General features: G+C 34.9%; 60 protein-coding genes, 1 other RNA gene, 1 riboswitch and 1 other annotated feature (2 of these 63 only partly in view). Of the genes, 18 read left to right on the forward strand and 43 right to left on the reverse strand.

Going from position 1 to position 57,671, the window contains the following annotated elements; translation table 11 throughout:
- The 3 genes in view from KTJ72_RS00830 to KTJ72_RS00840 are tightly spaced (at most 18 nt apart) and all read left to right on the forward strand, a layout consistent with a single transcriptional unit that may run on beyond the window.
- A protein-coding gene (locus KTJ72_RS00830) for an exonuclease domain-containing protein (RefSeq protein ID WP_346726675.1) crosses the window boundary here: on the forward strand, positions 1 to 2,033 show its 3' portion. Its footprint begins 688 nt before the window's first position; 2,033 of the gene's 2,721 nt are visible here — the last part of the coding sequence; its start codon lies beyond the left edge, outside the window; it ends in the stop codon at positions 2,031 to 2,033.
- 12 nt (positions 2,034 to 2,045) lie between these two features.
- Positions 2,046 to 2,549, forward strand: coding sequence for a cell wall elongation regulator TseB-like domain-containing protein (locus KTJ72_RS00835; protein ID WP_041152265.1), 504 nt, complete (start codon positions 2,046 to 2,048; stop codon positions 2,547 to 2,549).
- 18 nt (positions 2,550 to 2,567) lie between these two features.
- On the forward strand, positions 2,568 to 3,302 hold the full coding sequence (locus KTJ72_RS00840) for a DnaD domain-containing protein (RefSeq protein ID WP_041152264.1): 735 nt from the start codon (positions 2,568 to 2,570) through the stop codon (positions 3,300 to 3,302).
- 58 nt (positions 3,303 to 3,360) lie between these two features.
- Here KTJ72_RS00840 and KTJ72_RS00845 read toward each other — a convergent pair whose 3' ends face one another.
- On the reverse strand, positions 3,361 to 5,679 hold the full coding sequence (locus tag KTJ72_RS00845) for a PBP1A family penicillin-binding protein (protein ID WP_041152263.1): 2,319 nt from the start codon (positions 5,677 to 5,679) through the stop codon (positions 3,361 to 3,363).
- A 19-nt stretch (positions 5,680 to 5,698) separates the two neighbouring features.
- Positions 5,699 to 6,310 carry a Holliday junction resolvase RecU gene (gene recU, locus KTJ72_RS00850; RefSeq protein WP_217303905.1) on the reverse strand — a complete coding sequence of 204 codons (612 nt, stop codon included), beginning with the start codon at positions 6,308 to 6,310 and terminating at the stop codon, positions 5,699 to 5,701.
- A gap of 101 nt (positions 6,311 to 6,411) precedes the next feature.
- Between recU and KTJ72_RS00855 the strand changes: the two genes are divergently transcribed.
- The 5 genes from KTJ72_RS00855 (at position 6,412) to KTJ72_RS00875 (ending at position 10,184) form a co-directional block, all read left to right on the forward strand.
- Positions 6,412 to 6,978, forward strand: coding sequence for an SLOG family protein (locus KTJ72_RS00855; protein WP_041152261.1), 567 nt, complete (start codon positions 6,412 to 6,414; stop codon positions 6,976 to 6,978).
- Between the two features lie 69 nt (positions 6,979 to 7,047).
- Positions 7,048 to 7,434, forward strand: coding sequence for a cell division regulator GpsB (gene gpsB / locus KTJ72_RS00860; RefSeq protein ID WP_034531132.1), 387 nt, complete (start codon positions 7,048 to 7,050; stop codon positions 7,432 to 7,434).
- Between the two features lie 18 nt (positions 7,435 to 7,452).
- Positions 7,453 to 7,828: RNase P RNA component class B (gene rnpB, locus KTJ72_RS00865), an RNA gene on the forward strand.
- Between the two features lie 85 nt (positions 7,829 to 7,913).
- On the forward strand, positions 7,914 to 9,047 hold the full coding sequence (locus KTJ72_RS00870) for a THUMP domain-containing class I SAM-dependent RNA methyltransferase (RefSeq protein WP_217303906.1): 1,134 nt from the start codon (positions 7,914 to 7,916) through the stop codon (positions 9,045 to 9,047).
- A 12-nt stretch (positions 9,048 to 9,059) separates the two neighbouring features.
- On the forward strand, positions 9,060 to 10,184 hold the full coding sequence (locus KTJ72_RS00875; RefSeq protein WP_217303907.1) for an NAD(P)/FAD-dependent oxidoreductase: 1,125 nt from the start codon (positions 9,060 to 9,062) through the stop codon (positions 10,182 to 10,184).
- Here the strand turns inward: KTJ72_RS00875 and KTJ72_RS00880 are convergent.
- Complete coding sequence (locus KTJ72_RS00880; protein WP_217303908.1) at positions 10,173 to 10,562, reverse strand: ribonuclease HI family protein; 390 nt, start codon at positions 10,560 to 10,562, stop codon at positions 10,173 to 10,175. The genes KTJ72_RS00875 and KTJ72_RS00880 overlap by 12 nt on opposite strands.
- Positions 10,563 to 10,593: 31 nt before the next feature.
- Between KTJ72_RS00880 and KTJ72_RS00885 the strand changes: the two genes are divergently transcribed.
- Genes KTJ72_RS00885 through KTJ72_RS00915 form a run of 7 tightly spaced genes read left to right on the forward strand, consistent with a single transcriptional unit; the run spans position 10,594 to position 18,190 of the window.
- On the forward strand, positions 10,594 to 10,977 hold the full coding sequence (locus tag KTJ72_RS00885; protein WP_041152257.1) for an EbsA family protein: 384 nt from the start codon (positions 10,594 to 10,596) through the stop codon (positions 10,975 to 10,977).
- A gap of 28 nt (positions 10,978 to 11,005) precedes the next feature.
- A complete protein-coding gene (locus KTJ72_RS00890) occupies positions 11,006 to 12,661 on the forward strand; it encodes a formate--tetrahydrofolate ligase (RefSeq protein ID WP_217303909.1) in 1,656 nt (551 codons plus the stop codon).
- 12 nt (positions 12,662 to 12,673) lie between these two features.
- Positions 12,674 to 13,126 carry a signal peptidase II gene (lspA, locus tag KTJ72_RS00895; RefSeq protein WP_034533602.1) on the forward strand — a complete coding sequence of 151 codons (453 nt, stop codon included), beginning with the start codon at positions 12,674 to 12,676 and terminating at the stop codon, positions 13,124 to 13,126.
- The gene (locus tag KTJ72_RS00900) at positions 13,122 to 14,039 is read left to right on the forward strand and encodes an RluA family pseudouridine synthase (protein ID WP_041152255.1); all 918 of its coding nucleotides are present in this window, start codon (positions 13,122 to 13,124) and stop codon (positions 14,037 to 14,039) included. The genes lspA and KTJ72_RS00900 overlap by 5 nt, the downstream gene beginning before the upstream one ends.
- Positions 14,040 to 14,050: 11 nt before the next feature.
- The gene (gene pyrR / locus KTJ72_RS00905) at positions 14,051 to 14,578 is read left to right on the forward strand and encodes a bifunctional pyr operon transcriptional regulator/uracil phosphoribosyltransferase PyrR (RefSeq protein WP_034531143.1); all 528 of its coding nucleotides are present in this window, start codon (positions 14,051 to 14,053) and stop codon (positions 14,576 to 14,578) included.
- Between the two features lie 33 nt (positions 14,579 to 14,611).
- Positions 14,612 to 15,685 (forward strand): carbamoyl phosphate synthase small subunit, encoded by a 1,074-nt coding sequence (locus tag KTJ72_RS00910; protein WP_217303910.1) that lies wholly within the window; start codon positions 14,612 to 14,614, stop codon positions 15,683 to 15,685.
- A 3-nt stretch (positions 15,686 to 15,688) separates the two neighbouring features.
- On the forward strand, positions 15,689 to 18,190 hold the full coding sequence (locus KTJ72_RS00915; protein WP_249419523.1) for a carbamoyl phosphate synthase preATP-grasp domain-containing protein: 2,502 nt from the start codon (positions 15,689 to 15,691) through the stop codon (positions 18,188 to 18,190).
- Positions 18,191 to 18,240: 50 nt separating this feature from the next.
- Here KTJ72_RS00915 and KTJ72_RS00920 read toward each other — a convergent pair whose 3' ends face one another.
- The 8 genes from KTJ72_RS00920 to KTJ72_RS00955 form a co-directional block, all read right to left on the reverse strand.
- Positions 18,241 to 18,726 (reverse strand): hypothetical protein, encoded by a 486-nt coding sequence (locus KTJ72_RS00920; RefSeq protein ID WP_041152252.1) that lies wholly within the window; start codon positions 18,724 to 18,726, stop codon positions 18,241 to 18,243.
- Positions 18,727 to 18,901: 175 nt separating this feature from the next.
- Complete coding sequence (locus KTJ72_RS00925; RefSeq protein ID WP_217303911.1) at positions 18,902 to 19,432, reverse strand: GNAT family N-acetyltransferase; 531 nt, start codon at positions 19,430 to 19,432, stop codon at positions 18,902 to 18,904.
- 249 nt (positions 19,433 to 19,681) lie between these two features.
- The gene (locus KTJ72_RS00930; RefSeq protein WP_155368122.1) at positions 19,682 to 19,840 is read right to left on the reverse strand and encodes a hypothetical protein; all 159 of its coding nucleotides are present in this window, start codon (positions 19,838 to 19,840) and stop codon (positions 19,682 to 19,684) included.
- 2 nt (positions 19,841 to 19,842) lie between these two features.
- Positions 19,843 to 20,298, reverse strand: a complete 456-nt coding sequence (locus KTJ72_RS00935; protein WP_217303912.1) for a hypothetical protein — start codon at positions 20,296 to 20,298, stop codon at positions 19,843 to 19,845.
- A gap of 51 nt (positions 20,299 to 20,349) precedes the next feature.
- The gene (locus tag KTJ72_RS00940) at positions 20,350 to 20,820 is read right to left on the reverse strand and encodes a glutathione peroxidase (protein WP_041152249.1); all 471 of its coding nucleotides are present in this window, start codon (positions 20,818 to 20,820) and stop codon (positions 20,350 to 20,352) included.
- 20 nt (positions 20,821 to 20,840) lie between these two features.
- Complete coding sequence (locus KTJ72_RS00945; protein ID WP_041152248.1) at positions 20,841 to 21,386, reverse strand: folate family ECF transporter S component; 546 nt, start codon at positions 21,384 to 21,386, stop codon at positions 20,841 to 20,843.
- A 64-nt stretch (positions 21,387 to 21,450) separates the two neighbouring features.
- Positions 21,451 to 21,545, reverse strand: a riboswitch (THF riboswitch).
- A gap of 64 nt (positions 21,546 to 21,609) precedes the next feature.
- Complete coding sequence (locus KTJ72_RS00950) at positions 21,610 to 22,566, reverse strand: ketopantoate reductase family protein (RefSeq protein ID WP_041152247.1); 957 nt, start codon at positions 22,564 to 22,566, stop codon at positions 21,610 to 21,612.
- 107 nt (positions 22,567 to 22,673) lie between these two features.
- Entirely contained in the window at positions 22,674 to 23,543 is an 870-nt protein-coding gene (locus KTJ72_RS00955; protein ID WP_217303913.1) for a DegV family protein, read from the reverse strand.
- A gap of 157 nt (positions 23,544 to 23,700) precedes the next feature.
- On the opposite strand from KTJ72_RS00955, the gene KTJ72_RS00960 reads away from it, so the two are divergent.
- Entirely contained in the window at positions 23,701 to 25,413 is a 1,713-nt protein-coding gene (locus tag KTJ72_RS00960; RefSeq protein ID WP_217303914.1) for an NFACT RNA binding domain-containing protein, read from the forward strand.
- A 27-nt stretch (positions 25,414 to 25,440) separates the two neighbouring features.
- Here KTJ72_RS00960 and KTJ72_RS00965 read toward each other — a convergent pair whose 3' ends face one another.
- Positions 25,441 to 25,986 (reverse strand): metal-dependent hydrolase, encoded by a 546-nt coding sequence (locus tag KTJ72_RS00965; RefSeq protein WP_217303915.1) that lies wholly within the window; start codon positions 25,984 to 25,986, stop codon positions 25,441 to 25,443.
- 73 nt (positions 25,987 to 26,059) lie between these two features.
- Between KTJ72_RS00965 and KTJ72_RS00970 the strand changes: the two genes are divergently transcribed.
- Positions 26,060 to 27,034 carry a DNA/RNA non-specific endonuclease gene (locus KTJ72_RS00970; RefSeq protein ID WP_430385408.1) on the forward strand — a complete coding sequence of 325 codons (975 nt, stop codon included), beginning with the start codon at positions 26,060 to 26,062 and terminating at the stop codon, positions 27,032 to 27,034.
- Positions 27,035 to 27,079: 45 nt separating this feature from the next.
- Here KTJ72_RS00970 and msrA read toward each other — a convergent pair whose 3' ends face one another.
- The 7 genes from msrA to parE form a co-directional block, all read right to left on the reverse strand.
- Positions 27,080 to 27,601, reverse strand: coding sequence for a peptide-methionine (S)-S-oxide reductase MsrA (gene msrA, locus KTJ72_RS00975; protein WP_034531164.1), 522 nt, complete (start codon positions 27,599 to 27,601; stop codon positions 27,080 to 27,082).
- Positions 27,602 to 27,618: 17 nt separating this feature from the next.
- On the reverse strand, positions 27,619 to 28,056 hold the full coding sequence (gene msrB, locus KTJ72_RS00980; RefSeq protein ID WP_041152243.1) for a peptide-methionine (R)-S-oxide reductase MsrB: 438 nt from the start codon (positions 28,054 to 28,056) through the stop codon (positions 27,619 to 27,621).
- 125 nt (positions 28,057 to 28,181) lie between these two features.
- The gene (locus KTJ72_RS00985) at positions 28,182 to 28,889 is read right to left on the reverse strand and encodes a nicotinamide mononucleotide transporter (protein WP_041152242.1); all 708 of its coding nucleotides are present in this window, start codon (positions 28,887 to 28,889) and stop codon (positions 28,182 to 28,184) included.
- A gap of 123 nt (positions 28,890 to 29,012) precedes the next feature.
- Positions 29,013 to 29,939, reverse strand: coding sequence for a manganese-dependent inorganic pyrophosphatase (locus KTJ72_RS00990; protein WP_094751157.1), 927 nt, complete (start codon positions 29,937 to 29,939; stop codon positions 29,013 to 29,015).
- Between the two features lie 21 nt (positions 29,940 to 29,960).
- On the reverse strand, positions 29,961 to 30,929 hold the full coding sequence (locus KTJ72_RS00995; RefSeq protein WP_041152240.1) for a LysR family transcriptional regulator: 969 nt from the start codon (positions 30,927 to 30,929) through the stop codon (positions 29,961 to 29,963).
- 128 nt (positions 30,930 to 31,057) lie between these two features.
- On the reverse strand, positions 31,058 to 33,526 hold the full coding sequence (gene parC, locus KTJ72_RS01000) for a DNA topoisomerase IV subunit A (protein ID WP_430385411.1): 2,469 nt from the start codon (positions 33,524 to 33,526) through the stop codon (positions 31,058 to 31,060).
- Between the two features lie 12 nt (positions 33,527 to 33,538).
- The gene (gene parE / locus KTJ72_RS01005) at positions 33,539 to 35,509 is read right to left on the reverse strand and encodes a DNA topoisomerase IV subunit B (RefSeq protein ID WP_034531173.1); all 1,971 of its coding nucleotides are present in this window, start codon (positions 35,507 to 35,509) and stop codon (positions 33,539 to 33,541) included.
- Positions 35,510 to 35,661: 152 nt separating this feature from the next.
- Between parE and plsY the strand changes: the two genes are divergently transcribed.
- Entirely contained in the window at positions 35,662 to 36,273 is a 612-nt protein-coding gene (gene plsY / locus KTJ72_RS01010) for a glycerol-3-phosphate 1-O-acyltransferase PlsY (protein ID WP_217303917.1), read from the forward strand.
- A 43-nt stretch (positions 36,274 to 36,316) separates the two neighbouring features.
- Here plsY and KTJ72_RS01015 read toward each other — a convergent pair whose 3' ends face one another.
- From KTJ72_RS01015 to murC, 24 genes are all read right to left on the reverse strand, one after another.
- Positions 36,317 to 37,873 (reverse strand): HAMP domain-containing sensor histidine kinase, encoded by a 1,557-nt coding sequence (locus KTJ72_RS01015; protein ID WP_051592164.1) that lies wholly within the window; start codon positions 37,871 to 37,873, stop codon positions 36,317 to 36,319.
- A complete protein-coding gene (locus tag KTJ72_RS01020) occupies positions 37,870 to 38,556 on the reverse strand; it encodes a response regulator transcription factor (RefSeq protein ID WP_053791716.1) in 687 nt (228 codons plus the stop codon). The genes KTJ72_RS01015 and KTJ72_RS01020 overlap by 4 nt, the downstream gene beginning before the upstream one ends.
- Before the next feature lie 263 nt (positions 38,557 to 38,819).
- Entirely contained in the window at positions 38,820 to 38,999 is a 180-nt protein-coding gene (rpmF, locus tag KTJ72_RS01025; protein ID WP_041152237.1) for a 50S ribosomal protein L32, read from the reverse strand.
- Positions 39,000 to 39,055: 56 nt separating this feature from the next.
- Positions 39,056 to 39,610, reverse strand: a complete 555-nt coding sequence (locus tag KTJ72_RS01030) for a DUF177 domain-containing protein (protein ID WP_094751154.1) — start codon at positions 39,608 to 39,610, stop codon at positions 39,056 to 39,058.
- Positions 39,611 to 39,697: 87 nt separating this feature from the next.
- Positions 39,698 to 40,885 (reverse strand): nucleotidyltransferase, encoded by a 1,188-nt coding sequence (locus KTJ72_RS01035; RefSeq protein ID WP_217303918.1) that lies wholly within the window; start codon positions 40,883 to 40,885, stop codon positions 39,698 to 39,700.
- Complete coding sequence (locus tag KTJ72_RS01040; protein WP_217303919.1) at positions 40,824 to 41,558, reverse strand: class I SAM-dependent DNA methyltransferase; 735 nt, start codon at positions 41,556 to 41,558, stop codon at positions 40,824 to 40,826. The genes KTJ72_RS01035 and KTJ72_RS01040 overlap by 62 nt, the downstream gene beginning before the upstream one ends.
- A 4-nt stretch (positions 41,559 to 41,562) precedes the next feature.
- Positions 41,563 to 41,919, reverse strand: a complete 357-nt coding sequence (gene rsfS, locus KTJ72_RS01045; RefSeq protein WP_034531185.1) for a ribosome silencing factor — start codon at positions 41,917 to 41,919, stop codon at positions 41,563 to 41,565.
- Positions 41,920 to 41,933: 14 nt separating this feature from the next.
- The gene (gene yqeK, locus KTJ72_RS01050; RefSeq protein ID WP_217303920.1) at positions 41,934 to 42,545 is read right to left on the reverse strand and encodes a bis(5'-nucleosyl)-tetraphosphatase (symmetrical) YqeK; all 612 of its coding nucleotides are present in this window, start codon (positions 42,543 to 42,545) and stop codon (positions 41,934 to 41,936) included.
- Positions 42,538 to 43,155: a nicotinate-nucleotide adenylyltransferase gene (locus KTJ72_RS01055; RefSeq protein WP_217303921.1), complete on the reverse strand. Its 618-nt coding sequence runs from the start codon at positions 43,153 to 43,155 to the stop codon at positions 42,538 to 42,540. The genes yqeK and KTJ72_RS01055 overlap by 8 nt, the downstream gene beginning before the upstream one ends.
- A 14-nt stretch (positions 43,156 to 43,169) precedes the next feature.
- Complete coding sequence (gene yhbY / locus KTJ72_RS01060) at positions 43,170 to 43,481, reverse strand: ribosome assembly RNA-binding protein YhbY (RefSeq protein ID WP_034533636.1); 312 nt, start codon at positions 43,479 to 43,481, stop codon at positions 43,170 to 43,172.
- A gap of 16 nt (positions 43,482 to 43,497) precedes the next feature.
- Positions 43,498 to 44,631, reverse strand: a complete 1,134-nt coding sequence (gene yqeH / locus KTJ72_RS01065; RefSeq protein ID WP_217303922.1) for a ribosome biogenesis GTPase YqeH — start codon at positions 44,629 to 44,631, stop codon at positions 43,498 to 43,500.
- Positions 44,618 to 45,154 carry a YqeG family HAD IIIA-type phosphatase gene (locus KTJ72_RS01070; RefSeq protein ID WP_217303923.1) on the reverse strand — a complete coding sequence of 179 codons (537 nt, stop codon included), beginning with the start codon at positions 45,152 to 45,154 and terminating at the stop codon, positions 44,618 to 44,620. Before KTJ72_RS01070 ends, yqeH begins: the two co-directional genes overlap by 14 nt.
- 111 nt (positions 45,155 to 45,265) lie before the next feature.
- Positions 45,266 to 45,622, reverse strand: a complete 357-nt coding sequence (rplT, locus tag KTJ72_RS01075) for a 50S ribosomal protein L20 (protein ID WP_034531196.1) — start codon at positions 45,620 to 45,622, stop codon at positions 45,266 to 45,268.
- Between the two features lie 41 nt (positions 45,623 to 45,663).
- Complete coding sequence (rpmI, locus tag KTJ72_RS01080; protein ID WP_034531197.1) at positions 45,664 to 45,852, reverse strand: 50S ribosomal protein L35; 189 nt, start codon at positions 45,850 to 45,852, stop codon at positions 45,664 to 45,666.
- Positions 45,853 to 45,899: 47 nt separating this feature from the next.
- Positions 45,900 to 46,409: a translation initiation factor IF-3 gene (gene infC / locus KTJ72_RS01085; protein ID WP_034533640.1), complete on the reverse strand. Its 510-nt coding sequence runs from the start codon at positions 46,407 to 46,409 to the stop codon at positions 45,900 to 45,902.
- A gap of 35 nt (positions 46,410 to 46,444) precedes the next feature.
- Positions 46,445 to 46,584 (reverse strand) — a sequence feature (ribosomal protein L20 leader region).
- 44 nt (positions 46,585 to 46,628) lie between these two features.
- Complete coding sequence (thrS, locus tag KTJ72_RS01090) at positions 46,629 to 48,572, reverse strand: threonine--tRNA ligase (protein WP_034533642.1); 1,944 nt, start codon at positions 48,570 to 48,572, stop codon at positions 46,629 to 46,631.
- 322 nt (positions 48,573 to 48,894) lie between these two features.
- Positions 48,895 to 49,827 (reverse strand): primosomal protein DnaI, encoded by a 933-nt coding sequence (gene dnaI, locus KTJ72_RS01095; protein WP_054608113.1) that lies wholly within the window; start codon positions 49,825 to 49,827, stop codon positions 48,895 to 48,897.
- On the reverse strand, positions 49,824 to 51,209 hold the full coding sequence (locus tag KTJ72_RS01100) for a replication initiation and membrane attachment family protein (protein ID WP_217303924.1): 1,386 nt from the start codon (positions 51,207 to 51,209) through the stop codon (positions 49,824 to 49,826). Before KTJ72_RS01100 ends, dnaI begins: the two co-directional genes overlap by 4 nt.
- A 12-nt stretch (positions 51,210 to 51,221) precedes the next feature.
- On the reverse strand, positions 51,222 to 51,692 hold the full coding sequence (gene nrdR / locus KTJ72_RS01105; RefSeq protein ID WP_034531205.1) for a transcriptional regulator NrdR: 471 nt from the start codon (positions 51,690 to 51,692) through the stop codon (positions 51,222 to 51,224).
- A gap of 14 nt (positions 51,693 to 51,706) precedes the next feature.
- On the reverse strand, positions 51,707 to 52,291 hold the full coding sequence (coaE, locus tag KTJ72_RS01110; RefSeq protein WP_094751145.1) for a dephospho-CoA kinase: 585 nt from the start codon (positions 52,289 to 52,291) through the stop codon (positions 51,707 to 51,709).
- 1 nt (position 52,292) lies between these two features.
- Positions 52,293 to 53,126 (reverse strand): bifunctional DNA-formamidopyrimidine glycosylase/DNA-(apurinic or apyrimidinic site) lyase, encoded by an 834-nt coding sequence (mutM, locus tag KTJ72_RS01115; protein WP_057197753.1) that lies wholly within the window; start codon positions 53,124 to 53,126, stop codon positions 52,293 to 52,295.
- 20 nt (positions 53,127 to 53,146) lie between these two features.
- Positions 53,147 to 55,795 (reverse strand): DNA polymerase I, encoded by a 2,649-nt coding sequence (polA, locus tag KTJ72_RS01120; protein WP_217303925.1) that lies wholly within the window; start codon positions 55,793 to 55,795, stop codon positions 53,147 to 53,149.
- A 107-nt stretch (positions 55,796 to 55,902) separates the two neighbouring features.
- Positions 55,903 to 56,598 carry a Bax inhibitor-1/YccA family protein gene (locus KTJ72_RS01125; RefSeq protein WP_178391614.1) on the reverse strand — a complete coding sequence of 232 codons (696 nt, stop codon included), beginning with the start codon at positions 56,596 to 56,598 and terminating at the stop codon, positions 55,903 to 55,905.
- A 71-nt stretch (positions 56,599 to 56,669) separates the two neighbouring features.
- Positions 56,670 to 57,671 carry the 3' portion of a UDP-N-acetylmuramate--L-alanine ligase gene (gene murC / locus KTJ72_RS01130; RefSeq protein ID WP_034531212.1) on the reverse strand. The gene runs 330 nt beyond the window's last position, so the window shows 1,002 of its 1,332 coding nt (coding positions 331-1,332); its start codon lies off the right edge, out of view; it ends in the stop codon at positions 56,670 to 56,672.

Here is a 57,671-nt window from a genome sequence, read left to right on the forward strand (position 1 = left end):
ATACTGATAGTGACTTTGTTGAAATGAAGTACCCCAATAATAAACGTAAGAAGTCAAAGATGTTTAAGGGAGTTACTCAGTTTAATAATACTGAAAATAAACTGATGAATTCAATTTATGGTAATTATCATTCAGCATCAGACAGCAATAATTTATTGATTGAGGAAAATAGGGAGTTTAACTATGATTTTAGTTATTTATTCCCACTTAGTTATTTACTTAAGAAGAATCAAAAAATTGTTATCGCTGGCGATGAAGATTTTAACTCTGAATCAGCATTGGTCAACCAAGTGAAGAATATCAATAAAATCACTTCTGACCGTCTTAGATGTTTAATTGTTCGACCAGTAACTGATTATATCGATTTGGATAAGTTTTCAGATAGTCTAAACGTCGTTAGTAACTCTAAGAATACTGAGTTTCTAAAGTGTAAGATTTTGGTCTGGTTAACATTCACAAAAACCGGTGATATTAACGAATTAAAACTGGATAAGGATAATAACCAAAACTACTTCTTAAACGTCGTTAGTGATGAACAAAATAGAGGATACTACATTAAGAAGTTAGCTCATGATTACCAAAGCGCTAACGTTATCTTGGTATCTCATGACTATTTATTACAAAATGTCCAAAAGTTACATCAAAACGACCCATACTTAGTGATTAAAGATTCTAGGAGGCTAAGTGATAATGCACTTGATAACTACCGAATCCAATTCAAGCTAAGTGAAAACAAGATAATTTGTAATCATATTACTAACTTGATGTATCAAACTCATAACAGAAACGTGTTTGATATCTTTACTAATGCTAAAAAGTTAGCTGGCATGGCTAAGAAGATTGAAAACCTATTAGCTAAGAACACTGATCAGTTCGAAATAATTAAGGATGACTTCCTTAATGCTTTTTATTCCAAGAGCAAGCTTAATAGAACTGTTGATGGATACATTGTTAAACCAGATGTTGATAGATTTAAGACATTTGTCTTGAACAAGAAATCATTATTTAACTCAATCTCTAGAAACCAACAAACCATTTTGGACATTGTTGATGACATGAAGAGATCAATTAATCATTTTAATGGTCACGACAAAGCCATCTTATATGCGTTCTTCGATAAGTTAGAAGAATATTGTTCATTTATCGAGAATAACTTAGTCCGTTTGTTTAAACTAAACAAATTAGATAAACAACTAGTATTCGCTTTTAACGTTAATGAAGATAAGGATGTTGAAAATGGATTATTGTATGGTGGATTAGTCAGAAATGAAAACATTTTGCCAAATGAACTATACCAATACTTTAAGGGGATTATTTTCTTAGATAGTGCCATCTATTCGTCAAAACGTTCTCAATACTTCTACGACAAATTGGAATTAAAACGTCAAAATACACGAATGATTAAGTTCGAAGATGAAAATGATTTAAACGGACAGGTTAATTTGATCCTGGATGAAGCCTTACAAATCCCGATGCCACTTGAAAAAGTGATGAAGTATAATAAGGGCAATTCATTTATTCTTACACGTTCAAAACAACGAGTAAAAGAAATTGCTAAGTCCTTGTATGAATCTGACGTAAACGAACACAACGTAATTTTAAGTCAGGATTTCAGCGGAAACGATGATAAGATTGTTAAGAAGATTATTGTTGATTCACAGAACATAATTGTTGGAAATAATAATTTGTTAAAATCATTACGCAACAAGAATAAACCAATCAATACACTAATCATTGATTCAATGGCTATCGATTCTTTTGATGATATCTACTTACAAGCTCAATATGATTTAATTAACAGTGAGCATGGTAATCCAAATGACGGATTGTCCATCCCTTTAAGCATCCTAAATATTAAAGATGCGATTAAAGATGTGATAGAATTATCTGGTTCAAAGGGATTAATTTATCTGAGGGATAAAGAGGTCATCGAGGGGCCATATGGTAGTAACCTAATTGACTTAATTCCAAGTCATATCAAGCCACAGTTACTTGATAAAAGAAAGATTATCGAAAAACTAAAAAAGGTGTAAGGGAGTCAGAAGATGAATGTTTCATTTTTAAAGAAGATTAACTATTTCAGAATCTTTAAATGGCTAATCGGAATCATTATCGTTTTAATTTTAATAATCATGGGTCTGTTCCTATGGGCTAGACAACCACTTTCATCTGCTAAGCACCAAGCTACTACATTGGCAGAAAAGAAAGTGGGTATTAAATCAGTTGATCATTTCTACATGTCTGATTTAAATAGAACTTATTACACTATTGAAGGTCCTAATAAAGACAACCAAAAACAATACGTAATAATTGAAAAGAAGACAGGTAGCATTAACGTTGTCAACGTTAAAGACGGAATTTCAGCAAATGAAGCTAAAAGTGTTGCTAACCAAAAGCAAAGAATTGCGAAGTTGATTAGTGTTGCTCCAACAATCTTTAACGAAAAACCTGCCTGGGCAGTCAGTTACTTTAATTCTAAAAATGAATTAAACTATGCTGTCATTGACTTCAAGTCAGGTAAAGTACTTAGATTTATTGCTAACGTATAGATAAAGGGGTATGTTTTAATGGATAAATTTGCAAAGACGATACTTCAATCAGGTCAAACTACCATTTCTAATTATCTATTAAAGAATTATCCTAAATTAGGAATGACTAGTGACCAACTGGTGATTTATCTTCAAATTAAAAGAAATATCGATATAGGTAATTATTTCCCTGATATCAACGAAATCACAAACGCAACTGGTTTTTCAAATGCAAAGGCTTACCAAGTTTTGCATGAACTGGTAGAGAAAAAACTAATGAGAATTAAGACGCTATCAAATGCAAAGGGACAAGCCTTTGATGTATATGATTTCTCTTTAATGTACGAAAAATTATCAGAATTAAATCAAGAAACTTCAGAAGATGAAAACACAAATGAAGTTTCTGAAGGCAACATGGCTTCCAATGAGATTACAGAATCTGATCGTAAAAAGGTATTTAATTCCATCGAATCAGAATTTGGTCGACCATTATCACCAATCGAAATTGAAACAATCAATCAATGGATTAATGATGATGAATACGATCCACAAATGATTAAGTTGGCACTTAGAGAATCTGTTTTAAATCAAGTATACAGTTTGAAATATATGGATAGAATTTTAGTCAACTGGGAAAAAGCCAATATCAAGACGCCAGCTGATGTTGAACGTAATCGTCGCAACCATGAACAAAAGTTTAACAAGAGCGCTAAATTTAGCGATAAGGGAACACAAAATAAACCAGATATTCCTTTATTTAAAATTGATAAATAAGAATGCAAATAAAAAAAGCACCTAGAATTTTTCTAGGTGCTTTTTTCGTAGCTATAAATTAATGGTTGTTGTTATTGCCATTGTTGTTATTTTGTTGATTATTGTTATTGGCATTATTTGTGTTGTTACCATTATTGTTGTTCTGGTTTTGGTTATTTTGTTGATTTTTGTTTGACTCATTATTGTTGTTACCGTTTGAACCAGAACTCTTCTTAGCTTCGTTTTTATCTTTTTGGGAATCCTTGTCGTCATCATCATCTGATGATTTGTTTGACTTAGTATCCTTGGTTTGTTTCTTTGTACTATCTAGTACTGATGAAAGCGATCCACCAGCATAACCGGTTGTCTTATCACCTTGAATAGATGAGTAACCGTCTTTGTAGTACTCAGTTTGCCCACCAGACTTAACAGCAGTTACATTGCTTGGTTTTACCCAATCGCTATTAGTTTGGTTTTGAGAAATGTATTGCATTTCGTACTTGTAAATTCTTTGAGCGATATCAGTTTGAGCGGCCGTTAGATAATTACCCGTTTGATAAGGGTGATCATATCCGGTCCAAACAGATAGGGCGTAGTTTTGAGTGTAACCAGTGAACCATGAATCCATTGCTGCATATGCAGGTAGGTAACCGTTGTAAGTGTTGTCAGGGTATTGAGTAGTACCGGTCTTACCAGCTTGGTATAAACCAGGAATGTAAGCGGCAGTACCAGAACCATTTGATTGGTTCATAACACCCTTTAGCATTGATGTCATCATGAATGCAGTAGCAGGACTCATTACTTGAGAACCTTCAGAACTGAAGTCATGTGATTCATTATCAGGAGTAACAACCTTACTAATTAAGTATGGTTTGTGATATACACCATTGTTAGCGAATGCTGAGTATGCGGCAGCTTCTTGTTCAGTTGAGATGTATAAACCAATACCATTTTGTAATGATAGTGGATCACTGAATGACATACCTAATGAACTTAAGAAGTCAGTTGCCTTACTTACACCAACATTTTCAAGAGTTCTGATGGCCGGAATATTTCTAGATTCAACCAATGCCTTGTGCATTGAAATTGTACCTTCATATCTACCATCAAAATCTTTTAGAGTTGTGCTTGTTCCAGCATAAGTGTAAGGAGTATCGTGAACTAATTGATAAGTAGGGTAGTTTAGATATTCAATTGCTGGACCGTAATCCATTAATGGCTTGGCAGTAGAACCACTTGATCTATCAGTTTGTACGGCTCTATTTAAACCTAATTGAATATCAGTTTTTCTATTTCCAATCATAGCGTTAACAGCACCAGTCTTTGGATTTACTAATGTTGCACCAACTTGCATGGTGTTGTTAGGGAATCCAACGGATGCATCGTTGTTAGCTAAATCATAAAGTTTCTTTTGAGCAGATAAATCTAAGTTAGTGTAAACCTTTAGACCAGATTGAGTGTTGTAACCCTTGGCTTTAAGTTCTTGAATAACTTGTTTTAGATATGAATCAATGTATTTTTCTTTAACAGATTCGAATGAACTGCTCTTAGGATTCTTAACCAAACCAGACTTGATACTTGTCTTTTTAGCATCTGCTGCTTGCTTTTGGGTAATAGCACCATATGATGCCATTGCGTTCAATACTTCGTTTCTTCTTTCCTTTGCATATTGAGGATATACATAAGGATTGTAGTAACTTGGTGATTGAGGCATACCAGCTAATAAAGCAGTTTGTGCTATAGATAGTTTGCTTAATGATTTACCGAAGTAGTATTCAGAAGCAGTTTCCATACCGTATACATTGTTACCCATGTATACTTTATTAATGTAGAATTCTAGAATTTGTTGCTTTGAATATGTGCGTTCGATCTTAAGTGCTAACCATGCTTCTTGAGCCTTTCTCTTGAAAGTTCTATCAGAAGCAGCAGTAGAGAACACAGACAACTTAACTAATTGTTGAGTTAGTGTAGAACCACCTTGAAGATTTAAAGAACCAGAAGTTATGTTTGATAATGAAGCTCCCATAATTCTGATTGGGTCAACACCATGATGCTTGTAGAAACGACGATCTTCGATTGAGACAATCGCATTCTTTAGTTGGCTAGGAATCTTGTCGGACTTGATATAGTCCCGATCTTGAACCCCTAATCGTGAAATAACATGGCCAGAATTGTCATAAATCTTGGTTGAGTTATCACTTGATAGTGATTGATAACTAATTTCAGGTGCGCTAGAAGCATAAATCATGAAGACGATACTTCCTAGTACGATTAGCAATGAAATAAAGCCTAATCCACCTACAATGACCTTTTTAATCCATGTAGCGTGTTTAGACGATTTATGTTGCTTTTGGTTTCTTTGGACACGGCTGCCCAAGTTAGGATTGTTTTGAGACATTACTATTCTCCTTTACGGTCTATATTAATTCATCCACGGCATCCAAATAAGGTATCGTGGGATTTAATGAATAATTAATTTTATAACCAAGTTCCTCAATTATATCCTTTTTTATGGATTTTTTTCCACCATTATTTTGTTTATCCCAGAAATAAAAGAGGTCGGAAGCCTTGAATAAATAAACTTCATCTAACACTACAAATTTGATAATTGCGAAACAAATTCCGCCATTATCAACGCATTTTCTCATATGTTCTACCTGATGTTCATGGAAGTTAGATAGTGGAAACGATGTTTTATTTTTGGTTTCCTTGGCATCGAAGTCTATGTATCTTCCTTTATATACACCATTATAATCGGTGGTAGATGCTTTACGAAAATATGCTTCCTTAATCGTAGCAGCGCTTCTTTTAGGATAATCAACTTTAACGATTTGAATAGGGGTTGGTTTTTTGTGTATTACGGCAATATCTTTACTTAAATAATACTCATTGCTTCGATTCAATTCTTCTTCAAGAGTCATTCCACGACCGCCATATAATGTTGGTTTTACGTATCTACTCTTGGGTGATGAATTCTTTTTATCCAAGCCGGTATTATAAGCCTTACCATTTGGATAACGGATAGCCATGTGTACCACCTTTCAAAAAATAATAAATTATTACTGTAAGTTTATTAATGATATTATACCATTAGTATTGAAAAGTTAATAATAAGGTAGGGGGTGTTACTATCTCAAGACTTTGGGTAACCGGATATCGAAGTTATGAACTAGGCGTGTTTAGTGATAAGGATCCAAAAGAACTAGTTATCAAAAATGTAATCGAAAATAATTTAAAACAGTCAATTGAAGATGGGGTCGATTGGATAATAACCGGTGGTCAAATGGGTGTCGAACAATGGACAGTTGAAGTAGCAGATCTGTTAAAAGAGGAATATCCAGATGAATTTCAAATTTCTATGATGCTACCATTCAAGGAGTTTGGTAACCAATGGAACGAACAAAATCAAATGAAATTATCACAAAGTATTAATAAAGTAGACTTCTCTGCTAGTGTTTCTAATGATCCATATAAATCACCAATGCAGTTAAGAGCATATCAGGATTTTATGCTCAACCACACGGATAGAGCGCTACTAATCTATGATGTTGACAATCCTGGCAAAACACAATATGATTATGAGCAGATTAAAAGATTTTCAGAAATACATGACTATGATTATCATTTAATTGATTTTGACGAACTACAAGAAGCCGCGAATGAGTACCAAAATAATTTAAATAATTTTGAGGAATAAATTGAAAATGTTTAAATTTCTGGTACAATAATACTTGTTCGTGATTATTTATGATATGAGGTGTGAATAATGAACAATATACAATTTACCCCTAAGGACATCTTAGAAAAAACATTTTCTCAAAAGATGAGAGGGTACGATCCAAATGAAGTAGACACTTTCTTGGACGGTATTATCAAGGACTACCAAGCATTCGATAACCGAATCAATAGTCTAGAAAACGAAAACAATCAACTAAGAATGGAAGTACAAAGATTAAAGCAATCTGCTGGTACTGTTACACCAGAACCAAGCGTTTCTCCATCTGGTTATTTCAATGATTCAAATTCAGCACCATCAAATCATGATACTTTAGGTAGAACACGTATTGAAAATGAACTTTTAAAACGTGTATCTAACCTAGAACAACGTGTATTTGGTTCTACTGAAGGACCAAGTAGCATCGACAGATATTAATCGTTAATAACTGGTGTATGTTCTGAGTAATCGCGGTCAACTTATGTTGGCTGAGGAAAGTCCACTCTCGCACAAGCTGCGATGCTTGTAGTGTTCGTGCTCGGTGAAAAAATAAGCCGGGGGACTACAATTTGTAGTAATGGCGAAGAAACGAGCTAAGGTTTTGCTATGCTTTAGTACTTCTGAAAGTGCCACAGTGACGATACAGGATTGGAAACGATACTGGTGGAACGCGGTAAACCCCGCGAGCGGGAAACCCAAACTTTGGTAGGGGAGCTTCACACACGGAAATTGAACCAAGTGTGGGGGAGAAATTTATTTCTCAGATAGATGATTACTACTTTATATTTAAAGGCCTGACTTAAATATAAAGCACAAAACATGGCTTACAGGAATGTACACCATTCAGGAAAAGGGTGGAAGTTTTCTTCCTCCCTTTTTTTATTGAAAATAAATAATTCATAAAAAGGATGAATTAAATGAAAACTTTTAAATTAATGGCCACTTGTGCCGCCGGAATTGAAGCTTTAGTTGGTAGAGAACTTCGTGATTTAGGTTATGAAGTTCAAGTCGAAAACGGAAGAGTTAGATTTGAAGGAACAATTGAAGATATTATCAATACCAATCTTTGGTTAAGAACCGCCGATCGTGTTGAAATTATTGTTGGTGAATTTGAAGCCAAGACTTTTGAAGATTTATTCCAAAACGTTAAAGCACTTCCATGGGACGAATTGTTACCAATGGATGCTCAATTTCCAATGAATGGACGTTCACACAACTCTGCATTACACAGTGTTCCAGACGTTCAAGCAATCGCTAAAAAGGCGGTAGTAAATAAGTTAAATGAAACATATCATCGTCGTACAAGACTTCCAGAAACCGGTCAACTTTACAAGCTTGAAACTAGAATTAATAAAGACCATGTAATGGTTACCCTAGATACAACTGGTGAAAGTTTATTCAAACGTGGTTACCGTGTTGCCAAAGGTCCTGCTCCTATCAAGGAAAATATGGCTGCAGCATTAATCATGTTAACTAGTTGGTACCCAGATATGCCTTTCTTAGATCCAATGTGTGGTTCTGGAACTATTCCAATTGAAGCAGCAATGATTGCAAGAAACATTGCACCTGGTTTTAACCGTGAATTCTCATGTGAAAAATGGGATTGGATAGATGAAGACGTCGTTGAAGATGTTCGAAACAAAGCTGATGAAAAAGCTGACTACGACAAAGAACTTGATATCATGGCATCTGATGTAGATGGAAATATGATTGATATTGCCAAAGTAAATGCTCAAGAAGTTGGATTACTTCACGATATTCAATTTAAGCAATTGTCTGTTCTTGACTTCAAGACTGACAAGATTAATGGTGTGGTTGTTTCAAACCCACCATATGGTGAACGTTTAAGTGATAAACAAGAAGTTCGTAAGCTATACAAGGGCTTAGGACGCGTATTTAAACCAATGACTAGTTGGTCTAAGTACTTCCTTACATCAGATTTGGAATTTGATAAGTTCTACGGACAAGCTCCAACTAAAACTCGTAAACTATACAACGGTTACTTAAGAACCGATTATTTCCAATTCTGGGGTAAAAAGATTAGAAAATAAAGGGTGTATATATTGACCAAGAAAATAGCGATTATTGGTGGCGGAATTGTCGGATCAACGGCAGCTTATTTCTTAAGCCAACTAGATTCTGGTAATGATTTTGAAGTAACCATGTTTGATGATGGTAACGGTCAAGCCACAAAGGCAGCTGCAGGTATCATCTCACCATGGTTATCAAAGAGAAGAAATAACAAATGGTATAACCTAGCCCGTGACGGGGCAACATTGTTAAGACAAATATCTAAGCAATCCAAAATGCCTGAAAGCATTTATGACCAATGCGGTACCATCATTACGCGTGAAGATTCTGAAAAGCTAAAAGAACTTTATCAATTAGCTGAAGAACGTCGTGATGAGACTGATACAATTGGTGAAATTAAGGAATTAACTGCAGATGAGGTAATGAGATTTGTTCCGATTATCGATAATTCATATCCTGGTGTATTCGTTTCAGGTGGTGCTAGATTGAATGGTGATAAATACGCCAGTCATTTGACTAAGATTGCTAAGAAAAAGAATTTAACAATAATTAAGCAAGCTGTATCAATTAATGAAGATGGTAATGTTAAATTAGATGGACAAGTCCTAGAATTCGATAATATCATCTTAGCAACTGGTGCTTGGACAAAGGATATTTTAAAAGAACTTCCTTTAGATGTTGATGTTAGACCACAAAAGGGACAATTAATTGAATTATCTACCACTCAAATTTTTGGTGCTAAAGTTGATATGCCAGTTGTAATGCCTGAAGGGGAATCAGATTTCATCCCATTAGGTAATGGACGTTTAATTGTGGGAGCTAGTCATGAAAATGATAAGGGGTTCGATTTATCTGCCGATGCGGATATTATTGATGAACTATTAAATAGTGCTCATAGTATATCTAATCAAATTAATGCCGAAAACTTAATTAGAGTAAAGATTGGTACCAGAGCATATACCTCAGATTTCGCGCCATTCTTTGGATGCATCCCTGGATATGAAAAAATCCTAGTCGGCAGTGGACTAGGATCATCTGGTTTAACAACTGGACCTTTAGTGGGTAAGATTTTAGCAGAAATGATTGCTGATAAAGTGGATTACGATATCGATGAATATCGCAAACCAATTGAAAATTATATTAAATTAGTAAAATAAGTGAAGGGCCTGTGTCGCAAGATTATGGGCACCTTCATTTTTTGTATCTGGAATCCAATTATTGATTACCATGCTGTACTTAGCTTGTTCTTCTAAGATTTGATTAACATATTCTTGATAGTGTTTAGCATATTGCTTTTCTAAACTTTCATGAACAATTTTACTGTCAGTATAATAAACAATAATCGAGTCCTTATTAGTTAATGGTGAAATCGCCTTAAAGCCAAGTAGACAGGCTTCAAACTCTGCTTCATGATTATCTTTTGAAGTTAATTTAAGTTTTTCTTGGTATTGTTCACTATCATGAACAATTAAAATTCCACAAGAACTGTTCCCAGAATTGTTCATTGTGGCCGCATCAGTGTATAATTTAAACATAATCTAATTCTCCAAAGGAAGGTTTTACTTAATGATAACCCAAAAACGAACATTTTTATACCAGCCAGAACCTTTGTATACAGTAATTACCTGGGCTTGGACATTTGCTCTTCTATTTATTGGAATTATTTTTTGGCTTGAAGTAACAGTGATTCAATGGATTACAATTTTTTTCTTTTTAGTATTCTTCTTATTTGCGATTTTTCAAATTATTTTTAGAAGAATTACCATTGAAGATGATAAAATAACAGTAAGTAAGCTAATGAATCCAAAATGGTTGGAAGCAAATATTAGCGATATTGATGACGTTAGATTCACTAAGCATACCGCAGACATTGAAGTTAATAAAAAGCACTACAGATTGTTATTGCCTGTCAATTCAATAATTGAGCTAAGCAACTTACTTAAAAAATAATTACATAATTCTAGGAGATGTTCTTACCATGAAAACAGATATTGAAATTTCACAATCAGCTGAGTTAAAAAACATTAGCGAAATTGCATCAAGTTTAAATATAAGTGACGATCAAATGGATCCTTATGGTAAATATAAATCGAAAATCAACTTACCATTTGCCGGTTCAAAAAACGGCAAACTGATTTTAGTAACATCAATTAATCCAACCGCTGCTGGTGAAGGTAAAACCACTTTGACCATCGGTTTAGGTGACGCATTCCACAGAATTAATAAGTCTGTAGCAATTGCACTAAGAGAACCCTCACTTGGACCTGTTATGGGAATTAAGGGTGGTGCTACTGGTGGTGGATATGCTCAAGTAGCTCCAATGGAAGATATTAACCTATTCTTTACAGGTGATTTTCCTGCTATTGCCGAAGCACATGACACATTATCAGCATTAATTGATAATCACATTCATCATGGTAACAAGCTAAACATTGATCCTAGAACAATTACTTGGAAGAGAGTCGTTGACATTAACGACCGAGAATTAAGAAACGTAATCGTTGGATTGGGTGGACGCACATCTGGTGTCCCTCGTGAAGACGGCTTTGACATTACTGTCGCAAGTGAAATCATGGCAGTTCTATGTTTAAGTGAAGATTTAGACGACTTAAAAGAAAAATTAGGTAAAATCCTAATTGGATACAACTACGACAGACAACCAGTTACTGTTAGTGATTTGGGTGTTACTGGTGCATTGGCACTACTATTAAAAGATGCAATCAAACCGAACTTAGTTCAAACACTAGAACATACTCCAGCATTTATTCATGGTGGACCTTTTGCTAATATTGCTCACGGATGTAACAGTATTTTAGCTACTAAAGCAGCCATTCAACATGCTGATTACGCAATTACTGAAGCTGGTTTCGGTGCTGATTTAGGTGGAGAAAAGTTCCTAGACATTACATCTGAAAAGTTAGGCAAACGTCCAGACGCAATTGTTATCGTTGCAACTGTTAGAGCGTTAAAACTAAATGGTGGTGTTAACAAGAACGACCTAGATCAAGAAAACGTAGATGCATTGCTAAAGGGTGCTAAGAACTTAGGTAGACACATTGCTAACATGAAGCAATACAACAAACCAGTCGTAGTAGCTGTAAATGAATTTACTAGCGATACTGAAAAAGAAATTAATGCACTAAACGATTACATCAAAGAACAAGGTGTAAAACCATTCAACACAACTGTATGGGAAAACGGTGGTGCAGGTGCTATTGAATTAGCTGAAGAATTAGTTGATGTATGTGACAACAATCAAGAATTCAAACCTCTATACAACAACGATGATGACTTCATGGACAAGTTAAACGCCATCGTTACTAAAATTTATGGTGGAAATGGTGTTGTTTTAAGTAATAAAGCTAAGACACAACTAAAGAAACTAGTTAAAAATGGTTGGGATAAATTACCAATCTGTGTAGCTAAGACTCAATACTCATTCACTGATAATGCTAAAGAGTTAGGAGCACCAGTTGACTTCTCAATTAATGTTTCTGACATTCAACCTAAACTAGGTGCCGGTTTCATCGTTGTATTAACCGGTAAGATTCTAACAATGCCTGGTTTACCATCACATCCTGCCGCATTAGACATGGATATTGATAATGATGGTAAGATTACCGGACTATTCTAAAGGAGTTTTTCAATGCCAATTGTATATATTTTAATTAGCCTATGTGCTCTTGTTGGAATTGATCAAGCAATTAAAATTTGGATTTCTGCAAATATTTCAGAAACATCCAGTACAACAATCATCCCTGGTGTATTATCAATTACCAATCTGCATAATAGCGGTGCTGCTTGGAGTATCTTGGAAGGTCAACAATGGTTATTTTCCATTATTACCTTAGTAGCAGTCGTAGCGATTGTTTATTTTATGATAAAATTAAAGGGTAGAAAGCTTTATTTAACAAGTACAACAATTTTATTAGCTGGAATTTTAGGTAACTTCATTAACCGTTTCTTACAAGGATATGTAGTTGATATGTTCCAAGTTGATTTTATTAATTTCCCAGTGTTTAACTTTGCAGATATCTGCATTACATTCGGAATTATCTTGTTATTTTTTGCAATTTTAAGAGATGGTGATTTAGATTAAAGATACAGTAACTTATACAGTCACAAAGGGGAGTGTTCGACTAGATAAATCATTAACTGATAACGTTGATGATTTAAGTCGTTCAAGAGCCAAGAGTTTGATTGAAGACGGATTAGTCTTGGTAGATGGACAAAAGAAAAAGGCAAAATACGATGTTAAAGACGGTGAAGTAATTCAGGTAACCATTCCTGAACCAGAAACAATGAACGTGGAACCTGAAAACATCGACATTGATATTGTATATGAGGATGACGATGTAATTGTCGTTAACAAGCCGCAAGGAATGGTTGTTCATCCTTCTCCAGGGCATCCTGATCATACATTAGTGAATGCATTGCTTTATCATTCACCACTTTCAACAATTAATGGAACCTACAGACCAGGAATCGTTCACAGAATTGATAAAGATACATCTGGTCTATTAATGGTTGCTAAGAACAATTATGCTCATGAATCTTTATCCAAACAATTAAAGGATAAATCAAACATTCGTGAGTATATTGCGTTAGTACATGGAAATATCAAAGAAAATAGCGGTGTAATTAACGCCCCAATTGGTAGATCTAAAAAAGACCGTAAAAAACAGGCAATCGTGGATGATGGAAAGAATGCCGTTACTCATTTTAAGGTTCTAGAACGCTTTGGTGGAGAATACACACTTGTTTCATGTGTTTTAGAAACAGGTCGTACTCATCAAATTAGAGTTCATATGAAGTATATTGGGCATCCACTTGCTGGAGATCCATTATATGGACCAAAGAATACCTTAAAGGGTAATGGACAATTCTTACATGCTAAGAAATTAGGATTCGTTCATCCAAAAACAAATGAACAAATGATTTTTGAAACACCATTGCCAGAAATTTTCGAACAAACAATTACTAAATTAAGAAATAAGTACAATCAAAAATAGGAGGATTTGTAATGAGTAAAGTCGTTGTTGATAAAATGGCCATGCAAAGAGCGTTAACTCGTATTACTTACGAAATTATCGAAAAAAATAAAGGGGTAAACAACCTAGTATTAGTTGGTATTAAGACTCGTGGTATTTACCTTGCAAAACGCATTGCTAACCGTTTACAAAAACTTGAAAACAAAGAAGTTCCTGTAGTTGGAATCGACGTTACAAAGTATCGCGATGATATTCAACACACTGACAACGAACCAGCAGTTCTTTCTGATGAAGCTGTATCATTAAAGGACAAAAACATTATTTTAGTTGATGATGTTTTATTTACTGGTAGAACTATTAACGCTGCTTTATCAGCAATTGCTGAATTAGGTCGTCCAAAGAACATCAGATTAGCTGTATTAGTTGATCGTGGACACCGTGAATTACCAATTAGAGCTGACTTTGTTGGTAAGAATATTCCAACTTCAAAACAAGAAATCATCAATGTTCAAGTTGATGAAATCGATGATCAAGATTCTGTTGAAATTGATGAAAAGTAACTCTTAAATAAAATATTTAAGGAGATTGTTGTTATGACCACTAGATATTTAATATTAGAAGATGGAACTTCATATAAAGGTAAGGCCTTCGGAGCTGAAGCAACCACAACTGGAGAAATTATTGTAAATTCTAATATGTTAGGCTATCAAGAAGTTATAACAAATCAAATTTACCATAATCAAATCATTGTGTTTACACAGCCATCTATTGGTAATACTGGAATTAATCACAAGAGCTTTGAAGCGATTGTAACTAATTCTAAAGGAGTAGTTGTCAAGGAATACTCCAATATTTCTACCAATAGATTAGGAAACTTAAACTTAGATTTATTTTTAAAGCAACATAACATTCCTGGTATTGCGGGAATTGATACTAGAGAATTAACACGTCGCTTAAATCGAAAACAAACAATGAAGGCAAGTATCGTTGATATGGATGATGAACATGCTTTTGATCAACTTCATGCAACGGTGCTTACTAACCAACAAGTAAATCAAGTATCTACCAAAGCGCCATTTCCAAATACTGGTGATGGATACAATATTGTATTGATTGATTTCGGTCTTAAATACGGTATTTTACGTAAGCTTGCTGACCTTGATTGCAACGTTATTGTGATGCCATTTGAAACATATAGTCAGGAAATCTTTGATTTAGACCCTGATGGTGTTGTTTTATCAACCGGACCGGGTTCGCCAAGAGATTTACCAGATTCTGTCTTACAGATGATTAGGGAAGTTCAAAAAGAAATCCCAATGTTTGCGATGGGACTAGGTCATGAATTGTTTGCATTAGCTAATGATGCTAATGTTTACAAATTAGACGGTGAACATCATGGTAGTAATCATCCAATTAGACAAGTTATTACCAATCAAATCATCTATGCATCACAAAGCGAAGGATACGCTGTTGACCCTAAATCAATCATCCATGATCAGTTATTGATTACATATGTTGATTTAGTTAATGGAACTGTCCAAGGTATCAGACATCGTGATTATCCTGCTTTTTCTGTTCAATTCTCACCAGATGGTGGACCTGGTCCACAAGATAGTGCAGACTTGTTCGAAGAATTTCTAGAAAACGTTAGCTCACAAAGGAGATAACTAATGATAGATAATAAAATCAAGAAGGTATTAATTTTAGGTGGCGGACCTTCTAAAATTGGTAGTGAAACTGAGCTTGATGCTGCTGCATTTCAAATGATGACAGCCTTAAAGAAAAACGGCGTTCAAGTCCTAGTGATTGATAATAATCCTTTTTCACTTACACTTTCAGAAGTTCAACCGGCTAATGTATTTATAAAAGAAATTAATTTAAAAAATGTTCTTGATGTAATTAAGAAGGAATCTCCTGATGCAATTATTCCAATCGCAGGGGGATTAAGAGCAATTCATGTTACGCAGGAACTATTAAACCAAGGAATTCTAAGCGATTTAGGAGTCCGTGTTTTAGGAATCTCTAAAGAGTCTTTAAAGGTTATTAATAATCCAGATAAGATGAAGATTGCTATTAATAGTATTGATGAACCAGCAGTACCTTCTAAAATCGTTAGAAGTGATTCTGAAGCATTTGAAGTCGTTCGAGAAATTGGGTTCCCAGTTAACATCAAAAAAGTTAATCATAAGGAAAGTACTGAAAGAATCATCTGTAATAACGCAGAAGAACTTTCTGACATGCTAGAAGAAGAATTTGAAGACGACAGCGTATGTATCATTGAAAAGAGCATCGTTGGTTACAAACAAATCGAAACTGTTGCGGTTAGAGATCAAACCAACACCAAGATTCTAATTAGTGGTTTGGAAAACATCGACGCTGTTGGTGTCCATTCTGGTGATTCAATCGTAATTTCTCCAGTTCAAACACTTGGCGATATTGAGTACCAAAGCCTAAGAACTGCAACATTTAAGATGATGGACTTATTGAACATCGTTGGTTTATGCCATATTCAATTTGCACTAGATCCTAATGACGGTAGCAATTACTACATCACAAAGATTAATCCGATGATTAATAGTAGTTCAGCACTAGCTGCTCGATCAACAGGTTATCCATTGGTTTACGTATGTACAAATCTTTTACTAGGCAATTCATTGCCAGAAATTCAATTGCATGCTAATTATCACCGTTTGACACCAATCATGGAACCTACATTAGACCACGTAGTAATTAAGATGCCAGTCTGGCCATTTGATAATGTTCCAGAAGCTAATCAACATCTAAATACTACTATGAAGTCTGTTGGTTCAACCATTGGGGTAGGTAGAACAGTTGAAGAAGCAATGTTAAAAGCCTTGCGTAGTTCTCAGTTCTCACCTCGTGATGTTCTACCAAGCATGTACGAAATCAGTAGTGATGAATTAATCAGTCAATTGATTCACCCTAAGTCAGATCGTTTATTAGTGCTAATTGAAGCACTAAGACGTGGTTACCAAGTGGATGAATTAGAGGAATTAACCAAGATTAACCAATTCTATTTCTACAAACTAAAAGAATTATTGGATGTAGAAGAACTAATCATTAAGGAACCTATGAAACTAAGCACCATTGAAGTTGCTCATGATCATGGTTTTGGTGATGGTATGATGGCTGAAACATGGCATCAACCAATTGAAAAAGTGAGAGAACTATACCATGCTGCTGGTGAATACCCAACATATAAGGCAATTGAACCTTCAGCTGGTGAATTTGATCAAAACATTCGTTCTTTCTACAGTAGTTATGAAATTGAAAACGAATCTAGTCAAGAATCAGAAAAGACAGCTTTAGTAATTGGTCGTGGTGGTAACAAGCTGGGACCTAATACAGCAGCCGATTACTACACAGCTGAAATGCTAATCCAACTACACAGAATTGGTTACAAGACAATCGTGATGAATAACAATCCAAATGCCTTATCATTAAGTCCGCAAATTAGTGATAAGCAATACATTGAACCAATCCAATTAGGTGCAATTCTAAATATTATTGAACTTGAAAAACCGGTTAGAGTATTCATTCCTGGAAACAGACATTTCCTACTAAAACAATTGAAGAAATACACTGATTTAAATGTTCAAGTATTGCCACCTGATCAAGAAACAGGAGTTGTTTTACCTAAGGATGTTACCTATGCATTAAACTTCTTTGTGACTCAAGATGAAAGTTACTTTATCTCAACAGAAAAGCTAATTAGTAATAATAAGAGTGACTTAGATTACGTAACTGCATACGAGACGCCATATGTCTTAGATAATGAAGCATTACAAAGAGATATTGAAGAATCTAAATCACATATTCAAAGTTCCAATTGGATTGGATTAGTTCAAATCTTGTTTAATCAAAACAAGAAGGGCGAATCAGAGTATGTTGGTATTAGACCACTACGTTTAACTGAGACAATATTCTTAAGCAGAGCAACTGGAATTAATTGGGTTAGGGCACTTGTTCGTTTCTACACCAAGAGATTGGATATTAACGAATTAATGAAGAATATGCCTGATATGTCTAACAGAGTTACTCATATGCAAGCAACCTTCCCATTCAAACAATTAAACGTCAAAGTTGATCATGCTAATAGTTCCCAAGAAGTAGGGGCTAAAATCAAATTTAGATTAGTCGATGATAAATAAAAAGCATTCCATTTTGGAATGCTTTTTTTAATAGACGTAGATGCCCTTTTTTACTTAATAAATCCGTCTTTTGTAATTGTGATGTTCTTCTTAAATGAAGTACTGCCAGAGTCGGTTTCACTAATACCAACAAATTTGTTATCGTTAACCTTTTTTAAATTGTAAAGTTTGATGTTAACTTGTTCTTCGTCATACTTGATGTTGAAAGTAATTTCGCCACCGTTATTTTTAAAAGTTCCGATATCATCACTGTAATTGTTTGGATTCTTATAGATTCCATTTAGATCAGATTTATCTTCAGCAATTAATACTTGGTTATTCTTGTTGAAATATAAATATGTAACATCCGAGTCTTGGTTTACCATTTTCCAAATAACTTTTTTGTTTTCATCAGCTTTTACAAGCAATCCAGCGTTGTTGTTTGTAAATTGATAGAACTTTCCATTATCAATGGTGTTTCTGATTCCTAGAGCAACCAATATAATTATTATCCCAATAATTAAATATGTAGATTTTTTTAACTTTAAAACATTCATTTTGCTTCTCCTTAAAATTTAAGTATGAATGCATTTTATCATATGAAACTTAAAAACCAACGTTATTAGTCTTATCAAAATTATCTTATGTATTTAGGGCGTCTCACACTGCACGCAAATGTATAACTATACATATAAACATTTTAACGTGCAGCAGAGAGCGTCCTATTTTTTGCTATTTATTGTATTTAATTACATCTACATCTAAACCAAGGATTTGGTTAGCTTTCTTGTATAAATCAACACCAGCATCCTTATTTGAAGTAAGTAGGTGGAATTCATCATCAGAATCCTTGCTAGCTAAATCCGTATCAATCATACCGTTATTGGTATAGAAACGGTATCTAGCATTTCGCTGTTTAGGATTATCAGAATCGACTAAAACAGACTCAGATTCAAGGATAAATCCATCCTTAAACCTTGATTTCAAGGCGTTTATGGTAGATTTTCCTAAACCGTTACCACGCATATTAGTATCAATAGCAAGATATAATATGAATGCTTGATCGTCAAAATCAACAAGATAAATAATGCCGACATTTTTAGCATTTAACTGAATTAACAGCATTTGAACGGAGTCATTAAAATTAGCAATATTAGTTAAATCATTGAAATCAATTCGTTGATTAGTTGGAAACGAATCTGAATAAAGATCTAACCAATAACTTGAATCATTATTATCAGAGAGATTGCTAAAGGTAATCATATATAAATAAAACCTCCAAAGAATTTATACAAATCATATCATAAACATATTACGGGAATATATAAATCAAATTAAGTTATAAATAAATGTAAAATTGAAAATCATTGCTACTTCTTCTTTTTAAGTCTACTTCGCATAATATATATTATGTAAAGTAGATAATTTTAGATAAATTGAGAAGTGTTCTCTGTATTCCCCATCAATAATTGTATTAAAAAAAAGCATCCGTATTGGATGCTCATATTATATTTAATATTCTCCTTTTAATACACGCCAGTAGTTTCTGACAAATAACATTGCTATAACTATAATTAATACCACAGCTGTTGTTATAAACCATAAATATATTGCTTTAGCAATTAATGCAATTAAACCTTGTATTACATAGCTAGCTCCATAATCGATCATAATTATTTTCCTCCTTTATGGTTTTGATACATACGTTCTGGATGATAATAATTGATACCTTTATCATGGTTCATGTAAACATTGGTAAGTGTTTGTGCCATCACTAAACCACCCATAACAATAATAATGATTGACCAACCCATACGACTGATCACAGATGCATGCTTACGTTGTAACCACATTAATATAATAAATAATACTATCGCACTGATTATTATTAAAACCCCATATTTGAACGTGTTTGATAAATCATTATGATAGATTTCCTCAAAATGTTTAGGCGTCATACTTGGTAAAAAGAAATATGCACGTTCCAATGAGTTTTGAAATGTTTCTAGTGCAACACCAATCAATGCTACTAACCATGCTATTGCAGATGAAACCAACAAACCATATAAATCTTTTAATGATTCAATTGTTCTTAATCGTGTCTCTTTTAGTACTTCCTGATTAAACATTGCTAAAATCTCCCTTTATACAACAAAAGCACCCGAAACGGATGCTTTTAGTTATTGATCTAGTTCATTGATAATATCTTGTTCAATTTTACGTGGATTCTTTAATGGTGAGTAACGTTTTACAAATTCACCATTTTTATTAATCAAGAATTTGGTGTAATTAAATTTAATACGACCCTTACCAGATGCTGACTTCAAGTATGTAAATAATGGTAGTTCATCTTTGCCATTTACCTTTGCTTGTTTAGCCATTGGGAATGTAACCCCATAATGTAATTGACAGTATTCGCTGGTCTTTTCATCACTATTTAATTCCATGTGGAATTGATTTGATGGTACACCGACTAAGACAAGTCCTTGATCCTTGTACTTATCATATAAGTATTGTAAATCCTTTAATTGTCCAGCAAGACCACACTTGCTAGCTGTATTAACTATTAAGATAACCTTACCCTTTAAATCACCGAAATTGATGGATTGACCATTCATTTCAGTTAACTGGTAATCATAGATTGTACTCATAATTACACTCCAAATCTAAATTATTTCCAACGAGATTTTATCAACTTTTGCATAATTGGATTACCTAGCACAACTACTAGTAGCACCATTTGAATTGGTGTTGTAATAAGTTGTTTGATCAATCTAGTCATTAAGAATACCCTGAAACTGTATCCAGCTGTCAATGTTGACATTGATAACCATAGAGTATTCAAGAAAGTATTTACTAATAATGTAATGACCAATTGAGCCAAAATAGCTTTCCATGGACTGAACTTTTCATTTTTGTATAAGAATAAACCAAAAATGAAAGCTGATAGAACGGCTGATACTGTAAATCCAGGCAAATACATTTGACCGCTTAGGATCGTAACGAATACGTCATATACCCCACCTACGATTCCTGCTACGATTGGTCCGTACATTGAAGCCAATACAGCAGTAGCTAAAAACGAGAAAGTAAATACAATGATTGGTGTATGTATACCGACTCTTCCTAAAACATAAGTCATTGCCATTAAAATAGCAATTGTAGCGGCGTCCCTTACGTTAATACGCGGAACCCTGAATAAAGTTGAAACATTCATCAAAAGACATCTCCTAGTGGAGCTGCCACTCATATAATTATAAAAGTTGATATTATAAAAAAGTTGTGGCGAATGCGGTAGTTACATCGCAACCTAAGTTTTCGTCAGGCGTTCACATTCCGTTCCGCCTGCACTTTACGCATAACTACCTACTCCCAAATTTTTTGTTACAACTCAATATTATCATGTTTATAACTACAAAACAATTACATTCATCGTTCAATTATTTGAATTGTCTCATTTGTTCAACTAGATGAACTTGGTTTACAACAAACTCATGTGTACGGCAAACGTAGTCATTTTCCCTACCTAACTTAGCGATGTAACCATTAATGTAATCAACTTCTGTTTCCCTACCTTTTGAGAAGTCTTGATACATTGAAGGATAATGATATTTTAGAGTATGACTGGTATCAATAACGGATTGAACCTGTTCATCTCTTGTTTCATCCATATAAATCCCCGCTCTTTCACACGCATCAAATGACTCATTAAATAGTTGTCTTGCCATTTCTGGTGCTTTTGGATATTGAATGAACTGTCCCATTTGGACTTCAAACATTGTACAAAGAGTGTTAACAACAGCGTTAAACACAACTTTAGTCATACACATGTTAATCCAGTTATTGGCCATGATTGGGCCTAATTTCGCTTCTTTCAAGTCATCGTATAAGTTCTTAACAGTTGCATCCGGTTTTTTATCATTATATGGAGCTAAGTGCATTGCTTCTCCATTTACAGGTCCCATGAAATCAACATCTCCAGGTCCATTTAAAACAGTCGCAATCATCGCGGTACCACAAACGATTTTATCTTTATCAAAATATTTTTCGATTTTATCAAAATGCCCCATTCCATTCATCGCAGAAAAAGCATATTGATCATCATGAAAGATTCCAGCAGCACTATCTCTCCTAAGTTCTTCTTCCAGTTGCATTTGTTTTTTAAAAATAATCCAAACATCAGGATGACCCTTATAATCTTCTGGATAATAGATATTAATCGGCACCAGATGTTTATTTTCGTGGTCACGTGAAACGTAAACACCACCTTGTTCCTTTACCTTTTCAATATTAGGTTCCCATGTTTCGATGAAATCTACTTCCACGCCGGCATTCTCTTGCAATAAAACACCATACCTGTATCCCATTGCTCCTGCTCCAATAATTCCGTATTTCATAAACAACACCTCATATCTTTATAAGTTGTTATGAGTATAGAACTAATTATTAGAAAAAGCAACGTATTTTCTAATTGTTTTTTAATAATAAAAAGAACTAGTCAACACTAGTCCTTTTTGTCAGTATCTATCATCCAAGCTAAAGCAAGTGATTTGTTACCTAAATGGGTACCAATAACAGGTCCAAAGTAACTTTCTTCAATGCTCATCTCTGGATATAACTGTTGAATATTTTCTTTCCATTCATGTCCAGCTTCTGGATCATTACCATTAATCACGATTGCTTTTAATGGATAATCAACCTTAGAAGCAGCTTCTTTGAAGATTTCTTCAGTACGTTTAAGTGCCTTCTTACGAGATCTTACTTTTTCAAATGCCACAATTTCATTACTCTTCTTATCGAAAGTTAGTAATGGCTTAATCTTAAGTATGCTTCCTAGAAATGCTGAAGCATTTGATAATCTTCCACCTCTTACAAGGTTTTGTAGGTCATCAACAACGAATACTTCATCAATTGTGTCTCTAACGTGATCTAAATGTTCAATGATTTCATCTACGCTAGCCCCCGATTGTACTTTCTTTGCAGCTTCCATTGCCAAGTTACCCATTAGTTTTACTGTAATCTTTGAGTTATAAGGAATTACCTTAATGTTTTCAATGGTTGGTGCAAGCGCTGACAATGAATTGTAAAAACCAGAAATGGTACTTGCTAAATGAATACTGATTACAGTGTCGTAACCTTCATCTGCCAATGAATCATACAAGTTAATCAACTCACCCATTGGTGGTTGTGATGTACTCGGAAATGATTGCGAGTTTTTTAGTTTTTCATAGAATTCATCCGTTGAAATGTTGCTGCCTTCTTCATAGCTTTTACCATCAATCATTACAGGCATATGAACAATATGAATTCCATATTTTTCTTGTTCTTCTTTTGATAAATAAGAAGTACTATCTGTTACGATTGCAATTTTCATTATCTTTCATCCTTTTTCATAATACATACGATTATTTATAAGTAAAATTATAACATTAAAACATATTTATATCATGAGAACTCTGTTATTTTTGCTAATTTGCTTGCATATCAGTTATACTAGAATGTAATACTTTGTACGAAAGAGAGATGAGATAATGTCATTTGATGGATCATTTACTCATGCAATGACTGGTGAATTAAATCAATTAGTTTCAGGTGGTCGAGTATCCAAAATCAACCAACCATATGATAACGAAATTGTATTAACAGTTCGTTCAAATCATGAAAACTATCCAATTTTAATTTCAGCCAACCCTAACTATGCGCGTGTGCAAGTTTCAAAAATTCCATATGTTAACCCGCACACACCAACTACTTTCACAATGACATTAAGAAAACATCTTAGTGGATCAGTTTTAAAGAAAGTATCCCAAATTGATAACGACCGTGTAATGATTTTTCATTTCACAACTAGAAATGAAATTGGTGATTTAAAGGAAATGCGTTTAGTCGTAGAAATCATGGCTAGACACAGTAATATCATTTTAGTAGATACGCAAGATGATATGCGAATCATCGATGCAATCAAACGAATTGGTGCAGATAAGAATAGATACAGAACTATCTTGCCCGGTGACACATACATCACCCCACCAAACCAAGACATGGTTAATCCATTTGATGAAAACGTTGACTATCAACAAATAGAAGACTTAACCAAGGAATTCCCTAACCAAGAGGTTCTATCCGCTGAACTACGTAAGAGAATCCAAGGACTTGGTAAAGACACATCACTATATCTTGCTCAAGCAATGCATGAAGATGGTACCGTCAAAGATAAGTTTGATAAGTTCTTCGATCATTTTAATAATCCAATTCCAACCATGATTGAACATGGTAAGAGTAATAGTTTTAATGTTTATCCGTTTGAAGATAATAACATTCAATATGATACATTAAGTGAATTACTAGATAACTACTACGAAACAAAGGCTAGATTGGACCGTGTTCGCGAACAAGGTGGCCAATTAATTAAGGTTGCTAGAAGTGAATTAAAGAAGAATAAAAATAAGAAGAAGAAACTTGAAAAGACCTTGGATAATACTAAGTATGCCGATGAATACCGTATTAAGGGTGAAATTTTAACCACATACCTATACAAGATTCAAAAAGGAATGACTAAAATTTCCCTACCTAATTTCTATGACAATGGAAACGAGATCGACATCAGTATTTCTAATCAATTAACTCCTTCAGAAAACGCGCAAAAGTACTTTAAACGTTATCAAAAGGAAAAGAATGCTGTTTCATTTGTGACGGAACAATTGAAGAAAACCAATGACGAAATTGATTACTTTGAAAATATTCTTTCTCAAATTGAGATTGCCAACCCATCCGATTTAGACGACATTAAAGTCGAACTAAAAAACGAAGGATATTTAAAGCATCATAACAATCGAAACACTAAGAATAAAAATAAGAATACCAAGATCAGTAAGCCTGAAGAGTTCATTACTGACAAAGGCATTCACATTCTTGTAGGTAAGAATAACCTTCAAAATGATAAGTTAACAATGAAGGATGCTGATAAGCGAGATACTTGGTTGCATACACAAAAGATTCACGGCTCTCACGTTATCATCAAGGACTTCAATCCAGACGACGACACCATTGAAACTGCTGCCATGCTTGCCGCATACTTCTCTAAAGCAAGAGATTCAGCAACTGTTCCCGTTGACTATGTTCAAGTTAAAAAAATCAGAAAACCAAATGGTTCTAAACCTGGATTTGTTATTTACGAAGGTCAAAAGACCATCTTTGTAACGCCAAGTAAAGAATTCGTTGATCAATTAAGAGAAAATAAATAAAGGGATGCATATTTTATGCACCCCTTTTTATTTTAAGTTTTTATATAAATAGAAAATCAATTCAATCACTACTATCATAACGGAAACATATCTAATCATGATTTCTTTCATACTATGAACTTTATATCTAAATATGCCCTTCTTACGTATGATTTTACGATTTCCTAATGGATATAGCCATCTAATTCCTTCAACCGAAAAAGCATCTAATAGTTCATGCAAGAAATATCCCAAAACCAACGTAAAATAAAAGTATCCCATCACTTTATATCCATATACTCTTATTCCATTTAGGATTGGGCTATTAGAGCTGTAGCGTGCTAAAATAAATAGGAAGGCTGGTATCCAAATACTGTGTGACCAGGTTCGATGACCCCATAAAGTTAACACGTATGTTTCTACACCGGTTTTCTTATTTATTCTAGTTTGTCTTTGATCAATATCAGGAAGTTGACTACCAATCCATACACCAATCGCCTCAGTTATGATAATTGGTAATGGTTGATTAGTCGAAATGGCATATCCCATCATTACTGCTTCTGCTGAAGCAATATGCGTTTTTCTTAGCGCCAAAAATAACATTCCTTACGTATTTAACATTAGACAACTATTTTATCATACATAGGTTTATTAGGAGGATTTTTAATTGAAATATACTAAACTAATGGCCACTCTTACTATTGGACTTTCATTAGTCCTAAGTGGCTGTGCAAATAATAGTAACGAAAACACTGCTACCAAGAGCAGCAAGTCATCAGACGTTACCAAAGATTTGCCCAATACGAATACAAGTGATTTAGCGTCACTTAACTATCAGAATAACACGTCAGCAATCATTACCGTGAATAATGATGCATCTAACCTAAAAGCGTCTGATTGGAAATACAATCATGTAGAATACACCAATCTTGATTCCTTAAACAGAACATCTGAAGGTAATACTGCCTACCTAGAAAAGCGTAATATTGCCAACGACAGTCTAAGAACCAGACAAGTGGTTCAACCAACTGGATGGCATCAAAAGTTCGTTAATAATGATGCTATTATTAACCGTGGTCATGAAATTGCTTACAGTTTATCTAAGGGAATCAGTGTAAATGGTAAATACGAACCATCAGTACAATCTGGTGATCAAAATAATTTGAAGAACCTATTTACGCAAACTGCATTCAGTAATCAAAAACTACAAACCATTTACGAATCACAAGTAAGAGAAGCACTTAGAAAAGATAAAAAGGTCATTTTCCAAGTTACCCCTATTTTTAGAGGAGATGAATTAATGGCTCGTGGTATTCATATGCAAGCTATTTCAACCGATGGAAGTCTGAACTTTAACGTTTACATCTTTAATGTTCAACCGGGTGTTGAATTCGACTATTCAACCGGTAGATCAAAGATAAATAACGAGATTAAGGTACCTACACCTGCAAACGCACCATCGTTCAATAATCACCGTAACTCATACAGAAAACACCACTACGTAAGAGATGCCGTGGTAGCGGGTGTCGTTCATCACGAAATTAAAAAGCACTACGAAAGAAAGTACCGTAAAGAATACAAGAAAGAAACTGAACATCGAACATACCATTCACGTCACCACTATTACAGACATAAGTATTAAAAAAAAGGTTCCTAGCATAAGCTAGGAACCTTTTTTATTATTATCTTATTTAGCCCACTTTGTATCCTTGAATTGTTGACGGCCACCTAATTCTTCAATTTGAGCTCTTAATGGGTTCTTCTTGTAGAAATCTTGGTGATAGTCTTCAGCTGGATAGAATGGTTTAGCATCTTCGATTGATGTAACGATTGGTTCATCAAACATGCCACTTTCAGCTAGTTGCTTCTTTGATTCTTCAGCAACTTTTCTTTGTTCTTCACTGTTAACGAAGATAACAGGACGGTAACTGTCACCTCTGTCTTGGAATTGACCAGAAGCGTCAGTTGGATCTGTTTGTCTCCAGTAAATTTCGACTAAATCCTTGTATGAAATTACTTCAGGATCAAATGTAATTTCAACGGCTTCAGTATGACCTGTTGTATGGCTACATACTTGTTCGTATGTTGGGTTTGCAACGTGTCCTCCTGTGTAACCTGAGATAACACTTTCAATTCCTGGTTGTTGATCGAATGGTTCAACCATGCACCAGAAACATCCTCCTGCGAAAATAGCTGTATCTTTACTCATAAAACAAATCTCCTTTCCTATTTAAATTCTGCAGCGTATTGGCCGTAGCCTTCTTCTTCTAACTTATTAACTGGAATGAATCTTAGTGATGCAGAGTTAATGCAGTATCTCAATCCACCCTTGTCTTTAGGACCATCAGGAAAAACGTGACCTAAGTGTGAGTTAGCTTCGCTACTTCTTACTTCGTTTCTTACCATACCATGTGAGGTATCTAAATTACTCTTAATGCTACTTTGTTCAATTGGCTTAGTAAATGCTGGCCAACCACATCCAGAGTTGTATTTATCTTTTGAAGTGAATAAAGGTTCACCTGATACAATATCTACGTATAAACCATCTTCAAAAAAATCATCATATTCATTTGAAAATGGCATTTCTGTACCGGCGTTTTGAGTAACTTCGTATTGTTCATCAGTTAGTCTACTTCTTAATTCTTCTTCACTGTATTTCTTCATAATCGTAACAGCTCCTTTTGTTTGATCTGATATATCCGATGGATATATATATCGTACACGACATAACTATAATAATAATGATTATAAAAAATAATGCAAATTATTAGCACAGAAAAATATATTAATTAATCCTTCCAATATGCATTACCAGCAAGTGCCATTAAGATGTAATAAATGTACTTACCGACGTTTGCAAAGTTGAATTGGCTAATTGCCTTAGCTAGTTGAATAAAGTCGTATAATAGCCAGAATTTCCATTGTGTAGATATCTTCATTGCATTCATTATATTTGCGATCAATGAAATTCCGAATACAAAACTAGTTAATACATATAAAACGAAATCAGATGAATTTAAACTACCGTATCCAATGTAATTAATACCAAAACTGAATGCCAATGATAATAATGATAATAGTACGAAGACAATTTGTCCCTTTTTGGTATTCATAAAATCAGATTTCTTGAATTTATCAGAGTTAGTCCAAGTTCTAATTGCCCAAATTTGGATAACAAAACTGATTGGATAAGTTAGGATTGCACCATGGTTTCCCAATAGGTAATCAATTGCACATCCAAGAATGATTTCAGGAACACCAATCCAGTTACCTAGGTTACTAAAACGACCGACTAACCTAGTAGACATGATTGACATGCAGGCGTCAAAAGCACTAATTAGTCCGAATGGAACAAAGATTGCCCAATGGCCCCAATGAGTTACATCGTTTAGTGATTCGAATAAATAACCTGAAAGAAACGCTGATAAGAAAATAATTGCGATTCCTAATAAATCCATTGTCTTTGAAGTAGCTAAATTTCTAAATACCTTTACCATTTTGAAGATCTCCTATTGTTTTTATTTGAGACAGCCGTATTCCGGAAGCAACGCTGTCAGATATTTTTTTATATAAAGAAAGGACACACCCATTAGGATGTGTCCTTTAAATACGTCCTAGTATTAGTCTAAAACATCAGTTAATTGAGGAACAACTTGTTTCTTTCTTGATACAACACCTGGAAGTGCAATTGTATCTTCTGAAACTTTTTGGTTAAATGCTTTTTCTACAGCATCCTTTGGTTCACCATAAATGATGGCTTCAGAGTTACTGTCTAATACGTTGGTAGCAATTACTAAGAATAAGTCATAACCTTCTGCTTTGGCTTCTTCTTCCATTGCCTTTAATAAGTCTTCTTTACGTTTTAATACGTCGTTTAAATCAACAGTGTTGATTTGGTCGATACGCACTGCCTTACCACCCATAGTGAATGACTTAGCATCACCGTCGATTAGGTCTTTGTCAGATCTAGCATCAACGTTAGTACCAGCCTTTAGCATCTTGATACCGTATTCTTCAGCATCAACCTTAGCAATCTTAGTTAATTCAGCAACAGCCTTTTTATCAACATCAGTAGTTGTTGGTGATTTTAGTAATAAAGTATCTGAAATGATTGCTGAAAGCATTAGACCAGCTAATTTTTCAGGAATTTCAACGTTCTTTTCGTTGAACATTTCAAATAATACAGTACTTACACAACCAACTGGTTCAGCACGGTAGAATACAGGCTTTTCAGTGTTGAAATCTGCAATTCTGTGGTGATCAACTACGTGAGTAACTGTTAATTTATCAATATCTGAAACACTTTGTTGAGGTTCATTATGATCTACTAGCATAACTGAGTCTACTTCTGATGAAGCTTCAGTAATAACACGAGGTGCTTCTTGACCGAAGTAATCTAAAACAAATTTAGTTTCTTCGTTTGGAGTACCTAGAGCAACGGCTTCAACGTCGTATCCTAGTTTATTTTGTAAATATGCATATTCGATAGCTGCACAAATTGCATCAGTATCTGGACTTTGGTGTCCGAAAACTAATTCTTTAGCCATAATAAAACTTCCTTCGTATTTTTAGTAGTTGTCCTTTAATCTTGATAGGTAGTCTTCTTCATCTAAGAAGGCATCAAATTCGTCTAAGAATGAACCAACACGAGGAATCATCTTCTTGTTAGTTCTGTAAACGAACGCTAAATCAAAATTGATATTTGGATTCAAACGGGCAACCCATGTATTATTATCTTCCAATGTTTTGACATCTTTGTCAATCATAAATGAACTTGGAAGAGCAGTATTTAATCCAGTATTAACAGCAAAACGTAAAATTTGGTCTGGAGTTGAGAAGCAAGCGCCACTCTTAGGATTATCTAGAAGTTGATCTTTGTATTCAGTCTTTAGGATTGAATCTAAGAAGTAATCTTCTGGATAAGTAACCCAAGGACGATCCAATGTGTCCTTAAACTTAATCTTATCCTTACCAGATAATTTTTCGTTGTGGTGAATGTACATTAAGTCATCGCTCATGATCTTTTGAGCTTCGTATGGCTTCCAGTTCTTAATTGATGAATCTGGTAAGTACATGATTGCTAAATCAATACGGTTGTTTTCCAAACTTTCCCAAATTTCCTTACGAGTTAACATTCTTAGGTTAACCTTTAGTTCAGGATTTTTCTTGTAAAGTTGAGCGATGAACTTTTCAAAAACTTTAACTTGGATTGATGATAGAACACCAATGTTAATGTCACCAGTTGATGCACTGTTTGATTGTTCAATTTCATCAGCAGTTTGGTTTAAGATTTCATAAATATCCTTAGTTGACTTAAGCATAATGTTACCGGCAGATGATAACTTTAGCTTTTTTCCAATTGAGTAAAATAATGGAGCGCCAACTGTCTTTTCTAACTTTTTAATTTGTTGAGTTAATGCAGGTTGCGTAATTCCCAAAATTTGCGCAGCCTGAGTGTAATTCATAGTTTCTGCTAATTGCAAAAAGTAAGAAAGTGTCTTAGAAGAGAAAATATTTTCTTGCTTAGTTTTTTTCATGCTTATACCCCTATATCATTTATTACATATTATTATCTATTAATAGTTCATTAAAATATAATAACCTATTCATCATAAAATAACAATATATTTTATGATAATAATAATAAATTTCTATTGGAGTTATATTACTTAATATTCGCCACTACTTCGGGATGTAACACAGCCATGCTGGTTGGTGTACCTTCAGCATCGACATCCATAACAGCAGAACCGTTTGATTGACGATCATTTACTGGATGGTCACCTGGCATAATATCATGGACACGGCGTCTATTAGTAAATACTCTAATTGGGTTAAAGCTGTCAGTGGCCTTTTCTAGTTTTACAAAGTCAACCAATTCATGTGGGTTCTTCTTCAATGATTTTAGAACTTGAACCCCTCTTCTTGCACGACTAGCAAGAGGTACTTCATCTACCTTCATGTTCTTGTAGAATCCGCGTTGGGTAATCATCCCTACCTTATCGCCTTGTTCTACCAGTTGCACATCAACAACTTGTTCTTCATCCCTAATGTCCATTGAACGAACACCAGTAGATCTTGCACCAGAATATGATACTTCATCTAATTCAAAACAAGTAGCTAGTCCAACGTTAGATGCAATAAAGACATTTGGATTAGCATTTGCATCTGTTAGGTAATCAACATTAACTACATTTGCACTATCATCTTTTAGTTTTTCAAATACAGCTGGTCTTGAACGGTAATTTCTACCGGGAGTTAACTTATCAAACTCAGTTTGTTTGATGTATCCGTCACTAGTAGAAATTACAAACTTACCAGTTTCTTTCAATGTCTTAAATGACATGACTTTCATGATTTCTTCGTCATCGGCTAGACCGATAGTTTGAGAAATATGTTCACCGGTTTCTTTCCAACGAGCATCTGTAATTTCATGAACTGGACGATAGATTAGATTTCCTTTATTAGTAAACATGAATAAGTGTTGTAGTGTAGTCATTTGTTCTAAGAAGATTGGATAATCATCTTCCTTTAGACCATTTTCTTCAACTTCTGAAGCTTTATATGAACGAACACTACTACGTTTTAGGTATCCATCATGACTTACTAGCACAACAACATCTTCTTCTGGCACTGTGATGGTCTTACTAATCTTAAGTTCTTCAACTTCTGCTTCAATCTTAGTAAGACGATCGTTACCATAAGCCTTCTTAATGTCTTTGAACTCTTTGGTTAGTACCTTATTTAGTTCGTTCTTATCATTTAGGATGGTGTTGTATTCTAGAATATCTGCACTTAACTTATCTTTTTCGGCTTGTAGTTCAACTACATCGGTATTAGTTAAACGGTATAGTTGTAACTTAACAATTGCATCCGCTTGTTTTTCTGAAAAGTCGAATTCAGAGATTAAGTTATTACATGCATCTTTTCTGTTATCACTTGCACGAATGGTCTTAATAACTTGGTCTAAAATTGATAAGGCCTTAATTAAACCATCTACGATGTGTTGTCTGGCCATTGCTTTGTTTAAGTCGTACTTAGTACGTTTAGCAACAATCAAGCGTTGGTAATCTAGGTATGATTCTAGGATTTCCTTTAATGATAGACGTTCTGGTCTCATCTTATTAATTGCAACGACGTTAAAGTGATAATTGATTTGTAGATCAGTGTTCTTAAATAGGTAGTTAAGAATACCGGTTGCATCAACGTCACGTTTTAATTCGATGGCAATTGATAGACCGTTTCTATCACTTTCATCCCTAACTTCAGCAATTCCGTCAATCTTCTTGTTAATTCTGATTTCATCGATTTGCTTAACTAGTTGTAGCTTATTAACTTCATATGGTAATTCACTGACACGAATAAGAGTCTTGTTACCACGTAGTTCTTCAACATCTGTCTTAGAACGGATGATAATCTTACCGCGACCAGTTTCATAAGCCTTCTTAATACCGTCTAGACCTTGTACGATTCCACCAGTTGGAAAGTCAGGTCCCTTAATGAATTGCATTAAGTCATCCAAAGTAGCGTCTGAATGCTTTTGTAGGTAAATCAAAGCATCCAATACTTCAGATAGGTTGTGAGGAGGAATTTCGGTTGCATAACCTGATGAAATCCCGGTTGCACCATTAACTAATAGATTAGGGAAACGAGATGGTAATACTGTTGGTTCATTTTCGGTGTCATCAAAGTTAGGCACCCAATCAACAGTATCCTTATCAATATCTCTTAGCATTTCAGAAGCAATCTTACTTAGACGTGCTTCTGTATAACGCATAGCCGCAGCTGGATCTCCATCCATTGAACCATTGTTACCGTGCATTTCGATTAATGGTTCTCTGATTTTCCATTCTTGACTCATACGTACTAATGCTTCATAGATTGAACTATCACCATGGGGATGGAAGTTACCCATAACATTACCAACGGACTTAGCTGACTTTCTAAATCCCTTGTCATAAGTATTTCCGTCCTTATTCATGGCATATAGAATACGACGTTGAACCGGTTTTAATCCGTCACGAACGTCTGGTAACGCTCTTTCTTGAATGATTGACTTAGAGTAACGACTAAATCTCTCACTCATGATTTGTTCAAGCGTTAGTTTTTCAATAACTGAATGATTAACCACTATAGTTCCTCCTATCTACTCGTTTTCTGTTTCTTTGGTGGTATCTAAGATACTGCCATCTTCTTCAAGCGTGAACTTAACGTTTTCTTCAATCCATTCACGTCTTGGTTCAACCTTGTCACCCATTAATGTAGTAACACGTTTTTCGGCTAATGCAGCATCGTCGATTTGAACTTGAATTAATGTTCTGTTTTCAGGATCCATAGTAGTTTCCCATAATTGATCAGCATTCATTTCACCTAGACCCTTAAATCTTTGAAGAGCTGGGTGTTGACCGAATTCCTTTAACTTTTCGGTTAATTCGTCATTGGTCCATGCGTAATCAACATGATTCTTCTTACCGGCCTTTTGTTGAATCTTGTATAGCGGTGGTAGTGCAATGTAGACACGACCTTGTTCAACCATTGGGCGCATGTATTTGTAGAAGAATGTTAGTAGTAGAATTTGAATATGAGCACCATCATCATCGGCATCGGTCATGATAATAACCTTGTCGTAGTTGGCATCAGAAATGTTAAATTCAGGACCTACTCCGGCACCAATGGTGTAAATCATGGTACTAATTTCTTCATTTTTAAGAATATCGTCTAGCTTTGCTCTTTCGGTATTTAAAACCTTACCTCTAAGTGGCAAGATAGCTTGATGTTTTCTGTCACGGCCTTGCTTAGCAGAACCTCCGGCAGAGTCCCCTTCGACTAGGAACAATTCATTCTTAGAAACATCCTTAGATTGAGCTGGTGTTAGCTTACCTGATAGTAAACGTTCCTTCTTATGTTTCTTCTTACCATTTCTACTTTCATCTCTGGCCTTACGCGCAGCTTCTCTGGCCTTACGGGCACGAAGGGACTTATGAACCAATTCATGGGCGAATTCACCGTTTTCCATTAGGTAGTAACCTAATTGTTCAGAAACGATGTTATCGACGATAGAACGCACTTCTGGGCTTCCTAGCTTTTCCTTGGTTTGTCCTTCGAATTGAAGCATTTCTTCGGGCACCTTAATAGAGATGATTGCTGATAGTCCTTCACGAACATCGCTACCATCTAAGTTCTTTTCTTTATCTTTAAGTAACTTCACTCTTCTAGCAAAATCATTGAATGATTTAGTCCAAGCACTTCTAAATCCTGATTCATGCGTACCACCATCTTTGGTACGCACATTATTAACGAATGATAATGTGTTTTCTGTATAACCATCGTTGTATTGTGCGGCAACTTCTACTTCAACACCATCTTTTGATCCGTCAAAATACATAATGTTACCTAATGTGTGTTTGTCTTCATTTAAGTATTGAACGAATTCCTTGATTCCATCTTTAAAGTAGAATTCATCGCTTCGTTCTTGACCTTCACGTTCGTCAGTTAAAGTAATTTTAATTCCGTTTAACAAGAAGGCAGATTCTCTTAAACGCTGTTTTAGTATTTCATAGTTATAAATTGTGGTAGTAAAGATTGCTGAATCTGGTTTAAATGTTACAGTTGTTCCACTATGTTCACTTGTCTTACCAATTTTTTTCAAAGTTCCAATTGGTTGACCACCATTTTCAAAATCTTCTTCATATTTGTAGCCATCTCTTACGATTGTCACGCTTAAGTGAGTTGAAAGTGCATTAACAACACTTGATCCAACACCGTGTAGTCCCCCTGAAGTCTTGTATCCACCATTTTCGGTGAACTTACCACCGGCATGTAGCACGGTTAAGATAACTTCGGGAGTTGGCTTACCTGATGAATGCATTCCCACTGGCATCCCACGTCCGTGGTCCACCACAGTTATACTATTATCGTTATGGATAGTAACGTCAATTTCGTCACCATATCCTGCTAATGCTTCATCGACTGCATTATCTACAATTTCGTATACCAAATGATGAAGACCCTTGCTATCAGTAGAACCGATATACATACCAGGGCGCTTTCTAACTGCCTCCAGACCCTTTAGGACCTGGATGGAGTCATCATTATAATTTTCTGACTTCTTAGCCATCGTAACGCACTCCCTTTCATACAATATAATATATTACATTATTTAAAACGCTTTTAAAAGGGAATATTAAACGTCCTATACAGAGAAGATGTTGTCATAATGCTTAAAAATGGTAAAATTAATAGATAGTTAATTTTTGGGAGGAACCATTTTTGAAAATCATAATTTTATTAATTGTCGCCTACTTGTTAGGGGCAATTCCTAATGGAATCTGGATTGGCAAAGTCTTTTTCAATAAAGATATTACCAAGTTAGGTTCTGGAAATATGGGAACCACCAATACATTTAGAGAACTTGGTAAGACTGCCGGTGCTGTTGTTATGGTTTTAGATATTCTAAAGGGTACAATTGCAACATTGCTACCAACATTCTTCCATATCTCTAACGTATCACCAATCGTATTTGGTTTATTCGCTGTATTGGGACATACATTATCAATCTTTGCTAAGTTTAAGGGTGGTAAAGCCGTTGCTACTAGTGCCGGAATGTTACTAGCAATTCATCCAATCCTATTCTTGTGTGCTTTTATATTCGAAATTTCATTTACTTACCTAACTAGTATGGTTAGTGTAGCAAGTATGATTTCATTTCCATTAATCACAATCTTGATTTTATTGGATCATGATTACGTACTTGGCGTTATTGGTATTATTCTAACAATCTTTATTTTCATTAAGCACAGAAGTAACATTCAACGTATTAAAGAAGGTAACGAAAACTTAGTTCCATTTGGTTTGGTATACAAACATCAAAAAAATAAATAAACACAAAAAAGCACTGCTTAATTGCAGTGCTTTTTTATTACGCTTATTGCTTAGTATTCATATCTAGTTGTTTCAAATGTTCAATCTTATCCTTTGAAAGGATTGGGAATGAAATTGTAAAGATTGATCCATATCCCGATGAACTTTCAACATTGATTTTACCGTTATAGGCCTCTACCAAACGTTTGGCGATTGATAATCCTAAACCATTACCACCTTGGTTACGACTTCTAGCCTTATCAACACGGTAGAATCTGTTAAAGATTTTATCGATGCTTTCTTGGCTTAATCCTTCACCAAAATCTTGAACCGCAATATCGACATAACGATATTTACGAGAAAGTGAAATATGAATTTCCTTTCTTTGTTTAGAATACTTAACAGCATTATCTAACAAGATAATCAAGATTTGTTCCAAGTGATTACGGTAAATTTGAATGATTGTTTCTTCCCCAATATCATCATCTAAGATGAACTTGTAATCAGGATGAATCATTTGGAAATCATTATATTGTTGATGAACAACATCTTGAACATCCGTAGTCTTGTTTCCATAGTTGATTTCAACTTGTTCAGCACGAGAAAGATCTAGCATTTCTTGAACTAAACTCTTCATACGATTAATTTCGTAGATTGAAGATTTAATTGACTCATCTAGGACTTCAGGGTCATCCTTTCCCCAACGAGAAAGCATGTCTAAGTGTCCCTGAATTACAGCGACCGGAGTTCTTAATTCATGGGAAACATCTTCAACGAATTGTTGTTGTTGATCAATGTATCTTTGCATTGTATCAATCATATCATTGAACAAGTCCCCTAAGTCAGTTAACTCATCGTTTTGAGTCAACTTAGGCACACGACTGTCCGTTTCAGGAGATTCTTTAACACTGTGAATGGTGTTAGAGATAATCTTGATTGGACGAAGCATGTATGATGATAGAAAGTACGACAATGCAGCAGAGAAGAAGATACCAATAATTAAAATTACAAATAAAATTCCGGCTAATTTGTTAATGTACAAATTGTAGTCAGACATTGAATCAACTACTCTTAGATAACCAATTAATTCATGCGTCTTCGCAGAATAGATTGGTGAATCTAAAACTAAGATTGTCTTACCTGAGTTCTTGGTAATAACCGTTTTACGGCTATCTACCGGTTTGAAATTGTAAATCTTTTTTGGCGACTTCTTCGATGAGAAGATTTGGTCTGAATTCTTATTGTATACACTAACCACGATATCCTTGCTAAATAAGTTAGTATAAATAGAATCAGAATAAACGTCTGTAGACATTCCATTATTAGGGTTGCCGTCCCTAAAACCACTATTTGGATTTAAAGCAGAGCTAACTGTTTTTTCATCCAATGATCGATTAATTGTTCTTAATCGATTTGATATCGTTACATCCGATTCAATAGTACGCGAGTTCTCCTGGTGCAATAAGACATCAGAAAAACGGTTGTAAATCAAAAAAGAAAAAATTGATAGAATTACAAAAATTATAATTGCTGATCCAATTGACCATTTCCATTTAAGAGAAAACCATCTTCGATTGCTGCTTACTGTCTTTGAAACTTTATCATCATGGTTGGAAATCATGATCTCATCACGTAACCGGTTCCTCTAACAGTTTGGATGTAGCTCTTTTGATCAGGTCTATCAATTTTGTTTCTTAGGTAACGGATGTAAACATCAACAACGTTTGTTTCAGCACTTGAATCGTATCCCCAAACCTTAGTTAAAAGAACGTCTCTGGCTAATACAACGTTTACGTTTTCCATTAAAGTAAGTAGTAATTCGTATTCACGTTTAGTTAAGTCGATAATATCGTCTCCACGTTTTACGATTCTACTTTCTTTTTCGACAGTAATGTCCTTAAAGTAAACAACCTTTTGGTCTTCAGCGTTTTCGTCACCTTCGATATCAATACGACGAAGTAATGCTCTAACACGAGCTAATAATTCTTCGATAGCAAATGGCTTAACGATGTAGTCATCTGCACCATGATCGAATCCTGAGACTCTATCAATAACAGAATCTCTAGCTGTCATCATAATGATTGGAGTTGTCTTCTTTTCACGAAGTCTTCTAGCAACTTCCATACCATTAAGCTTTGGTAACATAAGATCTAAAAGAATAACATCATAGTCATTGTTAAGTGCTTCTTCTAGTCCTTCGCGACCGTCTAAAGCTACTTCAGTTTCGTAACCTTCATGCTTCAACTCTAACTCTACAAATCTAGCTAAGCTTTTTTCATCTTCAATTATCAAAATACGGCTCATTAAATTACACCTCTCCATTTATTTTAGAAAATCTTAACTTACTTTGTACATTTTATCACGTTTTTTCTCATAATAGAAGAGCTTAATCCGAATATTATTATTAAAATCTTAAATTTTTTCACCAATTTACTATTTTAAATTAGAAAACGAACCAATTACTCGATTTAAGTTTAATATAAACGGCAAAATAAATAAAATAATTATACTTACATAACAAAAAAAGCTACCAGGACCCATGGTGTTCTGGTAGCTTTTTTATTTAATTAGTTGTTTTCATTAACAACTTGTTTACCATCATAGTATCCACAACTAGGACATACAATGTGAGGTTTACGTAATTCACCACAGTTTGGGCAAGCACTCAAACCTGGGTTAGCCAACTTAATGTGACCACGACGCATACCCTTCTTAGCTTTTGAAGTTCTTCTTGCTGGTACAGCCAATGCAAAAACCCCCTTTATATTAAAATATCCACTAGTGAAAAAATTTTAAGTCTTGCTTAATTATCACTATCGTTAAAGAAGTCCTTTAACTTAGCAAGACGTGGATCTACTTTTTTATCATTTGCCTCTTGTTCAGCAAAATCGTCTTCAGAAATAACTTCCCAGTCATTTCCTTCTGGCATTTTACCAGTTTCGATTTCTTCAGGAGACAAAATGTGCATTGGAATTTGTAGGATGATGTTATCAGCAACTGATTTATCAAAATCAATTTCGCCTTCGTCATCTACTAGGAAAGCAATTTCACCTTCATCCTCACGTTCTTTCAAACGTAAGTTGGTTTCAACATAAACTTCGTTAATTGAGAAATCCAATGGTAACTCAACCGGAGTTAATGATCTTGATGAAGGAACCACAATCTTACCTGTTACACGAGCAGTCACGATTGCATCACCGTTTTCAGAGAAAACGTTAGCATCAACGTGAATATCGTCATCAGCAGAAATAACATACTTGCTATATCTACTCATAATATCATCAGATAAATTCATATCTTCTGATACTGAAAGTGGCTTGTTTTTGTATTCGGATAGTTCCTTTAAGAACCATTTCATGTCTATTCCTCCTAATGCAACAGCGTTAATTATACATATTAAGAAGTTAGTTTGTCAAGGTCATATCCTTGATACCCGGCCTAAAAATTAATAAATTAATGGAATTTTTCCAGCATCTTGAGGAATATGATTTATATTTTCATAAATCTTCCCAGATACTACATCAAAATTTAATTCTGATTCAGATAGTTCCTTATTAATCTTAGTAATCACAGGTATTTCTATTTGCTTCTTAATGTTATTCAAATACGCTCTACCGCTCTGATTAAATCCTAATACTCTGACATACTCTTGACTCAAATCATCGCTTTTACGCCAATTTAAGAGCGTGTATACGAATAAACGTTGAAGTCGTGCATATGTGTAACGTTTGGATTTAACCAAGCGTAGAAACTCATCAAACGACTGTGCTTCATAGATATACTTCTTTAGTCTGTATTCTAATCCTTCAGTCATTTGATAGATACGATTTAATTCATCAATACTTGATGTTTCAATCTTATATTTTAATAATGGCCAGAAATCTTCCCAATCAACATGCTTCTTTAAAACTTCTATATCAGTGCTATCGGGAAGATATTGAACCAATCCCTTACTATTATTTAAGATAGCGGATCTTATTGAAGAAGCACTCGCAATGGTCCCATCGTTGTTTAAATCACGATCATGATGGTTAGCACCGTTTCTCTTAATCGGTACTAGCTTCATTTTATTATTATTTTTTTGGTTAGCGATTGCATAGTTTAATGCCAATACATCATTGGGTGCACTGACATCTTCTCCAGTCGCATTAGTTAATGCATCCCTAATTAGCTCAGCATAGCTTTTGGTGTAATCTTGATCTATTATAGTTTCCTTTAAATCAATATTAGCAATCTCATTAAAGTTAATATCTGGATGTTCACTACCAAATGATAGCCACTCACACTTAAGACTAGCTAAAATGTTCACCGCGTGCCTAGCAAAAATATCAGCAGGCTGCACGGCACATTGCACAGGTAACTCTATTACCATATCGGCACCATTTTCTAATGCCATTTGTGCCCTAGTCCATTTATCTAATATAGCAGGTTGGCCTCTTTGTACCCAATTTCCAGACATGATTACGATGACTGCGTCGGCATTAGTTGCTTGTCTTGCCTGTTCAATTTGGTACTTATGCCCATTATGAAACGGGTTATATTCAGCAATTATACCAACAGCTTTCATCGAATCATCCCTTCTTACATACAAAGAACCATCTGGTTGTAGTATCAGTGATTTCGTCTTTACCAAAGTTAGCACTAACCTTGATATCTTTGAATCCTGCATTCTTTAATAAATCAATGTAAATATCAACTTTATAAGTTCTTTCCAAATGAATTTCACTAAATTGATCATATGCATTGATTGACTCATTGTACTTAAAAAATACTAAGTCATGTTCTACTGAGTGATCTTCATCACCCAAGTATGATTGCCACATGAAAGCATTGCTATCATCGTGGTAATTATACATGTATCCCGGATATACGACATCTGTTTGATATGGCGTAATTACATCAAATAAGAATTGTCCATCATCGTTTAGATGTGCATGCACCCTTTCAAAAGCAGTTTGTAGTACGTTTTGATCTGGCAAGTAACATAATGAGTCATCAAAACAGGTAATAACATCAAAGTTAGGAATTCCCTCCATCTCAGTCATATCACCTTGAATTAATGGTATATCTGGTTGGATATCTCTTACATGCTCTTCTGCTAGTGTAAGCATGTCTTCAGATAAATCCATCCCACAAGCATTATATTTTTGAGCGGCCAGTAGCGCTAATAAGCGTCCAGTTCCACAAGCCATGTCCATAATTGAATCATTTTTTGATACATTTGCTTTTACAAAGGAAAGCCATTGATCATACATAGTTTCATCAAATAATTCATCATAGAATTTGGCGAATTCTTGATAAATCATTTGACTAGTCCTTAACCCATTCTGAAACATCTACTGAATCAGCATCTGACCATAGTTTTTCTAGGTTGTAGTATTCTCTTTCGTCTTCTTGGAATACGTGAACAATAACGTCACCTAAGTCCAATAGAATCCACTTAGCAGTATCTTTACCTTCTACTTCTTTAACACTGATACCAGCTTCTTCAGCTTGGTCAGCAACTTCGTCAGCAATAGACTTAACTTGTCTGTTTGATGCTGCATCCATGATTACGAAGTAGTCAGCCATTAGACTAACTTCATGGACGTTTAAAGCAACAATGTTGTGAGCTCTCTTGCTGTCCGCTGCTTTAACAATTACTTCTAGTTTTTCTTTACTATTCATTTGAAATCTCCTCGTTATTTGATGTTTGATCCATTTACCCATTCGTTATAGGTATCAATGGTCTTTGGATAAATGGGTTTATTGGCACTAATTAAATATTGTAGAGTGTGCTTAGTTTGATATGCCACCCCGTCAGCTAGATTGTTAAATGTAATTTCACGTGCTTCTTCTACACCTGGGAAGTCGCGTCCCATTTCGATATAGTCGGCCATGTATACAATTTGTTCTAGCTTTGACATGTAAGTAGCACCAGTGGTGTGATGTTTAATGGAATTCAAAATGTCGATATCAGTAACGCCTAATTCGTTTTGAACCATTAAGTAACCAACTTCACCATGCCAAATTGCATTTCCGTATTGCAACAACAAATCATCCAATCGGTATTTCTTAATTAGTTGAATGAAATCGTCATCTGGTCTTTGCTTAGCGTAGTCATGGCAAAGTCCAGCAACACTTGCTTTTTCAGCATCTACTTCATTTTTCTTTGCTAGTTCAATCGCCATTTGTTCAACGCGTAAGACGTGTTCAAATCTGGATTGAGTTAAAGCATTGTTTAGTTTTTCGATTAGTTCTTCTCTAGATAAAGGGATGTACTTATTGGTATATGTTAATTCAACATTATTCATAAAGATGATGCTCCTTTATATATTTTAAAACTGCATCCGGAACCAAGTATTGAATTGATTGATGGTTAGATACCAGTTTACGAATTAAGGTTGAAGATATATCTAGCTTGGCGACATCTACCCATATCACGGGATAGTTGGTCGACATTGGATAGTTTTCCCTTCTAACACCAACAAAATGAGTTAGTTTGAATAAATCATCAACTCGATACCATTTAGGTAGGTATTCAACCATGTCACCACCAATTATAAAGTAGTATTCATAGTCAGGATGTCTTCTCTTTAATTCTACCATAGTGTTATAGGTGTAACTTTTACCACGATTGATGATTTCTAGCATTTCAATGTCAAACTTGTCATTATCGTTGATTGCTAGATTAACCATGTTAACGCGGTCATCAGCATCAATCGCATCCTTATGATCAACATGAGGTGGAATAAAATCAGGCATGAAGTACACCTTCTCTAGTCCTAATTGACTCCTTACTTGATCCGCAATAAATAGATGACCATTATGAATCGGATTAAAGGTTCCACCAATAATTCCAATTTTTTTGCGCTTGTTTAAAGATTTTAACTTAGGTAAAGTTTGCACCTTTTCACTATGCATTGATAAGAACTCCTCTAAATATTTCTAACTTCTACAGAATAAATTTGGAATTTTTCCTTACTTGCAGGTAAGAATAATAGTAATGTCTTTCCAATTGTTTGAACAACATTGATGTCACTGTTTGCTTCAATGTATTCTTGAACATCACTAACTTCTAAATCAGAATTTTGTTGAATGTTAACCTTGATTAGTTCACGTCTGTGCAAAGCATCCAATACTTGTTCTAACCAAGTTTCGTTTAAACCATTCTTCCCAACAGAGAATAAAGGCTTCATTCTGTTAGCTTGTGATCTTAAATATCTTTTTTGTTTTCCGCGTAATTTCAATTTTGTACCTCGCTTTTTATATCATTGCTCTTCTAACTAATACGTCTACACCCTTAGGTGCCCATCCAGCTACAACTACACCTGCTGGAACGGTAATCCATCCAAGTCCTTCGAATACTAAATCACTCTTTTGATCAGTCTTGAATTCGAAACGAACTAATTCTGGGAAATCATCAATTGATTCGCTACTTGGTGGAGTTAATATTTCACCAAAATGCTTGTCGTAGAAGCTATCAGCATTTGCTAACTTAGTACGGTGAATTAGTAAGTTGTTTTCAACATAAACAGTAAAACCATGCTTCTTGTCACCTTGAACGTAATCAAAACGGGCAACACCACCAAAGAATAGTGTTTGTTCTGGGTTCAATTGATAAACCTTTGGCTTGATTGGCTTTTGTGGTTGAACAATCTTTAGGTCCTTACCGTTTAGGTAATGTGCCATTTGTTCTTTATGAATGATACCTGGTGTATCTACTAATTCATGACCATCTTCCAAATCAATTGAGATTCTGTCTAATGTAGTACCAGGGAATCTTGAAGTAGTGATTAATTCTTTGATTCCAGTGTTTTGTCTAATGATTTGGTTAATCAATGTTGATTTACCAACGTTAGTAACACCTACAACATAAACATCACGATCATTTCTGTACTTGTCGATGTTCTTTAATAAATCATCAACTGATTCATTAGTCTTAGCAGAAACTAGTTCAACATCAATTGGACGAATTCCGGCTTCGTTAGCACGTTGTCTAATCCAGTCCTTTAGTTTAGAACGTTTTAGTGAGTTTGGTAGTAAGTCAGACTTGTTACCAACTAACATGATTGGGTTATCACCTACAAAACGGTGTAATCCAGGAATCAAGCTTCCGTTAAAGTCGAAGACATCAACCAAGTATACGATAAGCGCATTGGCATCTCTAATTTGGTTTAATAACTTCAAGAAATCATCATCAGTTAAGCTAACTGGTGAAATTTCATTGTAGTGACGTAATCTAAAGCAACGTTGGCAATAAATTTCGCCACTTTCTTTGCCCTTTTCAAGCGCAGAATTAGGAGTGTATCCAAGTTCATCTGGATTTGTGGTTTGAATTAACGCACCACAACCAATACATCTAATTTCTTCGTCTTGTAATTGATTAATTTCTGTCATTTATATCCTCCTGCCAGTCTAAATCATCATATTTGTTTCTTAATTTTTTCCATATTAATTTTTCTAAGAAGCGATTAGGCTTAGTATTCCAAGCATCGGATTCAATTAATGGCTTAACTAACACGCTTCTAACGTTTGCATTGTTGGAAGCCCAAACATCAGTTAATAATTGATCTCCACACATAATTACTTCTTTGTGGTGTAAATGGTAATCTCTCAAAGCCTTATTAATACCTCTAGGTAGTGGCTTTAAGGAGCGTGAAATGAAGTTTAATTTCAAACTTCTTAGCGCTCTTTGAACTCGGCTATGTTTATTATTTGAAATAACAATTAATTCAATATTGTTTTTCTTGAGTTCAGATATCCATTCTCTTAATTGAGGAGTTCCATCAGGATTATTCCAAGGAATCAAGGTGTTATCTAGATCACTAAAAACGGCCTTAATCCCCATGTCTTTTAGTTTTGATGGTGAAATATTATATACGACTGGAATCATCCATGTTGGTTTAAACTTATAAATCATTTTAATTCTCCTCAATAATATTATGTATTATATGAGCACCAAAAATAGTGGTGCCCATAATAAGAAAAAAACTCCCACCTACTTACCTTAAGTGGTGAAAGTTTTTATAGACTATTTAATAGCTTTCTTTGCAGTTTCTGCTAATGAAGCAAATGCTTTTTCATCGTTAACTGCTAAGTCAGCTAGCATCTTACGGTTCATTTCAATGTTTGAAAGTTTCAAACCGTGCATTAACTTGCTGTAGCTTAAGCCGTTCATACGAGCAGCAGCATTGATACGAGCAATCCATAATCTTCTGAAGTTTCCTTTGTTTGCTCGACGATCACGGAATGCGTATTCACGTGACTTCATAACTTGATCTTTAGCAGTCTTGAATAGACTGTGCTTACCTTCACGGTAACCTTTAGCTTCTTTTAAAACACGCTTACGACGTGCATGAGTAACTGTTCCACCCTTAACTCTTGGCATATTTAAATCCTCCTAAATTATGTCTTACTTAAAAGTATTAATTAAAACATCTTTGTGTATTTGCTTGCTAATGTATCGTTTACCATGCTTGTACCACGTAGGTTACGACGTTGTTTCTTTGTCTTACCGTGGAAACGGTGACTTGTGAATGCGTTAGCACTCTTTAAACCACCCTTAGCAGTTTTCTTGAAACGCTTTGCAATTGCACGATTTGATTTAGTCTTTGGCATTGAAAAAATCCTCCCTTAATTTAACTTAAGTATTATAAAAATACTATCTAATTTTTATCGCTTGACTTAGGTGCGAGCATTAGGAACATACTTCTTCCATCCATTTTTGCTCGTTGAGTAACGCTAGCAACATCTGATGTAGAATCTGCCATTCTGTTTAAAACATCACGACCAATTTCCTTATGTGTGATGGCACGTCCCTTAAAGCGAATTGAAACTCGAACTTTTTCACCTTTTGCGATGAATGTCTTAGCTCTCTTCAACTTAGTATTAAAATCATTAGTATCAATAGTTGGACTTAATCTAATTTCCTTAACACTAACTACCTTTTGCTTCTTACGAGATAGACGAGCTTTCTTTTGTTGTTCGAAACGGTATTTTCCGTAATCAATAACTTTAGCAACCATTGGCTTAGCCTTTGGAGCAACAACTACTAAATCTAATCCAGCAGCTTCAGCAATTTGCATTGCTTCGTCCTTTGACTTAATACCTAATTGATCACCGTCAGCACCAATTAAACGAACTTCGCGAGCTCGAATTCCATCATTAACCATCATATCGTTTGCTATGGTAATTCACCTCCAAGTATATTAAAAAGCAGAAAAAACGGATGCCATAGTTGAGCACCCGCTTTTGGTCCTTTGAATATTAAATCAAAGGTTAATCCGATATCATGCCTAGCCATCTCTTTCGATCACTCAGGCGAGAAGCGGGATGCTTCTGCTTTTTCGTTACTTATATAATACCACATGAGTGATACATGTCAATAACATTTATTATTTTTCTCTTGAATAGTTACTAATGTCTTCTTGAATTTCTTTGATGAAGTCATCAAGACTTAGACTTTCACTATCTTGTTCACCGTACTTACGTACAGAAACTTGGTTTGAGTTCATTTCACTTTCACCAACAACGATTGTGTATGGAATCTTGTTAGTTTGAGCATCACGAATTAAGTAACCCATCTTTTCGTTTCTGTCGTCAACACTTGTACGGATACCTAATGCAGCTAACTTGCTGTTAACTTCCTTAGCATAGTCACCGTATTTTTCCATACTTACTGGAATAACTTTAACTTGCTTTGGAGCTAACCAAGTTGGGAATGCACCCTTGTATACTTCGATTAGGTAAGCAATGAATCTTTCCATAGTTGAAACTAAACCACGGTGCATCATAACTGGACGGTGTTCTTCACCATCTTCACCAACGTAGTGTAGATCAAATCTTTCAGGTAGCATGAAGTCTAATTGAATAGTTGATAGAGTTTCTTCATTACCCATTGCAGTGTAAGTTTGAACATCAAGCTTAGGACCGTAGAATGCTGCTTCACCTTCGGCTTCAACGTAGTCTAGGCCAAGATCATCCATGGCACCCTTAAGCATTGATTGTGACTTGCTCCACATTTCTTCATCATCAAAGTACTTTTCAGTGTTCTTAGGATCTCTGTAACTTAATCTGAAGTGGTAGTTCTTAATATCGAAGTCTTTGTATACTTCAACCATTAAACCAAGAACCTTCTTAAATTCGTCTTGGATTTGGTCTAGTCTTAAGAATGTGTGACCATCATTTAGAGTCATTTCACGAACACGTTGTAAACCTGATAAAGCACCTGATTTTTCGTATCTGTGCATCATACCAAGTTCAGCAATTCTCATTGGTAGTTCACGGTATGAACGAATGTGGTGCTTGAAGATTTGGATGTGACTAGGACAGTTCATAGGACGTAGTTCTAGTTCTTCACCGTCACCCATGTCCATTGGTGGGAACATGTCTTCACGGTAGTGTTGCCAGTGACCAGATGTCTTGTATGCATCTAAGTTCATTAGAACTGGTGTAATAACATGTTGGTAACCGTTGGCTAATTCCTTATCGATGATGTATCTTTCAACAACACGACGGATAGTAGCACCATTTGGCATCCAGTAAGCTAAACCAGCACCAACCTTAGGGTCAACGAAGAATAAGTCTAACTTGTTCCCGATAACTCTGTGGTCTCTTTCTTTAGCTTCTTGTCTTCTCTTTAGATCTTCTTCTAGATCAGCTTTCTTGTAGAATGCTGTAGCGAAGATTCTTTGTAGCATTGGGTTTGATGATTTACCTTCCCAGTATGCACCGGCAACTGAAAGTAACTTGTATTCCTTAACAGCCTTGGCTTCTGGTAATACAACACCTTCACCTAAACCTAAATAGTCACCGATTTGGTAGAAGACAACTTGGCCATCTTCAGCTAATTCGTTAACTAACTTAGCTTGGTATGGATCTCCATCAACTTGCTTTAAAGCATCTTCTAGAGATAATACTTTTCTTTCAATTTTTACATTGTCTGAAACCATTTTGTTAATACGTTCTTCTACTTGTGGTAGTTCATCGGCACTAACTTGTGAGTCACGTTTGTCAGTATCAACGAAGAAACCGTCTTCGTCAGAAGTACTTTCACCAAATTGAATATTGTTAAATTGGTCAGCAAGGGCAGCTTTTAATAATTGTGAAGCTGTTTGGCGTAGAACCTTTAGACCATCTTCTGTATCTTTTGTAACGATTTCAATTTTGCCACCTTTTTCAAGTGGTAAATCAATTTCAACCATTTTTCCGTCAATCTTACCAGCTACTGATTTCTTAGCTAAACTAATTGAGATTGATTTAGCGATATCTTCAGTAGTTACTCCCTGATCGAATTCTTTTACGCTACCGTCAGGAAATTCAAATGAAATCTTTGCCATAATAGAGCACTCCCTTGTGTAATTTTCGAATAGAAACAAAAAAGTCCCTAGCATCTAAATAAATAGACACTAGGGACGTTAATAACGTGGTTCCACCCGAATTCTACCTATCTGCACAAACAAATAGGCCTCATAATAGTCTATAACGAAACAACCCGATTCAGAATTTTCCTCTGATTTAAAATAAAAGTGGTAACTTCAAATCTGAACATGAAGATACTTCCAGCAAATGTATCCTCTCCCTGTAAGTCGAGATTTAAAATCATGTCTTTTATCAACTGTCTTTATTATCGACAGTCACGCTTAAATTGTCAAGCATTAATTATTGTGGTCGACGATTTTGGCCAAACATCCCTACTTCTTTTGCCAAGTAGTGAACACGTTGCATGATTCGTTTAGCCTTAAGTGGTTCTACGTCACCTTTATTGTTAATAGCTAGGTGTTCTTCTTCAAATTGTTGCATTGAGAAGTTTGAAGTAAAGAATGTGCTTAGTGAGTTTTGCATTCTGTATTCAAGAATAACACCCAAGATATCATCCCTTACCCATGAAGACATAGAATCAGCACCAATATCATCTAGGATTAAGACAGGTGTCTTCTTAATTGCATCTAATTTGTCGGCAACCAAGTTACTGGAAATCGCACTCTTCATTTCAACTGCGAAGCTTGGGAAGTGAACCAATGTTACTTCAAATCCATTCTTTGCTAATTCGTTGGCCATTGCAGCCATTAGGAAAGTTTTCCCAACACCGAATTCACCGTATAGATACATCCCTTGGTGCCACTTCTTTGGTGTATTGGTATATTCCTCGATGAAGTCAGTAACCAATCCCATCGCATTCATACGATAATCATTTTCACTTAAATCAAATTGATCTAAGGTAACGTTCTTAATGTTCTTAGGCATTGCAACCGCATGAATTCGTTTAAGAACTTTGGCCTTCTTCATATTATCCTTAGTTTCTTGCGTAGGAACGTATGAAATATCAACCAGTCCCTTGTTAACTACTAATACTGGAGTATATCCAGGAATTGTTGTGGGTTGATTATTCTTTAGTTTGTTATTTTCTTGCACAAATTCATATAGTTTTGACATTGAGCGTTTTACAACATCGTCTTCCAACTCATCTTTGTGCTTATTCAAAAATGATTTAACGTCTTCATTATTTAAAACAGCATTGACTGATTGTTGATAGCGTTCATTGTATTTTGGTTTGCTTAAAGTCTTTGCAAATTCATCACTTAAGTTTTTCATTCTCTACCCTCTTTTCTACTGTTACGAAGCTTTTTAATTCTCGCTTCTAGTTCTTTTTTCTTATCTTCGTCAACCTTACCATATTCCTTTGGCTTTTCGTTATCTTTTGCCCAATCGGGAAGGGTTTCTTTAACTGTCATCTTACGATTGTTATTGAAACGTGGTTTTCTAGGTTTATTTAATTCTTTTTGTCTGTTCTTAATGAAAGTAATCGCCTTACTTGCATCGGTAACATTGTTTTGTGACCAGTTATCAGCAATTGCTTCAAAGAGGTTCTTATTTAAACCAGACTTTTCTTGATCAATTAGTAGATGATAAACAATCATATTAATTACTTCTGGTTTTAGAATTTGCCTAGAAACCAAGTCAGAAATCATGTGTTCCTCATTGCTGTGAACATAACCACCCTTGGCGGTCTTCAAATAGTTTAAAAATTCGATTGGTGCGTATTCACTAGCTGACTTAATCAATTGTCTTTCCTGAGCATTTAATTCATTGCTATCTGTCTCAGTGGATTTATCTGCAGCAGTGGATTCACGTGATATGTTAGCTGCATTTGATTGAAATTGTCTTGATACCAAAATCTTAAAATTGTTTGGATCAAAGACGTTATTGGTAACATTAGTTGCCTTTTCAATCAATTTAGCCATTTCAATCTCATCAATACCGTACAATTGATGCTCTGAATTAATCAGATTGATATTCTTCTTAACATCAGATGTATTAACGTAAGACTGGTTTAGCATGTCTAATAGCAAGTTAAAGTCAAAGTCGTCACTTTTTTCGATGACTGGACCGGCTTTAACATAATTACTATTATCATTAATACTATTTTTTACTTGTTGAACTGCCTTTGGTGTGTTGGTAACTTCACTATCACGAATATTAAACACTTGAAGGAAGTTTCTTGAGACGTCCTTATATTCGGATAAATCAAATCCAGGTCGGATAAATTCATTGTATAAATCAACGTATCTATCTTCACCAATAACTTGTAATAATGAAACGCTTAGTAAATCATCCATAAAAAAATCATTAACGGATAGCGGACTAATTAGACGATAAACGTATTGTTTTTCGCCCTTATCACGAGTCTTAATGTATGTCTTCATCAATCCAGCCGCTTCTAATCTCAAGCGGGCCTCATAGAATGATTGCATATCGACACTCAAATAAGACAATGTTTCAAAATGACTATGAGCTTGATGTGTCTTTTTTTCATGACTCATACGCCAAAAATTGTTAATCAAAGCATAGGGTAAGACACCAATGATTGGTTGATATAAAACATCCAAAGAAGTTCTTTGTAAGTCAGATAAATCATCATCTGCCAACAATATAAACTTGGATAGAGGATCTACCTCTCGCCATTGATCTGTCATATTAATTCCCCGCTATTTCTTATTTTTTTGGTCCTTATCTAATACCTCTTTTAATTCATTATAAAAGACCGTCATATCTTTAAATTGACGATAAACACTAGCAAATCGAATATAAGCAATTTCATCGACATTCACTAGTTCTTTCATCACGTATTCACCAATTAGTTGACTTGATACTTCGTTTTCACCTAAAGAACGGATACGGTTTTCAACCTTATCTGCGATAGATGTCATTGCATCCATTGGCACTGGACGTTTTTCAGCAGAACGAATAATTCCACGAAGAATCTTTTCATGATCAAATTCTTCACGATTGCCGTTGTTCTTAATAACTAGTAATGGTGTTTGTTCAATTCTTTCAAATGTTGTATATCTGTAATTACAATTTTCACATTCACGTCGACGTCTGATTACCTGGCCGTTTTCGGCAGGACGACTGTCAACTACTCTCGAAGAGTTTTTATGGCAATGAGGACATTGCATATGTTTCACCTCAATTAATCTATGTTATTAAACAATTTTACCACTTGATTGCGTGTTTGCATAATGCTTCCATTACTATCAATCACATAAGTGGACAACTCTGCCTTAATTTTTAAAGGCCATTGGCTCTTAATTCTTGAATCTGCATCTTTTTTGGATAGAGAATCGCGTTCCATCAAACGCTTTTCCTGTTCATCAAAGTCACAAACAACGCTGATAATGTCATCACACATAAAGTGATAACCATTTTCAAACAATGTTGGTGCATCCAGGATGACTACATCATTTTTGGTCTCATCAATTCTTCTAATCACTTCGTTACGAATGAATGGATCAATGATTCTGGTTAATTCAATCAGTTTAGACTTGTCGTTAAACACAATTGAACCCAATTTTTGTCGATTTAACCCACCATCTTCTTTGATAATATCTTTACCAAAAAAGGCAGCAATAGCCTCTAGACCCTTGCTGCCTTTTGATTGAACCTGGTGAGTAATTTTATCAGCGTCAATGATTTCATATCCAACACTTGCTAGATACTCAGACACAGTTGATTTTCCGGTGGCAATGCCGCCAGTCAAACCAATTACTCTTGTCATGTTATTCAACCACTTTTCTTTGACAGTTAGGACAGAATGTTGTGCCTCGTTGAGCCACCTTAATCTTTTCTAATAAGGTATCACAACGTTCACAAGGTTCACCTTTTCTACCATACACATGTAGATGGTTTTGGAATGATCCAGCTTCTCCATATGCATTTGAATAAGAGTGAACAGTAGTTCCATGTCCCTTAATTGCCATTTTTATTTCTGCAATAATGTTCTTTCTTAATTCTTCAATTTCCTCATCGGTAATTAAGTTAGTTTGAGTTTCAGGGTGAATCTCGGTCAACCATAAAACTTCGTCACAGTAAATATTACCTAATCCAGCAATATTACTTTGGTTTAGTAAAAATGGTTTAATCTTTCCTCTAGCCTTGTTCATGATTGATTTCATGTAATCAAATGTTAGAGTTTCATCGGTTGGTTCAGGACCAATTGTACCTAAACCAGAAAGAGTCTTTTCGTCACCGTTTTTAACTAAGTACATACGACCAAACTTACGGCTATCTTTGTATCTTAGTTCACGGTCATCATCCATATGGAAAATAATATGAGTATGTTTAGTTGGTTCAGTTCCATCAGGTTCTACATCATACTTACCTTCCATTCTTAGATGTGATACCAAAGTCATTTCGTTATCAAATCTGAATAATAGGTATTTACCACGGCGATCAATACGATTAATAGTGTGACCTTCTAGAGTATCCTTGAATTCCTTTGCACTAACATTAATCATTTTTGGATATAATACATCAATTGTCTTAACCTTAGCACTTTCCACTAAGTTAGTAAGACCTCTTCTAACAGTTTCTACTTCAGGTAATTCAGGCATATCATTAAACCTCACTTAATTTATTTCAAACTGTACCAGTTTTTACCGTAATGACTCTTAACATTTAGCGGAACGTTAAGTTCAACAGCTGAGTCCATTACCTTTGGTACTAAGTCACTTAATACTTCAATTTCTTCATCAGGTGCTTCAAAAATTAATTCATCATGCACTTGTAATAACATTTTGGCTTTCATGCCACGTTTGTTTAATTCATTTTCCATCTTAATCATTGCAATCTTAATAATATCAGCGGCACTACCTTGGATTGGTGAGTTCATTGCTGTTCTTTCTGCAAATGATCTTAGGTTAAAGTTCTTTGAATTGATGTCTGGTAGATAGCGTCGACGATGAAGGATAGTTTCAACATAACCATTTTTCTTTGCGTTTTCAACACTTTCATCCATGTATTTCTTAACACCTGGATATTCGGCAAAGTACTTTTCGATGAACTCCTTAGCATCTTTACGACTGATTCCAGTATTCTTGGCTAAACCAAAATCGGAAATTCCATAAACAATTCCAAAGTTAACAGCCTTAGCTTGACGACGAAGTTCAGGAGTTACTTCACTGTTATCCTTTAATCCAAAGATTCTTCTGGCGGTTGATGCATGAATATCATCATTATGGATGAATTCATCTTGCATGTTCTTTTCACCAGAAATAGAAGCAAGCACTCTCAATTCAATTTGAGAATAATCGGATGAGAAGATTTGATAGTTATCATGACTAGGTATGAATGCTTGTCTGATTTTACGTCCTTCTTCAGTTCTTACTGGGATGTTTTGTAGGTTAGGATCTACTGAGGATAATCTTCCAGTTTGGGTAAGAGTTTGTAAGTATCTAGTATGAACCTTACCATCCCCGTGAATATCGGATAGTAATCCTTCAACATAGGTTGATAGAATCTTGGATAGTTGACGATATTCAAGGATTGCTTCAACGATTGGATAGTCAGGAGCAAGTTGTTCTAACACTCCCACTGCAGTTGAGTAACCTGTCTTAGTCTTCTTAATTACGGGTAGTTGTAATTTTTCAAATAGAATTACACCCAGTTGTTTAGGGGATGCAATATTGAATTCTTCACCAGCATCGTTATAGATAGTTTGTTTGATTTCTTCTAAACGTTCAGAAAGTTTGCTTTGCATTTCGTTTAGAACATCTTTATCAACTACGACACCTGCAATTTCCATTCTGGCTAACACAAATGTTAATGGTAATTCAACATCGGTATATAGATTCCATTGGTTATTTTCCTTTAAACCATCAAATAGCTTATCTTTAAGAGCGTCAATGGCATTTAACTTTCTAGCGAAATGGTTAAATAACTTATCGCCTTCAGGAATTTCACGCTTAGCACCCTTACCATATACATCATCATCTGATTGAACATCAAAATAATCATGACGATTAGCAACTTTACCTAAATCATTACTATTGTCGTTTGTGTCCAACAGGTATGAAGATAGTAATAAATCAAAATCGACGTTGTTTAATGTAATGCCTAAACGATTTAAACCAACGTAGGTTCTTTTAGCATCAAACACATCTTTTTTAACATCATTGCTTTCAATGATTTGTTTAATCTGATTATTCTTTAGATATTCAACATCGTTTGATACATAAATCTTATCGTTAATCTTTAGAGCAAATCCGATGAATGGAGCATCATGATAGTTGTCACCATCCATGCCAAGGTAAAATGTCACCTTGGCACTGTCTTGTTTAGCAAGTTCAGACAAAGTATCATCGCTAACTTCAATGTATTCAATATCCTTCATATTGGTATTTTGAGTAGTGTTCATTTCACTAAGGAATTTTCTAAAGTTCATTTGACGATAGAACGCGATTAAATCATCTAGATGATCTCCTTCGTATTCTAAATCATCAATTGAAATTTCGATTGGTGCTTCACGATTGATTCTAGCTAACTTTTTGGCTAGGAAAGCCTCGTCCTTATCTTCAATTAGGTGTTCCTTTAGTTTCTTGCCAGAAACTTCATCAAGATGATCGTAAAGGTTTTCGACGCTGCCAAATTGTTTAACTAGTTTTAGGGATGTCTTGTCACCGACACCGGTAACACCAGAATAATTATCAGATGAATCACCTTTCAAGGCTTTCCAATCAATAATTTGTTCGGGCGTAATCCCCATTGTTTCTTTAACATAGTCAGTATCGTATCTAACAACACCTGAAACACCACGGTTAGAAATTGATACAGTTGTCTTATCTGAGCATAGTTGAGTTAAATCATTATCTCCAGTAACAATGGTTGTATCGAATCCTAAACCATCAGCTTGTTTTGAAAGTGTACCGATAATGTCATCTGCTTCATAATTTTTTAGTTGGTAATATTTAATACCACGATTTTCTAATAGTTTTTTTACGTAATCGAATTGTTCCACTAATTCTTCAGGAGTCTTGTCTCTACCAGCCTTGTAATCAGAGTACATTTCTGTTCTAAATGTAGTTTTTCCAGCATCAAAGGCTACCAGAACGTGAGTAGGTTTCACTTTATCTAACATGATATTTAGCATGTTATTGAAACCATAAATTGCGTTAGTATGTACCCCTTCGTTATTAGTAAAACGATCTACTAATTTAATTAAAGCAAAGAAGGCTTTATAAGTAATGCTATTTCCATCGATTAATAATAATCTCTTATCAGACATATAATTCTCCTTACCGTTTTCTTCGATAACTTAATTTTAACATGCACGCATAGTATATTATATAAAAAATAAAAAAGATGGTGTTGTATAAACACCATCTTTTTTTATTATCTGTTATTGTCACCAATTCCAAAAATACTTAGTAAGTTTAAGAATAGGTTAATGAAATCTAGGTATAAAACCATTGCTCCACTAATTGCTAGTCCATTTTCTGATACTTCAGAACCATATTCGTTGAATGATTCTTTAATCTTTTGACTGTCATAAGCAGTAAATGCTGTAAAGATAATAACAGCAATAAATGAAATGAATAGGTCAAATAATGGATTGTGTAAGAAGATATTAATGACACTTACAACAAGCAATGCAATAAAGGCAGCCATTGCTTGAGTTCCAATCTTATCTAAGCTCTTCTTAGTAGTAACACCAATGATTGCCATAATGGCGAAATCAATGGTAGTAGTGAAGAATGCTTCAGCAATTGCAGTTGGACTGTAAAACATAAATACATATGAGAATAATCCACCTGTTAATGCTGAGAAGACCACTAACAAAATAAATCCAGCGAATGCATTACGCATAGCAACTGATTGAGTAGCAAAAGCTAACACAAACCATAGAATGAAGCCTACGATAGTTGCTCCATAGCTAAAACTAGCGTGATACATTCCACCCATTAAATAAGCAACAATTCCAGAAATTAATACTGAAAGAGTCATCCATCCATATGTTTTAGTTAAAAATCTGTTCATCCCGAAAGCGTCATTTACTAAACGACGTCCAGCTTGATCATAGTTATTCATAAAATCCATAAACCTCCTTGTTTACGATGTGTTAGAAGTATTCTACCAGAATCGTAAGAAACTACAAGTGTTTAATTCATGTTATTTGTTACATCATTCAACAAGTTTTCGTAGATTCTTTCGTACTTTTGAATATCTCCTGCACCCATGAATACGACAACAGCATCATGATATTCAAGTAATGGTGACATGTTTTCGGCTTCGATTAATCCACCATTCTTAGTAATCTTGTTTGCTAAGTCAGCACTTGAAATCTTACCAGATTTTTCACGTGGCGAACTGTAAATCTTAGTGATGTAAACGTCATCTGCCTTGTTTAGACTCTTAGCGAAATCATCTAAATAAGCGATTGTACGACTGAATGTGTGTGGTTGGAATACCGCAATAATCTTCTTGTTTGGATATTCTTGTCTTGCAGCATCAATGGTTGCGTCAATTTCTGAAGGATGATGAGCATAGTCATCAATAATAGTCATGTCAGCAACTTTTCTTTGTGCAAAACGTCTCTTAACACCCTTGAAAGTTTCTAATTCACGTTGAACTTCATCTAGGTTATCGTGTTCGAAGTATGAAACAGCGATAACTGCTAGTGCGTTCAATACGTTATGTTCACCGTATAAGTGAATTTGGAAATGACCTAGTTTCTTACCCTTGTATTCAACATCAAATTCTGAACCTGAAGTGCTCTTAACAACGTTAACAGCTCTAAAATCATCATCTTCTCTAGTACCGTAGTAATAGATTGGCACATCGGCTTTAATGTCTCTTAGGTTTTCATCGTCACCCCAAGCAAAGATACCTTTCTTTGTTTGGTTAGCGAATGTTTGGAATGCACTCTTAACATCTTCGATTCCTGTGTAGTAATCAGGGTGATCAAAGTCAATGTTAGTCATGATTGCATAATCTGGACTAGTTGCTAAGAAGTGACGACGGTATTCATCAGCTTCGTATGCAAAGAATCTAGCATTTGGAACACCTTTACCCGTACCATCACCGATAAGGTAATCAGTAGGTGCAATTCCTGATAATACGTGAGCTAATAGACCGGTAGTACTTGTCTTACCATGGGCACC

The organism is Apilactobacillus waqarii (genome assembly GCF_019061205.1).
GTDB classification, from domain to species: Bacteria; Bacillota; Bacilli; order Lactobacillales; family Lactobacillaceae; genus Apilactobacillus; species Apilactobacillus waqarii.

Bases quoted from the DNA above. Each gene is read 5' to 3' on its own strand.
- KTJ72_RS00835 (WP_041152265.1), top strand. From the start codon at position 2,046: ATGAATGTTTCATTTTTAAAGAAGATTAACTATTTCAGAATCTTTAAA.
- KTJ72_RS00945 (WP_041152248.1), bottom strand. From the start codon at position 21,386: ATGAATGTTTCAACTTTATTCAGGGTTCCGCGTATTAACGTAAGGGAC.
- rpmI (WP_034531197.1), bottom strand. From the start codon at position 45,852: ATGCCAAAGACTAAATCAAATCGTGCAATTGCAAAGCGTTTCAAGAAA.
- KTJ72_RS00920 (WP_041152252.1), bottom strand. From the start codon at position 18,726: ATGAATGTTTTAAAGTTAAAAAAATCTACATATTTAATTATTGGGATA.
- msrA (WP_034531164.1), bottom strand. From the start codon at position 27,601: ATGAGTAAAGATACAGCTATTTTCGCAGGAGGATGTTTCTGGTGCATG.
- thrS (WP_034533642.1), bottom strand. From the start codon at position 48,572: ATGGCAAAGATTTCATTTGAATTTCCTGACGGTAGCGTAAAAGAATTC.
- KTJ72_RS01100 (WP_217303924.1), bottom strand. From the start codon at position 51,209: ATGACAGATCAATGGCGAGAGGTAGATCCTCTATCCAAGTTTATATTG.
- polA (WP_217303925.1), bottom strand. From the start codon at position 55,795: ATGTCTGATAAGAGATTATTATTAATCGATGGAAATAGCATTACTTAT.
- KTJ72_RS01015 (WP_051592164.1), bottom strand. From the start codon at position 37,873: ATGATTTCCAACCATGATGATAAAGTTTCAAAGACAGTAAGCAGCAAT.
- infC (WP_034533640.1), bottom strand. From the start codon at position 46,409: ATGATGGTTAATGATGGAATTCGAGCTCGCGAAGTTCGTTTAATTGGT.
- KTJ72_RS00940 (WP_041152249.1), bottom strand. From the start codon at position 20,820: ATGAGTACAATCTATGATTACCAGTTAACTGAAATGAATGGTCAATCC.
- KTJ72_RS00845 (WP_041152263.1), bottom strand. From the start codon at position 5,679: ATGTCTCAAAACAATCCTAACTTGGGCAGCCGTGTCCAAAGAAACCAA.
- KTJ72_RS00840 (WP_041152264.1), top strand. From the start codon at position 2,568: ATGGATAAATTTGCAAAGACGATACTTCAATCAGGTCAAACTACCATT.
- coaE (WP_094751145.1), bottom strand. From the start codon at position 52,291: ATGACAAGAGTAATTGGTTTGACTGGCGGCATTGCCACCGGAAAATCA.
- KTJ72_RS00995 (WP_041152240.1), bottom strand. From the start codon at position 30,929: ATGAAAAAAACTAAGCAAGAAAATATTTTCTCTTCTAAGACACTTTCT.
- lspA (WP_034533602.1), top strand. From the start codon at position 12,674: ATGCCAATTGTATATATTTTAATTAGCCTATGTGCTCTTGTTGGAATT.
- parE (WP_034531173.1), bottom strand. From the start codon at position 35,509: ATGGCTAAGAAGTCAGAAAATTATAATGATGACTCCATCCAGGTCCTA.
- nrdR (WP_034531205.1), bottom strand. From the start codon at position 51,692: ATGCAATGTCCTCATTGCCATAAAAACTCTTCGAGAGTAGTTGACAGT.
- pyrR (WP_034531143.1), top strand. From the start codon at position 14,051: ATGAGTAAAGTCGTTGTTGATAAAATGGCCATGCAAAGAGCGTTAACT.
- KTJ72_RS00885 (WP_041152257.1), top strand. From the start codon at position 10,594: ATGATAACCCAAAAACGAACATTTTTATACCAGCCAGAACCTTTGTAT.
- KTJ72_RS00915 (WP_249419523.1), top strand. From the start codon at position 15,689: ATGATAGATAATAAAATCAAGAAGGTATTAATTTTAGGTGGCGGACCT.
- KTJ72_RS00935 (WP_217303912.1), bottom strand. From the start codon at position 20,298: ATGTTTAATCAGGAAGTACTAAAAGAGACACGATTAAGAACAATTGAA.
- KTJ72_RS01070 (WP_217303923.1), bottom strand. From the start codon at position 45,154: ATGATTTATAAGTTTAAACCAACATGGATGATTCCAGTCGTATATAAT.
- KTJ72_RS01125 (WP_178391614.1), bottom strand. From the start codon at position 56,598: ATGAATAACTATGATCAAGCTGGACGTCGTTTAGTAAATGACGCTTTC.
- KTJ72_RS00870 (WP_217303906.1), top strand. From the start codon at position 7,914: ATGAAAACTTTTAAATTAATGGCCACTTGTGCCGCCGGAATTGAAGCT.
- KTJ72_RS00880 (WP_217303908.1), bottom strand. From the start codon at position 10,562: ATGTTTAAATTATACACTGATGCGGCCACAATGAACAATTCTGGGAAC.
- KTJ72_RS01020 (WP_053791716.1), bottom strand. From the start codon at position 38,556: ATGAGCCGTATTTTGATAATTGAAGATGAAAAAAGCTTAGCTAGATTT.
- KTJ72_RS00925 (WP_217303911.1), bottom strand. From the start codon at position 19,432: ATGATTACCTTTAGCAATCTCTCTGATAATAATGATTCAAGTTATTGG.
- KTJ72_RS01055 (WP_217303921.1), bottom strand. From the start codon at position 43,155: ATGCATAGTGAAAAGGTGCAAACTTTACCTAAGTTAAAATCTTTAAAC.
- KTJ72_RS01030 (WP_094751154.1), bottom strand. From the start codon at position 39,610: ATGAAATGGTTCTTAAAGGAACTATCCGAATACAAAAACAAGCCACTT.
- KTJ72_RS00890 (WP_217303909.1), top strand. From the start codon at position 11,006: ATGAAAACAGATATTGAAATTTCACAATCAGCTGAGTTAAAAAACATT.
- KTJ72_RS00910 (WP_217303910.1), top strand. From the start codon at position 14,612: ATGACCACTAGATATTTAATATTAGAAGATGGAACTTCATATAAAGGT.
- KTJ72_RS00990 (WP_094751157.1), bottom strand. From the start codon at position 29,939: ATGGCTAAAGAATTAGTTTTCGGACACCAAAGTCCAGATACTGATGCA.
- KTJ72_RS00955 (WP_217303913.1), bottom strand. From the start codon at position 23,543: ATGAAAATTGCAATCGTAACAGATAGTACTTCTTATTTATCAAAAGAA.
- rplT (WP_034531196.1), bottom strand. From the start codon at position 45,622: ATGCCAAGAGTTAAGGGTGGAACAGTTACTCATGCACGTCGTAAGCGT.
- recU (WP_217303905.1), bottom strand. From the start codon at position 6,310: ATGGCTATCCGTTATCCAAATGGTAAGGCTTATAATACCGGCTTGGAT.
- mutM (WP_057197753.1), bottom strand. From the start codon at position 53,126: ATGCCTGAATTACCTGAAGTAGAAACTGTTAGAAGAGGTCTTACTAAC.
- KTJ72_RS00960 (WP_217303914.1), top strand. From the start codon at position 23,701: ATGTCATTTGATGGATCATTTACTCATGCAATGACTGGTGAATTAAAT.
- gpsB (WP_034531132.1), top strand. From the start codon at position 7,048: ATGAACAATATACAATTTACCCCTAAGGACATCTTAGAAAAAACATTT.
- yqeH (WP_217303922.1), bottom strand. From the start codon at position 44,631: ATGACAGAAATTAATCAATTACAAGACGAAGAAATTAGATGTATTGGT.
- KTJ72_RS01040 (WP_217303919.1), bottom strand. From the start codon at position 41,558: ATGATTTATCAAGAATTCGCCAAATTCTATGATGAATTATTTGATGAA.
- KTJ72_RS00950 (WP_041152247.1), bottom strand. From the start codon at position 22,566: ATGAAATACGGAATTATTGGAGCAGGAGCAATGGGATACAGGTATGGT.
- KTJ72_RS00985 (WP_041152242.1), bottom strand. From the start codon at position 28,889: ATGGTAAAGGTATTTAGAAATTTAGCTACTTCAAAGACAATGGATTTA.
- rsfS (WP_034531185.1), bottom strand. From the start codon at position 41,919: ATGAATAGTAAAGAAAAACTAGAAGTAATTGTTAAAGCAGCGGACAGC.
- yqeK (WP_217303920.1), bottom strand. From the start codon at position 42,545: ATGAATAATGTTGAATTAACATATACCAATAAGTACATCCCTTTATCT.
- KTJ72_RS00930 (WP_155368122.1), bottom strand. From the start codon at position 19,840: ATGATCGATTATGGAGCTAGCTATGTAATACAAGGTTTAATTGCATTA.
- msrB (WP_041152243.1), bottom strand. From the start codon at position 28,056: ATGAAGAAATACAGTGAAGAAGAATTAAGAAGTAGACTAACTGATGAA.
- dnaI (WP_054608113.1), bottom strand. From the start codon at position 49,827: ATGAAAAACTTAAGTGATGAATTTGCAAAGACTTTAAGCAAACCAAAA.